We start from the raw sequence: 40,846 nt of genomic DNA, 5'->3' as shown, positions 1-40,846 counted from the left end.
CAAATATCTTCAATTGTATCTAAATGAGTTTGTTTATAAGCTTAATAGAAGATATTTTGAAGAAAAACTATTCGACAGGCTAGTAATTGCTGGTATTACAGGATTATGACGGAAAACGGACAATCAAAATCTATTTATTTTAATTCAAAATGTGTTGTAAAATTTTGTTTATAATTTACATAATTTCCACTTGTACTTTATCATTTGAGGCTGTTCTTATTTAATTAAATTTTGCTTAGTAAATATTTTTTTAGAAATGGATTGACTCTCAATTAAATCTTCCATTTCAAAGAGATTTTCATCTTCCTCAAAATTCATTTCGCTATAATGAAACAATTTCCACCTTTTATTGTTGTATTCCAGAGCCGTAAGGTTTTCAATCCAATCGCCTGAATTTAAATAGAGCGTAGAGCCTGTTTTGGTTTCTTTTTTGATAATTTTTGGTTCGTGAATATGTCCGCAAATAACGTAATCGTATTTTTTTTCTATAGCTAATTCAGTTGCAGTTTTCTCAAAATCAGAAATGTGTTTTACAGCTTTTTTTACACTAGCTTTTATTTTTTTGCTAAATGAATACGGTTCTTTACCTAGTTTATTTAAACACCAATTTGCAAAACGGTTGATCAAGATAAGATAATCATATCCTAAGCCTCCTAATTTTGCAATCCATTTAGAATGTTGCACAGAAGCATCAAAGACGTCCCCATGGAAAACCCATAATTTTTTTGAATCTAGTGTTAAAATGAGTTTGTCTACCAATGCAAAGTTTCCTAAAGTTATGTCGCTAAATTTGCGCAGCATTTCATCGTGATTTCCAGTAATATAGTACACCTTAGTTCCTTTTGAAGCAAAACTTATAATTTTTTGAATAACTTTTAAATGTGATTTAGGGAAATAGGATTTTCTAAACTGCCAGATATCAACAATGTCTCCATTTAGAATTAGTATTTTAGGTTTAATAGAGGATAAATAATTAAGGAGTTCCTTGGCATGACTACCAAAAGTGCCCAAATGAACATCTGATATGACAACCACTTCTACTTTTCTTTTTTTCAAGGTTTTTATAATTTGGAGTTTAGCAAAATAATGTAAAATTAATCAAGTAAAATTGAATTAAAAGTTAAGAATAGCCACGCCATATTAAATTAATAACAATAAATCTAAGAACTTACTAAAAACTTTAAACACTAAACTTTTGAACTTTGAAGTAAAATGCTACTTTTGTTCAAAATCAAATTGCGATGGCTGGAAATAGTTTTGGAACATTATTTAAAATTACAACATTTGGAGAATCTCATGGTGACGCTTTAGGCGGTATAATTGATGGTTGCCCCTCAGGGATTACTTTAGATTTAGATGCTATACAATTTGAAATGTCTCGAAGAAAACCTGGGCAGTCAGCTATTGTAACACAGCGTAAAGAGCCAGATGCGGTTCAGTTTTTATCAGGTATATTTGAAGGTAGAACTACAGGCACGCCTATAGGTTTTGTTATTCCCAATACCAATCAAAAATCAGACGATTACTCACATATAAAAGATAATTATAGACCTAGTCATGCTGATTATGTTTATGAAAAAAAATATGGTGTACGCGATTATCGTGGAGGCGGAAGAAGTTCTGCTCGCGAAACGGCTTCTAGGGTTGTTGCTGGTGCTATTGCCAAGCAAATGTTACCCGAAATTAAAATTAATGCTTACGTTTCTCAAGTGGGACCAATAGCGCTTGATAAACCGTACCAAGAATTAGATTTCTCCAAAATTGAAAGCAATCCAGTACGATGCCCAGATGAGCAAGCTGCAGTTATTATGGAGGACTACATTCGTGGCATCCGTAAAGAAGGGGATACAGTAGGAGGTGTGGTATCTTGTGTTATTCAAAACGTTCCTGTGGGTTTAGGCGAACCTGTTTTTGATAAATTACATGCCGAGTTAGGTAAAGCTATGTTATCAATTAATGCGGTGAAGGGTTTTGAATTTGGTAGTGGTTTTGAAGGAGCAAAAATGAAAGGTAGCGAGCACAATGACTTGTACAATACTGATGGAACCACAAAAACCAATCTTTCAGGAGGAATTCAAGGCGGTATCAGCAATGGTATGGATATCTATTTTAGAGTTGCTTTTAAGCCTGTTGCCACAATCATGAAAGAGCAAGAATCTTTAGATAATCAAGGAAATATAACTGCCATGACAGGAAAAGGTCGTCATGACCCTTGCGTTGTGCCGCGCGCAGTGCCTATAGTAGAAGCAATGGCTGCAATTGTTTTGGCAGACTTTTATTTGATAAATAAAACGTACTAAAGCAAACTTAATAAATTGAAAAAAAAGAGCTTATTATTTCATGAAATATGAATTATTATGCTAAATATAATGTAACTAAATATCAAGTAATTAAAAATAATTTAATGGATCATACTACAAAAAAGACTTCATTTTTTTCAGGATTAACCGGGCAAATATTGATAGCAATGGTTCTTGGAGCCGTATTAGGAATTATAATACATAATAGTATAACTCCAGAAGATGCACAAAATTTTAGTAGTAAAATTAAAATTTTGGCTACAGTTTTCATTCGTTTGGTTCAAATGATTATTTCGCCTTTAGTATTTACAACCCTTGTTGTGGGTATTGCAAAATTAGGAGACATTAAAGCTGTTGGAAGAATTGGAGGTAAAGCCATGGCTTGGTTTTTTACAGCTTCTTTTGTTTCATTGTTGCTTGGAATGTTTTTTGTGAACGTTTTGAAACCAGGAATAGGACTTAATTTATCCAATGTGGATTTAGCGGCTGTGTCAGAAGTGACTGCAAAAACACAAAACATATCATTCGATAATTTTATTGAACACATTGTTCCAAAAAGTATATTTGAAGCAATGGCTACCAATGAAATTTTACAAATTGTAATTTTCTCAATCTTTTTTGGACTAGCTGCTGCATCATTAGGAGAGTATGTTAAGCCGGTGATTACAGCATTTGACAAAATATCTCATATTGTTTTAAAAATGGTAAACTTTGTCATGAAGTTTGCACCTATTGGTGTATTTGGAGCCATTGCAGGAGTATTTGCAGTACGTGATTTTCAAGAATTAGCCATTACGTATTTCAAGTTCTTTGGTTCTTTTTTAATCGGAATTTCTTCTTTATGGATTGTTTTAGGAGTTGTAGGGTATATTTTCCTGAAAGGAAGAATGACTATATTGTTAAAACGCATCGTGAGTCCGCTAATTATTGCTTTTGGAACAACAAGTAGTGAAGCTGTTTTCCCAAAACTTACTGAGGAGCTAGAACGCTTTGGGGTAAAAGACAGAATTGTATCTTTTATGTTGCCACTGGGATATTCTTTTAATCTTGACGGAAGTATGATGTACATGACATTTGCAAGTATATTTATTGCTCAAGCGTACGGTATAGATTTATCGTTAGGAACTCAAATGACCATGTTGTTAGTTTTGATGCTTACCAGTAAAGGTATTGCTGGTGTGCCAAGAGCCAGTTTAGTAGTAGTTGCCGCAACTTGTGGAATGTTTGATATTCCTATTGAGGGAATTGCTTTAATTTTACCAATTGATCACTTTTGTGATATGTTCAGGAGTGCTACAAACGTTTTAGGAAATGCTTTAGCGACTTCTGTTGTAGGGAAATGGGAAGGAAGCGATGATGCTGATGAAGAAGTTTCTTTGTAAAGTAAGTTCACTTATTGATATAAAAAAAAGCAGTAAAAATTTTACTGCTTTTTTTGTTTTCAGTTGTTGCAACTACCTAATACCAGCGTTTTTTATTTTGTTTTGATGTAGCTGATTTTCTTGATTTATGAGCTCCACCGCTTCTATTAGAATTTTTTTGTTGTGATGCGGGTGCCGACTCAGGGCTTCCGGAGTGCCAATGAAAGGAGTGATCATTAACAGTTTTAACATCTACTTTTATCAGTTTTTGAATTTCTTTCCAATACGTATGTTCGTCTTTACCGCAAAAAGAAATGGCAATTCCGCCATTACCAGCGCGTCCTGTTCTTCCTATGCGGTGTACGTAGGTTTCTGGAATATTAGGTAAATCAAAATTGATTACTACTGGAAGTTGATCAATATCAATTCCTCTGGCAGCAATATCAGTAGCAACAAGAACACCAATTTCTTTGTTTTTAAAAGCATCAAGAACACGTTGTCTTGCATTTTGGGACTTGTCTCCATGTATAGCTTCGGCAGGAATATTGTTTTTGCGCAACGCTTTGACTACATTATCTGCACCATGTTTTGTTCTAGAGAAAACCAATACATCTGTCAAGTTTTCGTTCTTGATTAAGTGATACAATAAATTTCTTTTTTCCCCTTTTTCTACAAAGTATACTCTTTGCTCCACATTTTCGGCGGTTGAGGAAACAGGTGAAACGGTTACTGTTTCAGGATCTGTTAAAAACATTTCGGCAAGTTCTCGAATGGCAATTGGCATCGTAGCAGAAAAAAACAAAGTTTGTCTGTTTTTTGGCGTAAGCTTTACTATTTTTTTGACATCATTTACAAAACCCATATCAAGCATTTGATCTGCTTCGTCAAGAACTAATGTGTGAAGGTGATCTAAGTCAATAAACCCTTGTTTGTGTAAATCCAACAATCTTCCTGGTGTAGCAATCAAAATATCGATACCGTTTTTAAGGGTATCAACCTGTGGATTTTGAGAAACACCCCCAAAAATAGTTAGCTGAGTTAGATTAGTATATTTGGCATACGTTTCAAAGCTTTGCCCTATTTGTACAGCAAGCTCGCGCGTAGGAGTCACTACAAGAGCACGAATTTGTTTGGCTTTTTTTGAAGACCCCACAATTCGATGCAGTTGGTGAATAATAGGAATTGCAAATGCCGCAGTTTTTCCAGTTCCAGTCTGTGCACACCCTATTAAGTCGCGTCCTGATAAAACAATAGGAATAGATTTTTCTTGAATGGGAGTTGGGTTTAAATAACCTTCTTCAAAAACGGCTTTTTGTATGCTTTTTGATAATGATAACTCTTCGAATAACATAATTTTGGGTATTAATTGAGCTGTAATTAGAAAGTAAACAGCGTGGCAAAGATAGTATTTATATTTTTGGTTCCTTTTTTCTAAAAATTAAAGGTTACTTTACTAAACAATTGGTAGCAAGGAACCATTGGCTTTTATAAAATCAGTTACTAGATACCCAATTAATTTACCTATCAGATGATTGTTTTTATCCTCACCCAAATCTGGTGCGCCTTCGCAAATGTGAATGTAAGCTGCATTACGACGTTTTCCATAGTAATAAATAAACTGTCGCAATTGTTCTACAGAAAAACCGCTCATGGTCATAGCACTACAAGCTATATTAGGTATGGCATCTAAGTCAATTTCGATACCAAATGGTTCGTCATTTATAAATTCTAAAGCATGCATCATTTCTTGTGTAAAATCTTTTTCTCTCCTGATACTGATGCTATCATAGGTATTATACCGAACTCTATCGTCTAGCTTTTTTATCGTATCCAATACATTTTTTGAGGTGTAATTTTCATGCAATCCAAAGACGAAATATTTTTTTAAAAACCCTTCTTCAAAAGCATATGAAAATCCGTTTCCACTATGTCTTCCTTCCAAGATTCTAAAATCAGAATGAGCGTCAAAGTTAATTGCATTTATAGGCTTGCCTTTTGCTAGAGCAGTTCCTTTTATGTTTCCGTACGAATTATTATGCCCGCCACCTATTACGATAGGGATTTTTCCTAGTTTTACAATGCTGAAAATAATATGGGAAACATCTTTATCTATTTTTGAAACCAATTGGCTTAGTTTAGAACGGTCATCGATATCGTTAAAATCAAGAATTGCTACGTCTTTCATTAATTGTGCTACATCAAGTTGTCCTAGGATTACAATCTGACTTCCTTTGCAAAACCTATTGTGTTGAATGTTAGCTATACTAGCGATGGCGCTGTCCCACGCAGAAGCAGCTCCTGGTCTGCCATAATTGGCACGCACACCTATATCTTCAGGAATTCCAAAAAGTACATATCGAGCCTCGCAGTTTTTTATAAAATTCAGTGAATCAACATCTTTTGGGATTGTGATCATTTTTTCACCAAATTTAATCTCTCCACTTCTGTGGTTCGTTATTTTAGCAAGGTCCTTTATTGTAAACGGTATAATTTTTTCCATCAGAAAAATTTTTTTCTCAAAAATAATATAATTGCATTAACATACGTTAGTACTTCAACAGATATTGTTAAATTTGTAAACAAAAAATTAAATTCGAAATGGAAAATCCCAAAAGCAGTTCAAGCCTTAAAGCGGTGGTAGCGATATTAGCTATTTTATTAGTAGGTAGTTTAGTCTATATTTTTAAAATCACATCTGATGCTGAAGTGGTAAAAACAGAGTTAGGTACTACATTAACCGAAAAAGAGTCGGTGATGAAAGATCTTCAAGAGTTAAAAATGACGTATGATGCTGCCATTGCAGAGAACACATCCATGTCTGACGAGCTTATTATAGAGAGAGATAAAGTTATCACATTAATGACAGATTTAAGTAAGTCTAAAGGTGATGTAGCTTCCTTGTCTAAATACAAAAGTCAATTTAATGCTTTACAAGGAAAAATGAAAGTGTTAATGGCGGATAATGAGTCTTTGAAAAAGGCAAATACCACTCTTACGTCTCAACGCGATAGTACAGCAGTTGTACTTGGTGAGTCAAAAAGATACAACGAGACACTTGCTGGTCAAAATGAGGAGTTAGCTAAGGTTGTTGAAAAAGCGGCAAAATTATCGGTTTTGAACACAAGAGGTTCTGCATTTAAATTAAAAAGCTCTGGTAAAGAAATCTCAACAGATAAAGCAAGTAGAGCTGATGTTTTGAGAATAAGCTACACAATTGCTGAAAACCAAGTTGCTCAATCAGGAACTAAAGTTTATTATGTTCAAGTAATTGATAGTAAAAACAACGTTATTGGAGACAAGAAAACAGAAAATTTTGGTAACAATACTTTGACTTATAGTTTTATTTCAAATATCATTTACGAAAATAAAACGGTTGATGTTACTGAAAGTGTGAGAGGAAAAGATTTTCCAAAAGGAACTTATTATGTAAATATTTTTGATAAAGATCAATTGGTTTCTAAAACTAGTTTTACTTTAAAATAATTACAAGAAAAATAAATGGAAAAGAGGAACTAAACGGTTCCTCTTTTTTTATGAAATGATTTCTCCTGCAACTATAACAGTTTCTATAAGATTACTGCCAAAAGCGTATGGCAATTGATAATAGGACGAAACAGGTTTTGTAATTATTAAATTTGCAACTTTGCCTCTTGTGATACTTCCGTGCGTGGTAGCTAAATCCATGGCGTATGCACCGTTTATTGTGGCTGCGTTGATAGCTTCTTCGGGTGTCATTTTCATTTTTATACAGGCTGTAGCTACTACAAAGTTCATATTTCCCGATGGTGTTGATCCAGGATTAAAATCTGTAGCAAGCGCAAGCGGTAGTCCTGCACTTATCATTTCGCGAGCTGGCGTATATGGAATACTTAAAAAATAGGAACAGGAAGGCAACGCCACTGGCATTGTTTTAGTATTTTTTAAAGCCTCAATATCTTCTGTGGTCATAATTTCTAGATGATCTACAGAAAGCGCATTGTATTTTATTCCGGCCTGAATTCCGCCAATAGAGTTGAACTGATTGACATGAATTTTTGGCTTTAAGCCAAATTCAATTCCAGCTTCCATGATTTGTTGGGTTTCTTCAATAGTAAAATAACCGGTTTCACAAAATACATCGATGAATTCTGCCAGATTATTTTTGGCAATTTCAGGAAGTATTTCGTTAATGATTAAATCAATATATCCTTGATGATTTTCTTTATACTCTAATGGGAAAGCGTGAGCACCAAGAAAGGTTGCTTTAATGGTTATAGGATAGTTTTGAGCTAAACGCTGAATCACACGAAGCATTTTTAATTCTCCATTAACCGTCAATCCATATCCAGATTTAATTTCAACGGCGCCAGTTCCTAAACGCATGACTTCTTCAAGCCGTGCTTTGGATTGATCATAGATTTCGGCTTCAGTAGCTTCATTGAGTTTTTTAGCTGAATTTAAGATTCCACCGCCACGATTAGCAATTTCTTCATAGGTCATACCGTTGATTCGATCGACAAATTCTTGTTCTCTATTACCGGCATAAACAATATGAGTATGACTGTCGCACCAAGATGGTAAAACCATTTTCCCAGTGGCATCAATCGTTTTATCAGCATGTATTGGAGGTAAATTCTCCATAGCACCAAAATCAGCAATTAAATTGTCTTTAATTACTAAAAAGGCATTTTTAATCGTTGGAAGAATAGCCATTTCGGCACCAGAAATTTTAGCTTTAGCTGTTTCCCGAACCTGAAGTAACTCTTTTATATTGATAATTAACGTTGTCATTTTATATGATAATTACTCTGAAACTTTGATTTCAAACATTTTATTCCAGTTTTTACCGGTAATAAAAATGGTTTTTGTTTTTGGGTTGTAGGCGATTCCGTTTAAAACGTCAGTATCTTCTAGTTTAGCTATTTTTGTAGTCAAATCTGCTAGATTTATTATTCCCTCAACCGCCCCGTTTTTAGGGTTAATGACAGCAATAGCATCTTTTTGGTACACATTTCCATATATTTTTCCATCAATCCATTCTAGTTCATTAACTCCTTTTACTTTAGATTTTAGAGAGTAAACATTGATATGGTCAATCGCTTTAAAAGTTTCTGGATTTAATATGTGTATCGTTTCAGAACTATCTGTCATATATAAGTTTGTACCATCATTGACTAAACCCCAGCCTTCCATATTTTTGTAATATGGAACTGTTTTTTCTTTTTTGAAAGTATCTGCATTATAAACATATCCTTCATTATTTTTATACGTCAATTGATATACTTTGTTGTTTAGAATTGTAATTCCTTCGCCAAAATATTGAGCATCTAGTTCTACTTTCTTATAAACTTCCCCAGTTTTATAATTTGTTTTTCTTAAGCTGGAGATTCCTCTTTTTCCTGATGGACCTGAACCGTTTCCAGTTCCTTCATAAAGTGTATCACGGTAAAATTCTAGTCCTTGCGTGTACGCCTGAATATCGTGTGGATATGTATTTACGATGGTGTATTTTAATAATTTTGGCTGAATATCAGAAACTAATTCTACTCTAGCGGTAGCTTCTGAGTTCTGTCCTTCATAATATACTAAAGCTTTTAGGTTTTGATATCCCAATTTTTGATCTTTCAATTCAAAAGATAATTTGTCAACTCCTTTTTTTGAACCAATTTTTTTGTCATTTACATAGTAGACAACACTGTCAATAGTTTTGGAATTGGAGTTCAAAATTTCCAAAGAAAGCGCTTCCTGTGGTTTATATTGTTCCTTAAATTTGGAATTATCAAAGGAGAATAAAGTATTTTCACCTTTTTTTGTTTCGTTGCAACTTGCTAAGGTGATTCCTAATAAAATGACAGATAGGAAGTTATAGTTTTTCATGATTTCTTTTTTTTGTTGTACCAATATACAATGTTATTTTTAATGATTAAAGCTCTTGTAAAAATATAAAAAGATTGTATATTTGCACCGGCAAGTCCTACACGACCAGCTCCTGCAGACTCCCCCAGGATGGGAACATAGCAAGGGTACGTGGTTGAGCGGTGCGATGTAGGTCGCTTGCCATTTTTTTTTAATCTTCCATTTTGGAAGATTTTTTTTTGAATTATTTCGTACAAAAGTAGTCTTCCTTCGGGAGGATTTTTTTATTTTTGGCCCTTTCGTATCATAAACAGCAATAATCATGAATAAAGTAGTTCTAATTACAGGAGGTTCTTCGGGAATAGGAAAATCTATTGGAGAATTTTTGCATCATAAAGGTTTTGTTGTGTATGGAACCAGTAGGAATCCGGATCGAATTTTGAATTCGGTTTTTCCTTTAGTGGCTTTGGATGTTCGGGATGCAGATTCGATTCATGCGGCTGTTGCCAAAGTGATTTCGATCTCCGGAAGATTGGATGTTGTTATTAACAACGCTGGTGTTGGGATTACGGGGCCTTTGGAGGAAATTCCTATGCATGAAATCAAGAATAATTTTGAGACCAATCTTTTTGGTCCCATTGAAGTAATGAAAGCGGTTTTGCCACAAATGCGAACACAAAGCTCGGGTTTGATTATCAATGTCACTTCGATTGCAGGATATATGGGCTTGCCTTACAGGAGTGTTTATTCTGCTTCAAAAGGAGCGTTAGAACTTATCACGGAAGCATTGCGAATGGAAGTAAAACCATTTGGCATTCGTCTTACGAATGTTGCACCGGGAGATTTTGCTACTAATATTGCTTCGGGACGTTTTCACGCTCCTTTAATTAAAGGTTCTGCTTATGAAATTCCGTATGGGAATACCCTTAAAACAATGGATGAGCATGTGGATAGCGGCAGTAATCCAAATGAAATGGCCGAAGCGGTGTACCAAATTATCCAAACTTCGGAACCAAAAATTCATTATAAAGTAGGGGCTTTTATGCAAAAATTCTCGATTGCCTTGAAGAGAATTTTACCGGATAAAGTATATGAAAAAATGCTTATGAATCATTATAAATTATAACGATACATTAAAGTACTATTGCGTACTATTCCCAATAAACAAAAGGCTTAATCCCTTTGTTTATTGGGTTTTTTAGTTTTGTATAAATTTCTTAAACCCAACAAAAAGAAATTGTAAAACTGGACAGAAAAGCGATTTAGTCAATAAATGATTTGCAAAATTTATCTGAACATTTTGAAAACTTCCGAAATATTATGGCTTTTCTGACAACAAGACCTGTTGGTGTTTAATGTGATAAATAAAAAATTTAGTATTTTCATACGGATAGTAATTTTGGGGTTAACTGAATCTGAATAAAAAAACCATCAACGACTGTTGATGGTTTTGATATTAAAAAGCAATTAAAATTCGAAACTGAACATAGCTAAAACAAACTTATTCGCCAGGACGATACGTACGTTCTGCATTTTTATGAACATCTTCTTTGTAAAACAACACGTCTTTGAATTGCCCTTTTTGGTATATTTCAGCTTGATCCATAAAATGTTTGGACTGTGAATTTCCACTATTTCCGCCTGCTAGTAAAGATTTAGCTTTTACTTTTTTTCCAAATTCCACTACACATACAAAGCTGTTTCCACTGAATCCATATTTTTTATTAGTGTCTTTTTGATACGAACTTTTATAAGATGGTAAACAGCCCCACAAAGAGGAGTTGTATGCTATGGGGTAGCTTTTCAGTGTATCATTGTAAGCTAGATCTATATCGCCAGACAATCTTTGAAAACGATTTATTTCACCCCATGGAATTTGCCATTTCCCAAATTTACTATTTAACTCATTAATCGCCAGTCGCAGTTGGGGTAGCATTTGATCTGCTGTAGCATTTGAAGCAAAGAATTTTGCATTTTCTACTTGGTCCCTTCCCTCATCTATATATACTTTTTGCAAAATAACATCCAGTTTTGAAGCCCATTCAACGGCAAGTGTCGTTGCAACCGAATTGGTACTCGAATAATAATCCCAATTTTTCAACACCGCTATAGGCTCCGCCAAATCTGAATACGCAAAATTATCTTGTTTTGCATTTTTTTCGAATGACGCAACTAAAGATGGAATTAGCACTTCAAAAAAAGCTAAATAAGTATTATACCCATCAGCAATCACCTTATCTAAAGTGTATTTCTCTCCTTTAGACAATAGTCTAACAGCGTTTATACCTCTGAAATTTTCTCCATCTGGAGCCATATATTTTGGATAATCCTCTTTCTTTGGACTGTTAGTACCCGAAACTGTATAAGGGGTTGAATTACAATTTTGTAACCAACCATTTTTAGGGTTGTATAGATGAACGCTTTCCGAAACAGAATGCAGTCCTTTCCATTGAGTTGCCGAAGTGGTCCCATCAACTGCTTTGGCCCAGTTGAAATTCGTATCTCTCACCGGTATAAAATTTCCGTGCCAGTAAGCGATATTTCCATCACTATCGGCATAAACAGTATTGTTTGATGTGTTGGCGGTTATATCCATTGCCTTTTTATAATCGTCAAATCCTTTAGACTTAGTTCTTATCCAACTTTGTTCCAAACTTTTCATCGAACGATTATTCGACTTTAAGCTAATCCATTTCCCGTCTCTCATAGCCATAATAGGACCGTGAATTGTAAAATAGGTGTTAAATTTCTTAGCAATTAATTTTCCGTTGTCCAAATATTTTATTTCAATGACTTTTTCCTTTACGGGGATTATTTTTTTATCATATTCATAAAACAGCTTGTTGTTTTTCGTTATTATTTTCTCTGTATAAACATCGGCTACGTCCACGTTTGACGAGGTATGCATCCAGCCGCAATTCTCATTAAACCCTTGGTAAATAAAAAACTGCCCCCAAGTTACGGCTCCATAAGCTGACAATCCTTCTTCACTTGTGATTTGAATCTCGGGTCTGAAATAAAAAGAAGTATGCGGATTGATGTAAAGTATCGCATTTCCAGACGCTGTTTTTGAAGGAGCAAAAGCAAAACCATTGGAGCCAGTTTGCATATCTTTTACTTTGTCTAGATAGGTATATTTGTCATTCCCGCCATAAAAATCCTTAAGCTCACTAACAGTAATATCGGCAGTACTGATAGCACCAATACTTCCATCTGTCCAAAGCAAAGGATACCAAGGCTCAAAATGCTTTAACATTAATGGCTTTACTTCAGGATTTTTGTAGAGATAATAGTTGATACCATCGGCATAGCTATCCAATAATTTTTTTAACCACGGTTTTGCTTTTTTATAATCATTTTTTGCTTCATTTTCATCTATCAAGAGTCGTGTTTCAAGGTCGTTATATAAAACAGACTGTCCTTTAACTTCTGCCAGACGACCTAGTTTTTCAATATAATTCATTTCAATACGCTTGAAATCATCTTCACATTGAGCGTAAAGCATTCCAAAAACGGCATCGGCATCGGTTTTTCCATAAACATGTGCAATTCCCCAATTGTCCCGTATGATGGTGACTTTTGCAGCTAATTTTTCGAGTCGGTTAATTTCTTTAGCTGCGGTGTTTTGAGACACGGCTTGGAAACTAACACAGAAAAAAAGCAATGTCCATTTTAAATAATAGTTATAATTCTTCATTTCTATTAAAAATTTAAAGGTTAAATGTACCGTATAATATAACGTGTAATTTTAAAAAAACCATCAACTAGAGTTGATGGTTTTGATACTAAAAAAACAATAATTTAAAATTTGTAACTTATTCTAGCATAGACAAAACGACCGCTATACCCAAATTGTGATACTCTATCCGGATAAGCAAATTGATTTCCACTAGTTAGATCTATGGTAGTTGGAGCAGCGGTATAATCAAGAGCTCCATTAACTAATCGTGGTCTAATTGCGGATATTGGTCCAAGATTGTTGTCTGGATAAATGTCAAAAATATTGTTTGATCCAACAACCAGTTTCATAGTTTCAGTGATTTTATAACCAACAGCGAAATCAGTTACGATTTTTGCTCCCCAAACAGGATGTTCAATTTCAACAGCTTTTCCGTTTATTATAGCACCCTCTACTCTTCCATCTCTATTTACATCGACAGTATTTGGACTGGTAACTTGACCAAAATAAACATTCATTAAGAAGAAATCAAATTTATTTATGATAAGACTATTGGTTAAGTTAGCTTTCACTCTTGGGATAGCTGCCTCTAAATAAACTCTATTACTTTCAGAAAAATAATTGTTTAATTGACCATTGGCTTCCAATATTGGAGAAGCGTGAATATCTCCAACTCTCTTAGTACCAGAAAAGGTAACTGATAGATCATTTTTTAATGTAGCACCACTTCCTAAATTGGCTTTTTGACTAATCACTATGTCAATTCCCTTTGATTGAGTATCAATGGCATTAGCGAAAAATGTAGCGGATGTTGCTCCCGCTCCATCAAACAATCCATTTAAAACTTCGGCTGGAGATCCTGGTGCTGGTGTTCCTCCAGGTCTTGAAAATGAATTTGTAAGAATAACTCTGTCCTTTACATTCACAATATAGGCATCGGCAGTCAAGGTAAGATTGGCATTCGGAATTTTAGCAGTAAAACCAATACTGCCACTTTGAGATACTTCTTGCTTTAATTGAGGAATTCCTAATAATTTTGCCATTTGTGAATCATTGCTGAATGTTCCTATTTCCGAAGGGACACCATTTGAAAATAATGTGGCAGTTGTACTAAAATAGATTTGATGTAAAGAGGGAGCTCTAAAACCATTGGATAATGCTCCGCGTAAATTGATATTGTTGGTTAGTTTATAACGAGATGCCAATTTGAAATTGGTCGTACTTCCAAAATCGGAATAGTTTTCAAAACGGATAGCACCATTTATAAGCAATTTTTCGGTAAGGTCTAATTCCATATCCGTATAAAGAGCCATGCTGTTGCGTCCTTTACTAACTACGTTTGCAGGTCTGAAACCCGAAAATACTTGAGAACCACCAGGTCTAAGATTTCCAAAAAAATCGGTAACTCTCGTGTTATTTGCTACCGTTCCTGTTATTGTATTGCCATCGATGTTATAAAGGCTATATGATTCTGGCTGACCTCCATTAATGTTGTAATTTTCAACTCGGTATTCTGCACCCAAAGCTACGTTTAATCCCTCTAGTACATCATATTTTTTATTCATGTCAAAGTTGGTAGTATTTTGGTAAAAACCAAACCCACCTGCTTCAAATTCTTTTGGTGAATTCTCCCTCATTGAGGCATTCAGTGTGTTTTGGATATGAAAATCAAATGTGTTTTTTCCATAAGTATTACTCAAATCAAAATTCCAATTTTCAAATATTTTTCCTTTAATACCTGTGGCTATAGATACGTCACTTACCGTAGAACTAATTTCGGGTAAAAAACCATTTGGATACAACGTTGAGTAAGATGCAAAAGTATTAGGCAATCTATAAAATCCTGAAGACAATCCGTCTCTGTAACTGGTTCCTCCAAAAGCATAGGCCTCTAGTTTATCATTGATAGGATAGGCGGCATTCACAAAGAATTGCATACTTTTCAAAGCTGACTGCCCAATTCTCATATTAAAATCTTTTCTCTCAAGTCCTCTATAAGCTAATTCTCCTGCAGTTGCATCAAAATTTAATGCCGTTTGCATTTGGGCAATTGTAGTAGCACCACTGATTGCTGTTTGTTGTGCCGGACTAAAATAATTTACTTGGGGAGCATACGTTTTTATTTCCGAAAGTATTTGAGTTGTATTGGGCGTATTTGTAATGTTGCCAAACAGAGAGTTAATATTTGTTCCTGCAGCTGTTGCTCTTTGATCCACTGCATTATAGGCATTGAATATGTTACCTGTTCTATCATTCGCTCTACTGTTAGCCTCTCTAATTTGAAAGCTACCTGTTAAATTGATAAAGCTTTTTTCTTTACCTAATCCCGTTCCGTAATTTATATCTAACTGATAACGATTACCATCATTTCCTCCGGTATTATTGTTTGATCCTTTAGAAAAATTACTTCCTCCATAAAGCATTACGTCAAATTGTTTGTTTACGTTTTTCTTCAAACCCAAATTGATGACCCCCGCAATGGCATCAGAGCCATATTGTGCCGAGGCACCATCTCTTAAAACTTCTATTTTTTCTAGCGCAAAAGCGGGAATGGCATTCAAATCAGTTCCTACGGATCCTCTCCCTACGGTTCCATTATTATTTACCAATGAAGAGGTGTGTCTTCTTTTTCCGTTTACCAATACCAAAACTTGGTCGGGACCCAAACCCCTTAACTGAGCAGGATCAATATGGTCAGTTCCATCTGCGGCCGTTTGCGTATTTGAGGTAAACGACGGTGCCACCATATTCAAAATTTGGTTCAAGTTGGTTTGAGATCCTTTAGTAACAATTTCCCTCATGCTGATCACATCGATAGGGACAGCGGATTCGGTTACTGTTCTAGTAGGATTGCGAGAACCGATTACGACTTCTTTCAGTGCTTCGCCACCTTCGGTTAAAGTAATATTTAAGGTAGATCCAGAAACGGTTGCTTTTTTAGACTCAAATCCGATATATGAAAATTGTAAAATGGCACCTATTTTTGCGGTAATTGTGTAAGTCCCATCAACGGTTGTTTGTGTTCCTGTTTTCGTTCCTTGTATCGAAACAGAGACTCCCGACAAAGGTATTTTAGATTCATCAGTCACGGTACCGGACAGCTTAATTTCTTGTGCTGTTAGGCTTATCGTAAAGAGAAAAGCCAAAAAAAGTATTGTTTTTTTCATAGTAAATTGGGGTTAAGTTTGTTTAATGTTTTTAATATATTAACTATTAAAAGCGAAAGTAGATAATTAAAACTATAAAAAAAACAATAAACGCATATTATAACGACAAAAAACGCATATTAATTAAATTATTACGAATAGTCTTTCTTTTTTTTGTTTTGAAAAATTAACACAATTTCAATAAAGTGGAGATCTTTTACAAATGATAGCTAACTTGTATTAAATCTGGCTAAAAATCCAGCTGACTACCTAATTTTTATGCCTATGCTCGTCAAACAATTTCATTACATAAGCAAAGAAGAATCTCAAATCTAGACTCAATCAAATATTAAAAACAAAAAATAATTGTTGGATGCAATATTAAGTGTAAATATTCTGATTTTTAAAATCAAAATACCACAATTCAACCAGCTAAAAAAATGAGGGGTTAAACATTTGTGAACCATTCCAAATATTTTAATTATTTAGTAAAGCTATTTTTAAAGATTGAACTCAATTGTTTTTCAATTGCGAATAATTAAAAATAAACTTGATGCAATAGGATGTATTCGGGTTATATTTTGCAATAATAAGATTTGGCTTTATTAATCCTAATTGACTACTTTTGCACGGAATTTGCGTAAGGGATTGATACGGCATCCTTTTTTTATTATGCTGTGCGGAGCAAAAGCAGAAAAAAAAAGATATAGTAAAAAGTCCGACCCGGAGTATTTACGGAGGGTTACGCCCAAATTAGAAACACACAATTAAATTATAGAGTATGAAATTTTTTATTGACACGGCTAATTTAGCTCAGATTAAGGAAGCGCAAGCATTAGGGGTTTTGGATGGAGTTACAACGAATCCTTCATTGATGGCTAAAGAGGGAATTACAGGAAAAAACAGCATTTTGAAGCATTATGTTGATATTTGTAATCTAGTTGATGGTGATGTAAGTGCCGAAGTAAATGCTTTGGATTACGAAGGAATGGTGAAAGAAGGTGAAGAATTAGCAGATTTACACGAGCAAATTGTGGTAAAATTACCTATGACGAAAGAGGGTGTAATGGCTGCTAAATATTTCTCTGATAAAGGGATTAAAACGAATGTAACTTTAGTATTCTCTGCAGGACAGGCTTTATTGGCTGCAAAAGCGGGTGCTACTTATGTTTCTCCGTTCATCGGTCGATTGGATGATGTATCTACAGACGGTTTGGCTTTGATTGAAGAAATCAGATTAATTTATGATAACTACGGGTATGAAACCCAAATTCTAGCTGCTTCTGTACGTCATACAATGCATATTGTAAACTGTGCAAAAATTGGTGCTGATGTTATGACAGGTCCTTTATCTGCTATTCATGGTTTGTTGAAACACCCATTGACTGATATTGGATTAGCGCAATTTGTGGCTGATTTCGAGAAAGGAAACAAATAGATTTGAGATCATAGACTATCAATTTCTGTTTAAGATTTTATAGCAATAAAAACTCCCATTATGTATTGTAATGGGAGTTTTTTTGTTTTTATCTAAAACGATTGAAAATGTACTATTTGAAACTATTAGATGAATTTTATATGGAGATTCTCAGTGATTTGAGTTTTAACAAAAAATCCCATTCTAATAAGATAGAATGGGATTTTTGAATTATTTGAAACATTTGTTAGTGTCCTCCAGAAACTTTTTTATCAAAATCAATACCTTGTGCTTTTAGAATTCCACTTACTTTCCAAGCATAAAAAGCTAGATAAGCAAAGCATAAAATACCAATGATATAACTTTGTTGGATTCCAATTCCTTCAGCAACTTTTCCTTGTAAAACACTGATGAAACCACCACCCATAATCATCATAATTAAGAAACTACTTCCTTGACTAGTGTTTTTTCCAAGTCCACTTACCGCTAGGGTGAAAATACAAGGCCATAACGTACTGCAAAATAACCCAACACTCGTGAATGCATATACACTTATCATTCCGCTAGTTGACATTCCTATTGCTGTGGCAATAATTCCTAAAGTTGAAAATATTAATAACATTCGGGCTGGATTTCCTTTACTAGCCATATCAGCTACAATTAGAACCAAAACCACTAATCCATAAACGTAAAATGGAGTCAAATCATGATTAGCAATAGCATTAACTCCTAAGAATACACCAAAAGCTAAATAAGGAGCAATGAATCGTAATATTTTTTGCAAACTCATATCATTTGTAAACGCTTCTACCGCTCCAGTCCAACGACCAATCATTAAACTAGCCCAATATAATGATATATATGGAGCAACATCTTTTGTTAGGAATCCTAATTTACTTTCCATGTAAGCGGGTAAGTTACTAGCAGTAGAAACTTCAACACCAACATACAAGAAAATTGCAATCATACCCATTAGTAATTGAGGATATTGCAAAGCCGACTTTTTTGCAGGAGCTCCATCGAGGGCTTCGGTTTCTTCAACTAAAGCTGGTTTGTCTGGCAAAGAAGAAAATTTTAAAAGTATTGCTACAAGTAAAAATGCAACACCCAAAACCAAATAAGGAATTTTTACGCTTTCTATACTTGCACTTGTATTGGTATTAGTGCTTGAGCCAAAAATGGCAAAACTAACGATAAGTGGACCAATAGTAGTTCCAAAATTGTTAATTCCTCCAGCTAATGTAAGGCGCTGAGAACCTGTAGTGATAGGTCCTAAAGCAATTGCGAGTGGGTTGGCAACGGTTTGCTGCAACGAAAAGCCCAAACCAACGATGAAAAGCCCAGCAAGCATTAAGGGAAACGATCCAGTATTAGCCGCTGGATAAAATAAAAGTGTTCCTAAAGCTGAGATTAATAATCCTAAAGAAAGACCATTTTTATAACCAATTTTGTTCACTAAATCTTCTTTTAGTAGAACAGAAACCGCCATGTATATTAGCGATCCAACAGTGTAGGCAATGTAAAATGCAAAAGCCACTAATTGACTTTCGCCTTGAGAAAGATTAAATGCGGTTTTAAAAACTGGGATTAAAATGTCATTACTTGCAGCGACAAATCCCCAAAAGAAGAAGACGGTTACTAGAGGAATAAATTGCCCCCAATTGGTTTTTGAATTTTCAGAATTCATGATTTAGTTTAATTAATAGGTTAGTAAAATAATTTGTGCTGCAATGCGGTAAATGTATTTCTTAACCAACATAAAAAAAAATTATTTGTATTAAATTTCGATAGTTTTAAACCAACAACCAGTTTTATTCAACAAAAGACTTTTTGTAATATGGAAAGTTAAGGAGATTAATCTAAAATTTTACTTTTCACTTCCTTGCTGTAATTTCTTCCTATTGGTATGGTGTAGGAAGCTATTTGTATTCTATTTCCTTCAATTGTTTTTACTTTATCCAAAGCGATGGAGTAAGATTTATGAATACGAATGAAGCGATCTTCGGGAAGTTCCTCAGTTAAAGAAGAAAGTGATTTATGAGTAATATAGGTTTTTTCGGCGGTAACTACTTTGATGTATTCTTTCATTCCTTCAATGAATAGAATTTCATCAATGTTAATTTTCACCATTTTTTTATCTACTTTGATAAAAATATGAGGTTCAACCCGATGATTCTCTTGTTTTAAAACCAATCGGTTTTGAAATTCCCCAGCTATTTTTGAAATGCATTTTATAAATCGAGGAAGCGGTATAGGTTTGACTAAATAATCTAAAACATCCAAATCATAACTTTCGGCGGCAAATTCTCGAAAGGCGGTAGTAATAATAATCTTGGTATTCGAATTATTTTTATACAATTGTATCAACTCAAAACCAGACATTAGAGGCATATTTATATCTAGAAATAGTGCGTCTGTCGTGTTATTATTTAAAAAATCTAAGGCTTCAATAGAATTATTAAAAGTAGCTATAACTTCAAATTCTGGGAAGTTTTGGAAATAATTGAGCAATACTTTAATAGCCAATGGTTCATCATCAATTAATACACACTTAATCTTCATTGTTTATAGGTATTTGTAAACGAATTATGTAAAAATTAAACTTGATTTGATGGCTTAATTGATAATTGTTTTTAAATAGTAATTTTAAACGTTCTTTGGTATTGGTTAACCCAATGCCTTTTTTGGAGTTTTCATTTTGTGAAAGTACAAAATTATTTATTATTTCAAAATCGAGGGTTTTATTGTCAATGATTTTGCAATTAATTTTTATAGTTAGTTCTTTATTATTTATGCCTCCATGTTTGAATGCATTTTCAATTAAAGATATTAATAATAAAGGCGGTACATTTATGGTATCAATATTAGATGCTAGATTAATAAAAACTGTTGCATTGTCAAATCTTAATTTCTCGATCTCAATGTAATTCTGTATGTAATCAAATTCTTTTAATAAAGGAGTAAATCTGGTGCCTTCAATATCATATAGTACATATTCCATTAAATGGGAAAGTTTTATAATTACATCAGGCACTTTTTTTGAATCCTCTAAGGAAAGGGCATAAAGATTATTTAAGGTATTAAAGAAAAAATGAGGTTGAATTTGTGTTTTTAAATATTCAAGCTTTATTTTATACTGATTTTCTCTAAGGATTCTATTATTTTCTCTTTCTTTAAGCCAAGTTAATGTCAGATAAACAGATGATGCCATTGCTAAAACATACAATTCTCCAATACAAACAGCAAGAATATGGTTGATTTCAAAAGGTTGATAGTCTCTATTGGCTTCAGGCCAAATATTTTTTGAAATGATAAAATAAGTTAAACCTGTTTTTAAAATGTAGATACACGCTAAGCTAAATAATAATGAAAGCGTATATTGAAGATATTTTGATTTTAAAACTAATCGGGGTACTAAAACAAATAAGTTAAAATAGACTAAAGGTATGTGTAATGCAAATTCGATCAAATTTGACTTAAAAGAATATTCATAATCATTGAAGTAGGCACCCCATCTTAAAAAATTTAATAAAAAGTACAATCCCCAAAACCAAAAATGATTTTGAACTTTGATCTCAAATTTCATATCTTTTATTCTAGCCATCGATTAGGAGTCTTTTTAGGAAGCAAGTTCAAAAATGATTCTTGAATTTGATTTTGCAACTTTAATCATTTTGTTAATAAAAACGATCCTTTTTAGAGAAAAAAAGATTTTAATTATTAATATCTCAATGTAATGAAAATTAGAAAACGTTTTCGTGTAACATATTGTTGAACGAAAGATGTCGTTTGTTTAAAAAATAATACTGTTGGTATAATTTATTTTTTTTAACAAAATCTTAAAGATAATTTTATACTATAACTAACTAATACATTTAAAAAAAATGAAACAATTTTTATTAATCATTATGATTATTTTTGCTTCGCAACTCTCGATTGCACAAGTAAAAACGCTCAAGGGAACGGTAATAGAGGCCAGTGGTGCTCCAATACCATCGGCAAATGTGCAGGTACAAGGAGAATCCAAAGGAACAACTACTGATTTTGATGGTAGTTTTGCTATACAGGTAAGTGTAGGGAAAACTTTAGTAGTGTCGTATTTAGGTTACGAAACTAAAACGGTAGTAGTAGGTGAAGCTGATTCTATCAGAATAATATTGAAAAGTGATGCTACAACAGCATTAAGTGAGGTTGTAGTTACTTCATTAGGGATTAAGAAAACAAGAAAATCTCTTACGTATGCTGCTCAAGAGTTAAAAGGTGAAGAGTTAACGCGGTCCAAAGATGCCAACTTAATTAATACAATAGCGGGTAAAATTGCAGGTGTTAATGTGGTTAAAAGTGCTGGTGGTACTGGAGGTTCTACAAAAGTTACTATTCGTGGAAATTCTTCGGTATTGAATAATCAACCACTGTATGTTATTGATGGTATACCAATGTTAAATACTTCTTCAAGTCAGCCAAATGATTCATTTGGTAGTACTCAGGGAGGTAATAGAGATGGTGGAGATGTCGCTTCTTTAGTCAATCCAGAGGATTATGAAGGAATGACTATTTTAAAGGGAGCATCTGCAGCTGCTCTTTATGGCTCTCAAGGAGCAAGAGGAGTAATTATGTTGACTTCCAAAAAGATCAAAGAAGATACTTCATTTGTAAGAGCATCTTCTAATACAACTTATGAATCGGTGGCTTACTTGCCCAAATTCCAAACAGATTATATTGCAAAACCAAGTGCTAACGAGTCATGGGGAGCTCCACAAAAAGTTAAAGACCATGTAAAGGATTTTTTTAGAACAGGATCAACGCAAATTTCAGCTATAAATTTTGGAACGGCTTCTAAAAATTCATCTTCTTATTTATCATATGCTAATACAACGTCAAATGGAATTATACCAACAAACAGTTTGACAAAGCACAATTTTGGTTTAAAACAAACTTTCAAATTATTGGATGACAAATTAGTTATTAATGCTAATGCTAATTATGTTGCTCAAGAAATTACAAACCGTCCAACAAGTGGTTTGTATTTTAATCCACTAACAGGGGTTTATCTATTGCCAAGAGGAGCAGATTTTAATAATTACAAAGAAAATTATGAAGTTTATGATCCCGTTAGAAATTTGATGGGTCAAAATTGGGTTGGAAGTAGAGATATATGGCAAAATCCATATTGGGGTTTAAACAGAAACAAATCCGAAGACACAAATCATTACTTTAATGGAGCTTTAGGCGTGAATTATAAAGCTAATAAATGGTTAAGTATAGGTTCTCGTTTTAACTATGATAAAATTGATAGCAAATTTGAAAAATTTATTTATGCTACCACTGAAGGTACTTTATCGCATCCAAATGGACGATATATATTGATTAATAATACAAGTACTCAAAAATATGGTGACTTGATTGCTACTATCAATACCAAAATTAATGATGACTTGTCATTCAATGCTAATATTGGAGCTAGTATAACAGATCGTTTTTTAAATGATGAACAAGTTATGGATTCAAATCCATCAGGTTTGAAAACTACAAATTGGTTCACTTTACATAATTTTAATGATACTCAAGGTATTTTTCAAAACTATGGTGAAAGAAGACAAACTCAATCCCTTTTTGCCTCCGCTACAATTGGTTTCCGTGATTATCTATATGCTGATGTAACTGCTAGAAAAGATTGGTCTTCATCATTAGTAAATGCTGAGCAAGCACCTGTTTATCCTTCTCTAGGTGTTACGACTTTACTGTCTGAAATTATTGAATTTCCATCATATGTTTCTTTTGCTAAAATTAGAGCTTCGGTAGCGGCAGTTGGTAATGATATTCCAAATTTTGTTTCTTCTCCTGTTAATTTGTATACAGCTGTAGATCCAGCTAATTCAAAACCAACTTTTGGACCTCAAGCTGGAACCAAATTAAAAGCAGAGCGTCAAAACTCTTTTGAAATCGGTACAGAATGGAGATTTTTAGAAAATAGAATTGGTTTGGAATTAACGTATTATAACAATATCACTAAAAATCAATTACTTTCTGTACCAGCACCAGCAACAAACCCAGAGGGTTACCAAAATTATATTTTCAATTCTGGAATAATTAAAAACTCAGGGATTGAAGCGGTATTGTTTGCAAAAATTATCAAATCTGATGCTTTTGATTGGGATGCAAATGTTAATTATTCATTGAATAGAAATAAAGTAACTGATTTACCAGATAATTTAGGAGGAGTAGTAGTATTGACCCCAGCAGGTGTAAATAATTACAGATATGCACTATATAATAATCAACCATTTGGTGTAATTGAAGGGGTTAATTTAAAACGTGATGCTCAAGGAAGAGTAATGTTAAATGCTGATGGAACTATTCAAAAAACTGGCTTAGAAAAAGTAGGAAACGCAAATCCTGATTTTATGATTGGTTTTCAAAATTCATTCAAATTGGGTAATTATTTCTTGAATTTTACAGTTGATGGTCGTTTTGGAGGAGATGTAATGAGTTTGACTCAAGCAATCAATGATGAATTTGGAGTATCTAAAGCGACTGGTGATGCTCGCAATGCTGGTGGAGTTGCAATTAATGCGGTGTATCCAAATGGCAGCGCCTATGTAGGAAAGTATCCTGCGGATAGTTATTATACGCAAATAGGAGGTAGAGCTGGTGCTACAGGTGAATATGTTTATGATGCTACTAATGTTAGTTTAAGAGAATTATCTCTAGGTTATACTTTTAAGCTAAGTGAGAATAAATTTTTAAAAGCTGCTAGTTTGTCAGTTGTTGGTAGAAACTTATTGTTTTTCTACAAAAATGCGCCTTTTGATCCAAACATTTCATTAAGTACAGGAAATGGTTTACAGGGAGTAGATGTATTTGGTATGCCTTCTACAAGAAGTATTGGTCTAAATTTAAATGTAACTTTCTAATTCACGTTTACAATGATGTTAAATAAAATAAAATCAACAGCTATATGTGCTTCTCTATTTTTAGCAATAGGATGTACAGATGACTTTAATTCAATAAATCAAAATCCATACGGATTGACAAATGAGCATTTGACTCAGGATTTTAATCACATAAAGACTCCTTTTCAGGCAGCTTTTAATGGTGTTTTCAATACTTTACATTGGAAGTATCAATTACAACAAAACTTAAATGCCGATTTGTGGTCAGGTTATATGGCTACTCCTACAGGTTTTAGAGGAGGAAGTAATAATGCTACTTATGATTTAGTAGATGGCTGGAATGGTTTCGTTTGGAGCTTAGGTTATACTGATGTAATGGCAAATCTTTACAGAGTAGAACAACTTACTAAAGGATCTTTAAACCAAGTATACGCGATATCTCTTATTCTTAAAGTTCAAGCAATGCAGCGTATGACGGATACATTTGGCCCTATAGTTTATTCAAAATTTGGAACCACAGATGCGGTTATTGCTTATGATTCTCAAGAGGAAGTTTATAAAGCGATGTTTAAGGAGTTAGACTTTGCTGTAGCAGAGCTTACTAAGCGTATCGATGCAAACGAAAAAACAATTTTTGCGGGTACTGATCTGACCACTTATGAAGGAAATTATACTAAATGGGTTAAATTTGCAAATTCATTGCGTTTACGTTTAGCCATGCGTATTGTTAAAGTTAATCAGACATTGGCAAAATCTGAAGCTGAGAAAGCTATAGTTCAGAAATTTGGTGTATTAACTGTAAAAGACGATATCGCTAAGATTAAATATTCATCTACATTTATAGATCCAATAAAAACTATTTCATCATCATGGGGAGATATTCGTATGTCTGCTGATATGGAATCGATTATGGGTGGATACAATGATCCAAGATTGGTTAAATACTTCTCTGAATCTGTTGATTTTCCAGGACAATATCGTGGTATAAGAAATGGTATTGATATTGTAGCCAAATCTGATCGTACAGGTATGTCAGAAATCGGTTCTGTAGTTGCAGGAAACCAAAAAGTATTAATGGGTACCGCAGAAATTTACTTTTTGCGTGCTGAAGGTGCTTTAAGAGGTTGGGCAATGGGAGGTTCGGCTCAAGGGTTATATGAATCTGGGATTAAGGCTTCATTTGAGCAGCATGGCCTCAGTGGTGCAGATTCTTATATAGCTGATAATGTAAAAAAAGCTAAAGATTTTGTTGATGTTAAAAGTGCTACAAACAATGTAACAGCTGCTAATAATGTTACAGTAGCATGGGATGTTGCAGCTACTAATGAAGTTAAGTTGCAAAAAATAATCACTCAAAAATGGATTGCTGGTTTTCCAGAAGGACAAGAAGCTTGGTCTGAATACCGTAGAACGGGCTATCCAAAGCTTTTTAAAGTAGTTAAAAATTTAAGTGGAGGTAAAATTTCAACAGAATTTGGACCAAAAAGAATAAACTTCGTACAATCTGAAAAAGATGGTAATGCAGGAGGTGTTGCTACTGGTTTAGCTAAACTAGGTGGACCAGATAATGGAGGAACAAGATTGTGGTGGGATACTACTGGATCTAATTTCTAATTTATAGTATAAAGTTAATGGTCCTTAGTTTTTAGTTCTTAGCCCTATGCTAAGGATTAATGACTAGGGACTAATAGCAAATTTTATAGACTCTATAACGCTTTATTGGTTAAACAATGTCGTTGGTATACAAACTCTGACCGTTTGTTTCTTTTATTTTTTTGCTCCAAGTAATACTCTTAAATTTGATATAAAGTAAAAAAAAGATTTCATTTTTATATACAGTAAACATCATAGATGTTTTAAATGTTAATAAAAGAAAATATCAAATGTTGTTTTGAAAACAAAGGAATTATAAAGAAAAAAATAAAATCAGCTAGAATTTAAAATTACAATACAATGAAAAACACTTTAGACATAAAACCGGATATTAGCTACAAGAGTGCGGGTAAATTTGAAGAAACTCGATTTGAAAAAATTCACAACGAAATTTTTAAAAATTCTGTAGAGGCTTCAAAAATTGTTGCTGAAGAAATTGCCGCTTTAATTCGATCCAAACAAGAAGAAAATAAAAATTGTGTTTTAGGTCTTGCTACCGGTTCTTCTCCAGTAAAAGTATACGAAGAATTGGTTCGAATGCACAAAGAGGAAGGATTAAGCTTTAAAAATGTAATTACGTTTAATTTGGATGAATATTATCCGATGAACAAAGAGAGCAAGCAGAGCTATCATTATTTTATGCATCAGCATTTATTTAATCATATAGATATTCACCCTGATCATGTAAACATTCCAGACGGAACAGTTGCTATTGAAGAGTTGAATCAATACTGTATTGATTATGAGATGAATATTAAAAAAGCAGGAGGACTTGATTTTCAATTGTTAGGTATTGGACGTACAGGACACGTAGGGTTTAATGAGCCTGGTTCACACATTAATTCAGGTACTCGAATCATTACTTTAGATCATATTACTAGAGTAGATGCTTCTTCTGATTTTAATGGAATTAATAATGTACCCAAACGCGCCATTACAATGGGAGTTTCTACCATTATGCGTTCTAAACGAATTGTTTTGATGGCTTGGGGACAAAATAAAGCTGATATCATTAAAAGAACTATTCAAGGTGAAATTAGTTCTGAAGTACCTGCTACTTTTTTGCAAAATCATCCCAATGCTACATTTGTTTTGGATCAATCTGCAGCTTCGTCTCTAACCCGTTTTGAAACACCATGGCTGGTGGGTGAGTGCATTTGGAGCCAGGAATTAAAAAGCAAAGCTATAGTTTGGTTGTGTCAAAAAACAAATCAGTCCATTTTAAAACTTACTGATAGAGACTACAATAACAACGGTATGTCTGACTTATTAGCTCAAGAAGGTTCTGCTTATGATTTGAATATTAATATGTTCAATGTGTTGCAGCATACCATTACGGGTTGGCCTGGAGGAAAACCTAATGCTGATGATGCACACCGCCCAGAAAGAGCTGATCCAGCTAAAAAGAGAGTAATCCTTTTTAGTCCTCATCCAGATGATGATGTGATTTCTATGGGAGGAACTTTTGCTAAACTAATCAAGCAAGGACATGAAGTTCATGTAGTGTATCAAACTTCTGGAAATATTGCAGTAACAGATGAAGAAGCATTAAAATTTGCCGAGGTATGTAATGATTTTGTAGGGGAGGATAGTAGCAAAATTAACTTTCAAGCGGTGATTGATTTCTTAAAAAATAAGAATGATAATCAAGTTGATTCTCTTGAAGTTAGAAAATTAAAAGGCTTAATAAGGAGAAGAGAATCTTATGCCGCAGTGCGTTATATTGGGTTGAAAGATGAAAATGTTCATTTTTTAGATCTGCCTTTTTACGAAACAGGTCAGGTAAAGAAAAACCCGATTGGAACTGAAGATATTGAAATTGTAGCTGATATCATCGCTAAAATTAAACCGCATCAAGTTTTTGCAGCTGGTGATTTAGCTGATCCACATGGTACTCACGAAGTATGTTTAAATGCCATTTTTGCAGCCTTAAAACAATTAAAAGCTAAACCTTACATGAAAGATTGTTGGTTGTGGTTGTATAGAGGAGCTTGGCATGAATGGGATTTACATGAAATTGATATGGCAGTTCCGTTAAGTCCAGATGAGGTATTATTGAAACGACAAGCCATTTTATTTCATCAATCTCAAAAGGATCGTGTGATGTTCCAAGGTAATGACTCAAGAGAATTTTGGGTACGTGCCGAAGATCGAAATAAAAATACTGCCAAATTATATGATGAATTAGGTTTAGCAGAATATGAAGCTATCGAAGCTTTTAAAAGATTTGATTATTAAGAATTAAAATCCATTCGGTTGATTGTTCACCCGAATGGATAATTTCAACAATCAGGATTTTTATCCTGACTGAAGATATATTATACCAAAACCTCTCATGAAATACCTTTTTATACTGTTTTTTATAACATTATCTACAACTGCGCAAGTTACCAAAGAGTCCTTGAATTTAATGCCTTGGCCTCAAAAAGTAGAACTTAAGTCAGGAAATTTTGATTTAAAATCTACTTTTAAAGTAAATGTTACAGGGCAACCCAATACAAGAATCTTTGGAGCGGTTTCTAAGTTTTTAAGACGATTAGATGGTAGAACTGGATTGTTTTTTAAGCAAGGTTTTGTGACTTCAACCAATGAATTTCCAGATGCACAATTGCAAATTAATTGCACAAAGCCAGGGAAAATTGGTTTGTATGAAGATGAAAGTTATCAATTGACTGTACAGTCAAATGCTATTGTGATCAATGCTTCCTCAGATTTAGGTGCTATGCACGCATTAGAGACTCTTTTGCAATTGCTTCAAAACAATGCTACTTCCTATTATTTTCCTAATATAACTGTTACAGACATGCCTCGTTTTACATGGCGTGGTTTAATGATTGATGTTGCTAGACATTTTCAACCAGTTGATGTGATTAAAAGAAATTTAGACGCAATGGCTGCTATGAAAATGAATGTTTTTCATTGGCATTTGGTTGACGATCAAGGTTGGAGAATTGAAATGAAGAAGCATAAAGTGCTCACAGATAAAGCTTCTGATGGTCTTTTTTATACTCAGGAAGAAATTAAAGGTATTGTAAAATATGCTGCTGATAGAGGAATTCAAGTAGTTCCAGAAATTGATGTGCCGGGACACGCTTCTGCTATTTTGACTGCCTTTCCAGAAATTGGAAGTAAAGTAATAACTATAAGTAAAGGTTCTTCTGAAAAAACGATGACAGCATCTGGTCTTGTGACCTATTCTTTAGAAAGAAATGCAGGAATTTTTACGCCAACTTTAGACCCTTCTAATCCAAAGACATATCAATTGTTAAGTGAAATTTTTGATGAAGTTTGTCCCCTATTTCCAGGGAAATATTTCCACATAGGAGGCGATGAAAACGAAGGTAAAGATTGGGATTCGAATCCTAAAATTCAAGAATTCATGAAGAAAAATAAGTTAGCTAACAATCATGATTTGCAAACTTATTTTACCATGCAGTTAATTCCGATGTTAAAAAAGCATCAAAAAGAATTGATGGGATGGGAAGAAATCATGACCAAAAGCATGTCAAAGGAAGCTATAATTCATTCCTGGAAAGGGCCTAATGAAGGTGTTGTCGCTGGTAGTTCTCTTGTTGCAGCTGCTAGCAATGGTTATAAAACAGTATTGTCTAATGGTTTTTATGTAGATTTAGTTCAAGGAGTTGAAAGTCATTATTTGACTGATCCTATGCCTAAAAACACGTCGCTTTCATCAGAAGAAAAAGCTAGAATTCTCGGAGGAGAAGCTACAATGTGGAGTGAATTGGCTACACCTGAAACCATTGATTCAAGAATTTGGCCCAGAACCGCTGCTATTGCCGAAAGACTTTGGTCTGATGCCAATGTAACGGATTTGGCAAGTATGCGAAAAAGATTGAAAAACATTTCTTTTCGATTAGAAGAACTAGGTATTACGCATATTCGAAATAAAGAGGTGTTGTTGAGAAATATCAGTAACAATCAAAATACAGCTGCTTTACAAACATTTTCAGCAGTTTGTGAACCGCTGAAAATTTATTCCCGTAATGCTGGAGGAACAGAGTATCAGATGTATTCTCCTTTTACTTTGTTTGCTGATGCATGTGCGCCAGATGCCGATGATGCTTTAGTTTTTAATGAATTGATAACAGAGTATGTAAAAAACAAAGATGTTTCATATGAAGCTGCAATTGCTTTGTTTTTTAATAAATGGATACAAAATCATAAAGAATTAGAGGGTTTAAGTCAAAATGCTCCATTGGTAGAACCTCTTTTGCCGTTGTCTAAAGCATTACATGATTTGTCAGAGCAATTGCTTTTTAAGTTGCAAATGAAGTCAAATTATAATGGTTCTTTAGCAAAAGAGTTACTAGAAAAATGTAATTCAAAGGCTCATGCCGATGTAGAACTCGCTGTTTTTAAGGGTTTGAAAAATATGGTGGAATTATAATTTTTTTGTTCAAATATTGATAGGTTTAGTTAATTAAGTTTGGTTTATTTAGTTTTATTAATTTTTGAATTGGTGTTAATTTCTTTTCAATTTGTTTATTGTTGTTATCAAGAAATTAATTTCAGAGAGGATATCTTTATGATGTCCTCTTTTTTTTATAAGTTAATCGATAAAATGAAATTAAACTAAGCGAATTTTGTACTTTTGCAAAAATTTATTAAAAAAGATAATTCATGTTAACAGTAAATAATTTATCAGTTCAGTTTGGCAAACGAATATTGTTTGACGAAGTAAATACGACCTTTACACACGGAAATATTTATGGCGTTATCGGAGCCAATGGGGCTGGAAAATCTACTTTCTTAAAGATCATCGCTGGTGATATGGATCCTACTTCGGGACACATTCACTTAGAACCTGGCAAGCGTATGTCTGTTTTAAACCAGAATCACAACATGTTTGATGAACATTCAGTACTGGAAACAGTAATGATGGGAAACAAAGTTTTGTATGCTGTAAAAAAAGAAATGGACGAACTTTACTTGGATTATAATGATAAAAATGCAGATAGAATAGGGGAGTTGCAAGTGCAATTTGAAGAAATGAACGGTTGGAATGCCGATTCTGACGCTGCATCTATGCTTTCAAACCTTGGTATAACTGAGGAGCATCATTATACATTAATGGGTGATCTTGAGGGCAAAATTAAAGTACGAGTGTTATTGGCGCAAGCCTTGTTTGGAAATCCTGATTTATTAATTATGGATGAGCCTACCAATGACTTGGATTTTGAAACCATTGCTTGGTTAGAAAATTTCTTAGCAAATTATGAAAATACGGTAATTGTAGTATCGCATGACAGACACTTTTTAGATTCTGTATGTACACACATTTCTGACATAGATTATAATAAAATCAATCATTACTCTGGGAATTACACGTTTTGGTATGAATCGAGCCAGTTAGCTGCAAAACAACGCGCACAACAAAACAAAAAAGCTGAGGAAAAGAAACAAGAATTAGAAGAATTTATTCGTCGTTTTTCTGCCAATGTTGCCAAGTCGAAACAAGCAACTTCTCGTAAAAAAATGATTAGTAAATTAAATATTTCCGAGATAAAACCTTCTAGCCGAAGATATCCTGCCATTATTTTTGATCAAGAGCGTGAAGCGGGAGATCAAATCTTAAATGTACAAAACTTGAGTGCCTCTATTGACGGAGACATTTTGTTCAAGGGTGTAGATTTGAATATGGCAAAAGGAGATAAGATTGTCTTGTTTTCAAAAGATTCTCGTGCTACAACTGCTTTTTACGAAATCTTAAACGGAAATCAAAAAGCAGATTCTGGTACTTTTGATTGGGGAGTTACAACAAACCAAGCGTATTTACCAGTTGAAAATCATTCGTTTTTTGAAAGTGATTATTCACTAGTGGACTGGTTGCGTCAATGGGTAAAAACAGAAGAAGAGCGTGATGAGGTAAACATTAGAAGTTTCCTTGGGAAAATGATTTTTTCAGGTGAAGAAGCTTTAAAAACATGTCGTGTTTTATCTGGTGGAGAAAAAGTAAGATGCATGTTGTCTAGAATGATGATGGAACGTGCTAATGTGTTAATGCTAGATGAGCCTACGAATCACTTAGACTTGGAGTCGATTACGGCTTTTAATAATTCATTAAAAAACTTTAAAGGATCCGTAATTTTTACCACGCATGATCATGAGTTCTCTCAAACTGTTGCTAATAGGGTAATTGAACTTACTCCAAATGGAGCTATAGACCGTTACATGACATTTGATGACTACTTAGATGATGAAAAAGTACAAGAATTGAGAGTGAAAATGTATTCTAAATAACAATAAATCCCGCAGCAGCGGGATTTTTTTTGATGTAAATTCTAGCTTTAGTTTTTTACAGAGCTATTATTTTCTTTTGAATATTTTTGTGATTATAAAAAGTAAAATTGCAATAACAGCAACAACTAAAAAAATACCAACGCCTACACCAGCTTTAAAAATTCCCTTAACAATGGAACAACTTGATAAAGTGAGTAAAAGAAAAGATAATAACGAGATTCTTGTAAATATTTTTTGCATGATTTGAGTTTTTGAAATGTTTTTATTTTTTGTAAAATTAGATTAAAAGAAGAAAATGATTGTTACATAATTATTGCAGATAATTATAAAATGTAGCTTTTCAGTTTTTTATAAAATCATGCTGTATTTGTTTAGATTTAATTTGAAAATGCTAAATATGTATTTGTATATTTGTGTAACCAAAGAACAACCTCGCCATGAGCCAAAAAGTATTGCTTACTGCTAAAGAAGTTACTATCATTTTACACCGTTTGGCTTGTCAATTAATAGAAAAACACCTCAATTTTTCAGATACGATTTTGGTAGGAATTCAACCAAGAGGAGTTTTTTTAGCAGAACGTTTAAAAAAAATTCTACAAGACGAATATCAAACTCCTGAAATTCAGTTAGGATATCTCGATATCACATTTTTTAGAGATGATTTTAGAAGAACCGATAAACCATTAGAAGCCAATAAAACGAAGATCAATTTTATTGTTGAAAATAAGAAAGTAATTTTTATTGATGATGTTTTATTTACTGGTCGTAGTATTAGGTCAGCATTAACAGCAATCCAGTCTTTTGGTAGACCATCAGAAATTGAATTGCTAGTCCTTATTGACAGAAGATTTAGCCGTAATTTACCCATTCAACCTGATTATAGAGGGAGACAAGTAGATGCTATCAATAATGAAAAAGTAAAAGTAAATTGGAAAGAAAATGATGGCGAAGATGGTGTTTTTTTAATCACCAGTGAGTCATAGCAATTGCAAATCAGAAAATATAATCGTAAATAGAAATGAAAGAATTAAGCGTAAATCATTTATTAGGTATAAAGTACATCAATAAAAATGATATTGACTTGATATTTGAAACCGCAGATCATTTTAAAGAAGTTATTAATAGACCGATAAAGAAAGTGCCTTCGTTACGAGATATTACAATAGCTAATATTTTTTTTGAAAACAGTACAAGAACAAAACTTTCCTTTGAATTAGCTCAAAAACGTTTGAGTGCTGATGTAATTAGTTTTTCGGCAGCACAATCCTCAGTAAAAAAAGGAGAAACATTAATTGATACGGTAAATAACATCTTATCTATGAAAGTAGATATGGTAGTGATGCGACATTCTAATCCGGGTGCCGCATATTTTTTATCAAAAAATGTCAAAGCAACCATTGTTAACGCAGGAGATGGAGCTCATGAACATCCTACACAAGCCTTACTAGATAGCTATTCTATAAGAGAGCGTTTAGGCGAAGTTGCGGGTAAAAAAGTAGTCATAGTAGGTGATGTTTTGCACTCAAGAGTAGCATTGTCTAATATTTATGCTTTGCAAATGCAAGGAGCCGAAGTAAAAGTGTGTGGGCCCAAAACGTTGATACCAAGATACATCAACTCATTAGGAGTAGGGGTTGAACCTGATTTAAAAAAAGCATTAGAATGGTGTGATGTAGCTAATATGTTGCGCGTACAAAATGAGCGTATGGATGTTAATTTTTTTCCATCAACACGAGAATATGCCCAGCAATACGGCTTAGATAAAACTCTTTTAGAATCGTTAAGTAAAGAAATCGTAATTATGCACCCTGGTCCAATCAACAGAGGCGTTGAGATTACAAGTGAGGTAGCAGATCATCATCAATCTGTAATTTTGAATCAAGTTGAAAATGGTGTAGCTATTCGCATGGCTGTCATTTATTTATTGGCCTCAAAAATTCAATAGCGGTATTCAGTACTTTAGATAAATAATTCCGCACTATATTTTTATAAATGTATTTTAATTTAATATCATGAAAGTAGATCAAAAAGGACACACAATAGTAATTTGCGATACACAAGGTGACTTTACATCTTTTTTAATGAAAGTTACGCACCAATACAAAACATTTGAAAAGCATAACATAATTATTGATTTGTTGATGTATGAAAGTATGTCAACATTAGACGTTAAACTTTTTTTGTCTTTATCAAAAGATCATAAAAAAGCAAAAAAGTCATTTGTAATTGTTACTGCTGATTTTGATTATAATGCAGTTCCATCAAAGTTAACTGTGGTTCCATCATTATTAGAGGCGCATGATATTATTGAAATGGAAGAGATTGAAAGAGATTTAGGCTTTTAATCAATCTATTCTTTTTTTTAAACCCTATTGATTAAGGAAGCAAGTATAAATAATCGAATAAATAGTATATTGAAATTAACAATTCTTGGTTGCTATGCGGCCACTCCTAGAACTTTTACAAATCCCACAGCTCAGGTTTTAGATATTAATAACAGGCTCTTCTTAATTGATTGTGGCGAAGGTACACAAGTTCAACTTCGAAAAAATAAAGTGAAGTTTTCTAGAATCAATCATATTTTTATTTCGCATTTACACGGAGACCACTTTTTTGGTTTAGTAGGTTTGATATCTACATTTTCATTATTAAATAGGACTACTGATTTACATATTTATGGTCCCAAAGGGATTAAAGAGATTATAAAATTACAACTGAGACTGTCTAATTCTTGGACCAATTATGGATTGTATTTTCATGAATTAGAATCAGTAGAAAGTGAAATAATTTTTGAGGATCATAAAGTTGTTGTCAAAACAATTCCCCTTAAACACAGAGTTTACACGAATGGTTTTTTGTTCCAAGAAAAAATAGGAGAACGTAAATTAAATATAGACGCAGTTCAAGATCATGAAATTGATACCTGTTATTATCAAAATATAAAAAACGGAAGAGATATCACCTTAGACGATGGTAGTGTTATTTTGAATAAGGATCTTACTTTTGACCCTATGCCAGCAATGAGTTATGCTTTTTGTTCTGATACCGTTTATAATGAAGATATACTTCCTATTATAAGTAATGTAGATGTTTTGTACCACGAATCGACTTTCTTACAATCAGAGGAAAATTTAGCTAAAAAAACATTACATTCTACTGCCAAAGAAGCTGCTTTAATTGCCCTGAAAGCTAATGCAAAACAATTAGTTCTAGGACATTATTCAACACGCTATGAAAGTATTGAAATGTTCAAGCAAGAAGCAGAAACTGTTTTTCCTAATGTATTACTTGGTGACGACGGTAAAAGCTTCGAATTTTAAAATACAAATAATATAAAAACACTATTTAAACTATACGATAATGAATGATTTAAGTGATTATAGAAAGTCATATGATAAGAGTGAACTTTTAGAAAGTAACATTCCACAAGATCCTATAAATTTATTTAATAGATGGTTTCATGAAGTTGAAGACTATGGAGGAGATAGTGAGGTAAATGCCATGACATTATCAACAATTGGTTTGGATGGTTTTCCTAGAGCGAGAGTCGTTTTATTAAAGAAGTTTTCTGAAGAAGGTTTCATTTTTTATACCAATTATAATTCAGAAAAGGGTAGGGCTATTATTGAGAATGATAAAGTTTGTTTGTCATTTTTTTGGCACACTATGGAACGTCAGGTAATTATTAAAGGAGTAGCTCGTAAAACTTCTGAAATGATTTCAGATAATTATTTTGATTCAAGACCAGACGGTAGTAAACTTGGGGCAATTGTATCTAACCAAAGTGAAGTTGTTTCGTCAAGAGCAGTTTTGGAAACGAGACTTTTAGAGCTAGAAAAAGAATTTGCAAATACGCCTATTTCAAGACCTGAATATTGGGGAGGCTTTATTGTAAATCCTTCAGAAGTTGAGTTTTGGCAAGGTCGTCCTAACCGTTTACATGACAGAATACGTTATATTTTTCAAAATGATCAATCTTGGAAAATGGACAGACTCGCTCCTTAGTCATTAAAAAACTTACAATTTTGTTTTTATGAAGTAGTTGGTCGATTTTATTTGCCTTATAACGGTATTTTTACCTATATTTGAGTAAGAAAATAAAATTAGATTACTAATTTTAAAGTTTGTTGCCCCACAATCGACTTTAAGTTTAACCTACTCGATTATGACTACAAAATTACTTCGTACATTATTGCTAAGTTTAGTGGTATGTATATCAGCCTCATGTTCATCTAATAGTTCAGATGAAGAAATTAACGAGCCTAGAGCACAAAAAGTTTCTAATTTTTCGTATAGTGCTTTTGAAATTGAAACGATGGATTTAATAAATTCATACAGAGTTAGTAAAGGTTTAAATCCACTTTTTAAGATTAATCATATGTCCTTTAAATCTGAGGAACATGATAATTACATGATCGAAAATAATGTTGTTAATCATAATAATTTTGTAGAAAGATCTGAAAATATTATTCAGACCTTAGGAGCTAAAACAGTAAGTGAAAATGTAGCTTATAATTATAGTACACCTCAATCTGTACTTAATGCATGGCTAGCTAGTCCAGGGCACAAAGCAGTGATAGAAGGTAATTTTACTCACTTTGGTTTAGCAGTTAGAGAACATCCTACAAATGGTAGAAAATATTTTACAAATTTATTTGCTAGAATTTAAGATTTTTTAATTTTTTTTGAAGCTATCTCATTTATGAGGTAGCTTTTTTGTTTCAAATCGTTTTTGTGATGTTTCTATATCTAAGTTAGAATTTGTACGAGATATGGAAAAATAAAGTACCTCAAGTATTTGTAATGTACTGTTCTTTATAGTCTTTTATCAACTATATGGAACGATTTTAGAATTTAATGTGATAAGAGTTATTTTTGACGTTCAAAATGTTGCCAAATAGGTTTATTGTTGATACAAAAAAGAGCATCAATTGTTTTACTTTTTGATCATGCTTTAACTTTCGGTGATTCATAATAGGTATTTTAATTCTTGTTGTTATGGATTATCTAAAAAAAAACCTGAAGAATATACTTCAGGTTTTAAATCAGTTTAAGATTTATCTATCGATTGATATATAAATAACTTGCTAGTTTTTTAATTTGAGTATTACCATCCTTGTCAATTGCGGTGTAGTTTAAAATATAATAATAAGTACCAGTTGGTAAACCAGCAGTATCTTTAATAGTCGTTCTTCCTCGAGAATAACCATCAAAATAATTGTTTTGGTTGTTATAGTTTTTTGTTTCAAAAACTAATACTCCCCAACGATTATATATTTCTAAGTTATTTTCCGGATAACAAGAGGTGTTGTCAATATTTTTAATTACCAATTTGTTATTTAAACTATCATTATTTGCGGATATAGCATTAAAAACTTCAACGGTTCCACATGCAAGTACTAAACAATCATCATTAACTTTAATAGTTATTCTTACAGTAGTAGGGCAGGTTGTATTACTTACTTTATATTCAAATACTTTGTCACCTATACTTTGACCAAAAGGATTAAATTGATTTCCTTGCAAAGCGCCTGTATTATCTATATCAGTCCAGGTTCCATTTATAGGAGTTCCACTAGGGAGTAAGTTATTCATATTTATTATACCAGTATCTCCATTACAAGCAGAACTTTCAATTGTTTGAAGTCCATTTGTATTAGTTACATTCACATTTTGTGTGAATCTAGATGTATTTCCACAAGTATCTGCTACCAGCCATTCCCTAATAATTGTATATGAATTAGAGCTATTGTTATTTATTGTTTCAGTGTAATTATTTGATGTAACACTTGAACAATTATCAGTAAATATCAACTCAGGTTTCACTGGAATTGCATCACAATTAACATTTATATTTCGTTGGAAAACGGTTGCGGTAACAGGTCCTTGATTATCTTGAACGTTTATTATTTGCGAAGCTGTTGTTGTATTACCAGCAGTATCTATTACAGTCCAAGTTCTTGTTACAGTATACGATCCAGCACAATTTCCTGTAGTTGTAGTGTCAATAAAACTCAAACTTACAGCTCCACAGTTATCAGTTGCAACAGCTTGTGCAAAATTAAGTGTTGTCCCACATGAAACAGTTGATGTTGCTGGTAGTTGAATTATTATAGGTGAAACATTATCTTTTATTACAAGAGTTATTTTTGCAGTTTTACAGTTCAATGGATTTATTCTGTCACAAACTTGGTAAGTCAAGTCATATTGTCCCAATGCTAGGTTATTTATTATGCTCAGGTTTCCTAAATTGTCTAATGTTATATTTGCATTTTGTCCAGACAATATAGTCAAATTGATAGTTTCAGGAACTATTGGACTGTTGTTTAAAGTATCATTTGTTAATATATTACCTATAATACCTGCTGTATTACAACTTAAATTAGTGTACATATCATCTGCTAATATTATGTTAGCACTTTCTACAGTTACTCTAACTGTTCCAATAGAGCAATTACTTGGATTTTTAGCCTCACAGATTGTGTACAGAACTGTATATTGTCCCGCTGGTGTATTTGGAGATACTCTGATTTTTCCATCAGAGCTAACTGTAATGGGGCCGTTGGGGATATAAGTTATTACTACATCAGTAGGTGATAATAGGATACCGTTTAGAGTATCATTATTTATAACGTTGATACCTATTTCACCACCTGTTATGCCATTTACTAGTCCTATATTATCATCTACCGCAACTATTAATGCATTGTTATTGTCCAAAATCGTACCTGTAGCACTGATGGTTCCAACAGCAATGGTAAAGTCTTCGTCATTTTCATCAATAGTATCAACAGTTGTTGGTACACTTACGGTTCCCGTAGTTGCGCCAGCAGGAACTCTTACTTCAACGTTTGTAGTAATGTAATCAGCACTTCCCGCAGTACCATTAGTCAACACAAAAGTATAGGTAGTCGCTTGATCAGAAGGGTTACTCAATGTGAAGCTGAATACTACATTAGATCCTTCGGTAGCCGAAGCAGGAGTGATTGTTGCCACGGTAGGCAAAGCATCATCATCAGTTATAGTTACAGTTGCAAATTGACTGCCTAATTCTGTTGCACAACCTCCAGTTACGCTGTCAATATTTGCAATAACTGTTTCTGACCCTTCGTTGATATTGTCATCTATTGGAGTAATGGTTACAGTACCAGTAGTTGATCCCGACGGTATAGTTATAATTGTACTATTCGCAGTATAATCAGAACTAGATATAGCTGTTCCTGAATATGAGATTGAAATAGTTACATCACTGATAGTTGTAGTGGATAATGTAGCTGTTAGAATTGTACTACTTCCTGAATTTTCAGCGATTGAAGTTGTTCCTGTTAAAGTAACAGTCGGTGCATATACGGTAATTGTTCCACTTGTTGTTTCAGGAGTACATCCACCAGTGGTAGTTACAGTATAATTAAATGCACCAGGTCCAGTTGGAGTTCCACTAATAGTAACCACATTCGAATCCCATGAACCAGTTACACCTGCTGGCAAGCCAGCGAAATTAGCTCCAGTAGCACCTGTAGTAGCAAGAGTAATATTGGTTATCGCCGAGTTGATACAAACCGTTTGATTGGTACCTGTTGCAATCGTGTTCAATGGTGTCACGGTAACGGTTCTTGTAGCGGTAGCATCAGCACAACCACCAGTTCCAGTTACGGTATATGTTATGGTAGCTGTACCTGGGTCAACTCCTGTAATTACTCCTGTTGAAGGATCAACAGTAGCTACTGCAGTGGCACTAGAAGTATAATTTCCACCAGTTGTTGTAGCAGAGAAAGTTGTAGAAGACCCCACACAAACTGCTTGTGTTCCAGAAAGCGTTCCTGCTGTATTAGCTGGTGTAACTGTTATTGTTCCAGTAGCATTCACTGTACCACAACCACCTGTTAAAGGAATGCTATAGCTGAATGTTCCTGAAGCTGTTGGAGTACCACTAATTGTAATTGTGTTCGATGCCCATGCAGCAGCAGCTCCAGCTGGCAAACCATTTGCACCTGAAACGCCATCATTTGAAATCCCTGTTGCACCAGTTGTAGCGTGCGTAATATTTGTTACTAGCGTATTGATACACAACGTTGGCGTACTTGATGCAGTTCCTGCTGTATTAGCTGGTGTAACTGTTATTGTTCCAGTAGCATTCACTGTACCACAACCACCTGTTAAAGGAATACTATAGCTGAATGTTCCCGAAGCTGTTGGAGTACCACTAATTGTAATTGTGTTCGATGCCCATGCAGCAGCAACTCCAGCTGGCAAACCATTTGCACCTGAAACTCCAGAATTTGAAATCCCTGTTGCACCAGT

At 33.6% G+C, this 40,846-nt stretch carries 28 protein-coding genes, 1 other RNA gene and 1 pseudogene; 18 read left to right on the top strand and 12 right to left on the bottom strand.

The features are described 5' to 3' along the window. A pseudogene (locus FJV36_RS12120) lies at window positions 1–109 on the top strand (IS1595 family transposase); the annotation flags it as partial. 107 nt (window positions 110–216) lie between these two features. On the opposite strand, the gene FJV36_RS12115 reads toward FJV36_RS12120, so the two are convergent. Next, window positions 217–1,056: a UDP-2,3-diacylglucosamine diphosphatase gene (locus FJV36_RS12115; protein WP_158728295.1), complete on the bottom strand. Its 840-nt coding sequence runs from the start codon at window positions 1,054–1,056 to the stop codon at window positions 217–219. Between the two features lie 185 nt (window positions 1,057–1,241). Here FJV36_RS12115 and aroC point away from each other — a divergent pair, with 185 nt between their 5' ends. Further along, complete coding sequence (aroC, locus tag FJV36_RS12110) at window positions 1,242–2,300, top strand: chorismate synthase (protein ID WP_158728294.1); 1,059 nt, start codon at window positions 1,242–1,244, stop codon at window positions 2,298–2,300. A 104-nt stretch (window positions 2,301–2,404) separates the two neighbouring features. Beyond that, window positions 2,405–3,682 (top strand): dicarboxylate/amino acid:cation symporter, encoded by a 1,278-nt coding sequence (locus FJV36_RS12105; RefSeq protein ID WP_158728293.1) that lies wholly within the window; start codon window positions 2,405–2,407, stop codon window positions 3,680–3,682. A gap of 76 nt (window positions 3,683–3,758) precedes the next feature. Here the strand turns inward: FJV36_RS12105 and FJV36_RS12100 are convergent, their stop codons facing one another. Further along, complete coding sequence (locus FJV36_RS12100; RefSeq protein WP_158728292.1) at window positions 3,759–5,012, bottom strand: DEAD/DEAH box helicase; 1,254 nt, start codon at window positions 5,010–5,012, stop codon at window positions 3,759–3,761. A 102-nt stretch (window positions 5,013–5,114) separates the two neighbouring features. After that, a complete protein-coding gene (locus FJV36_RS12095; protein ID WP_158728291.1) occupies window positions 5,115–6,161 on the bottom strand; it encodes a formimidoylglutamase in 1,047 nt (348 codons plus the stop codon). A gap of 98 nt (window positions 6,162–6,259) precedes the next feature. Here FJV36_RS12095 and FJV36_RS12090 point away from each other — a divergent pair, with 98 nt between their 5' ends. After that, window positions 6,260–7,144, top strand: coding sequence for a hypothetical protein (locus tag FJV36_RS12090; RefSeq protein WP_158728290.1), 885 nt, complete (start codon window positions 6,260–6,262; stop codon window positions 7,142–7,144). A gap of 48 nt (window positions 7,145–7,192) precedes the next feature. Here the strand turns inward: FJV36_RS12090 and hutI are convergent, their stop codons facing one another. Continuing rightward, window positions 7,193–8,431, bottom strand: coding sequence for an imidazolonepropionase (gene hutI, locus FJV36_RS12085; protein ID WP_158728289.1), 1,239 nt, complete (start codon window positions 8,429–8,431; stop codon window positions 7,193–7,195). Between the two features lie 12 nt (window positions 8,432–8,443). Next, window positions 8,444–9,517 (bottom strand): glutaminyl-peptide cyclotransferase, encoded by a 1,074-nt coding sequence (locus FJV36_RS12080; RefSeq protein ID WP_158728288.1) that lies wholly within the window; start codon window positions 9,515–9,517, stop codon window positions 8,444–8,446. Window positions 9,518–9,605: 88 nt separating this feature from the next. Between FJV36_RS12080 and ffs the strand changes: the two genes are divergently transcribed. Next, window positions 9,606–9,703, top strand: an RNA gene (ffs, locus tag FJV36_RS12075) — signal recognition particle sRNA small type. 115 nt (window positions 9,704–9,818) lie between these two features. Beyond that, window positions 9,819–10,622 (top strand): SDR family oxidoreductase, encoded by an 804-nt coding sequence (locus tag FJV36_RS12070; RefSeq protein ID WP_158728287.1) that lies wholly within the window; start codon window positions 9,819–9,821, stop codon window positions 10,620–10,622. A gap of 375 nt (window positions 10,623–10,997) precedes the next feature. On the opposite strand, the gene FJV36_RS12065 is transcribed toward FJV36_RS12070, so the two are convergent. Next, complete coding sequence (locus FJV36_RS12065) at window positions 10,998–13,193, bottom strand: penicillin acylase family protein (RefSeq protein ID WP_158728286.1); 2,196 nt, start codon at window positions 13,191–13,193, stop codon at window positions 10,998–11,000. 104 nt (window positions 13,194–13,297) lie between these two features. Next, window positions 13,298–16,342: a TonB-dependent receptor domain-containing protein gene (locus FJV36_RS12060; RefSeq protein ID WP_158728285.1), complete on the bottom strand. Its 3,045-nt coding sequence runs from the start codon at window positions 16,340–16,342 to the stop codon at window positions 13,298–13,300. Window positions 16,343–17,102: 760 nt separating this feature from the next. Here FJV36_RS12060 and fsa point away from each other — a divergent pair. Then, complete coding sequence (gene fsa / locus FJV36_RS12055; RefSeq protein ID WP_158728284.1) at window positions 17,103–17,759, top strand: fructose-6-phosphate aldolase; 657 nt, start codon at window positions 17,103–17,105, stop codon at window positions 17,757–17,759. Window positions 17,760–17,985: 226 nt separating this feature from the next. On the opposite strand, the gene FJV36_RS12050 is transcribed toward fsa, so the two are convergent. From FJV36_RS12050 to FJV36_RS12040, 3 genes are all read right to left on the bottom strand, one after another. After that, window positions 17,986–19,425, bottom strand: a complete 1,440-nt coding sequence (locus tag FJV36_RS12050; protein WP_158728283.1) for an MFS transporter — start codon at window positions 19,423–19,425, stop codon at window positions 17,986–17,988. A gap of 167 nt (window positions 19,426–19,592) precedes the next feature. After that, on the bottom strand, window positions 19,593–20,300 hold the full coding sequence (locus tag FJV36_RS12045) for a LytTR family DNA-binding domain-containing protein (protein WP_158728282.1): 708 nt from the start codon (window positions 20,298–20,300) through the stop codon (window positions 19,593–19,595). Next, on the bottom strand, window positions 20,290–21,342 hold the full coding sequence (locus FJV36_RS12040; RefSeq protein ID WP_158728281.1) for a sensor histidine kinase: 1,053 nt from the start codon (window positions 21,340–21,342) through the stop codon (window positions 20,290–20,292). Before FJV36_RS12040 ends, FJV36_RS12045 begins: the two co-directional genes overlap by 11 nt. Window positions 21,343–21,622: 280 nt before the next feature. Between FJV36_RS12040 and FJV36_RS12035 the strand changes: the two genes are divergently transcribed. The 5 genes from FJV36_RS12035 to FJV36_RS12015 all read left to right on the top strand — a co-directional run bounded on the left by FJV36_RS12035 (window position 21,623) and on the right by FJV36_RS12015 (window position 32,545). Further along, complete coding sequence (locus FJV36_RS12035; RefSeq protein WP_158728280.1) at window positions 21,623–24,652, top strand: SusC/RagA family TonB-linked outer membrane protein; 3,030 nt, start codon at window positions 21,623–21,625, stop codon at window positions 24,650–24,652. 12 nt (window positions 24,653–24,664) lie between these two features. Further along, on the top strand, window positions 24,665–26,245 hold the full coding sequence (locus FJV36_RS12030; protein ID WP_158728279.1) for a RagB/SusD family nutrient uptake outer membrane protein: 1,581 nt from the start codon (window positions 24,665–24,667) through the stop codon (window positions 26,243–26,245). A 339-nt stretch (window positions 26,246–26,584) separates the two neighbouring features. Continuing rightward, on the top strand, window positions 26,585–28,522 hold the full coding sequence (nagB, locus tag FJV36_RS12025; RefSeq protein WP_158728278.1) for a glucosamine-6-phosphate deaminase: 1,938 nt from the start codon (window positions 26,585–26,587) through the stop codon (window positions 28,520–28,522). 97 nt (window positions 28,523–28,619) lie between these two features. Beyond that, complete coding sequence (locus tag FJV36_RS12020; RefSeq protein WP_158728277.1) at window positions 28,620–30,692, top strand: beta-N-acetylhexosaminidase; 2,073 nt, start codon at window positions 28,620–28,622, stop codon at window positions 30,690–30,692. Between the two features lie 233 nt (window positions 30,693–30,925). Further along, entirely contained in the window at window positions 30,926–32,545 is a 1,620-nt protein-coding gene (locus FJV36_RS12015) for an ABC-F family ATP-binding cassette domain-containing protein (protein ID WP_158728276.1), read from the top strand. 66 nt (window positions 32,546–32,611) lie between these two features. On the opposite strand, the gene FJV36_RS16365 is transcribed toward FJV36_RS12015, so the two are convergent. Further along, a complete protein-coding gene (locus FJV36_RS16365) occupies window positions 32,612–32,785 on the bottom strand; it encodes a hypothetical protein (protein WP_199250867.1) in 174 nt (57 codons plus the stop codon). A 197-nt stretch (window positions 32,786–32,982) separates the two neighbouring features. On the opposite strand from FJV36_RS16365, the gene pyrR reads away from it, so the two are divergent. The 6 genes from pyrR to FJV36_RS11985 all read left to right on the top strand — a co-directional run bounded on the left by pyrR (window position 32,983) and on the right by FJV36_RS11985 (window position 37,214). Beyond that, entirely contained in the window at window positions 32,983–33,528 is a 546-nt protein-coding gene (pyrR, locus tag FJV36_RS12010; protein ID WP_158728275.1) for a bifunctional pyr operon transcriptional regulator/uracil phosphoribosyltransferase PyrR, read from the top strand. Between the two features lie 35 nt (window positions 33,529–33,563). Then, window positions 33,564–34,490, top strand: a complete 927-nt coding sequence (locus tag FJV36_RS12005) for an aspartate carbamoyltransferase catalytic subunit (RefSeq protein WP_158728274.1) — start codon at window positions 33,564–33,566, stop codon at window positions 34,488–34,490. 67 nt (window positions 34,491–34,557) lie between these two features. Beyond that, entirely contained in the window at window positions 34,558–34,890 is a 333-nt protein-coding gene (locus FJV36_RS12000; RefSeq protein ID WP_158728273.1) for a ribonuclease Z, read from the top strand. A 69-nt stretch (window positions 34,891–34,959) separates the two neighbouring features. Continuing rightward, the gene (locus FJV36_RS11995) at window positions 34,960–35,865 is read left to right on the top strand and encodes a ribonuclease Z (RefSeq protein ID WP_158728272.1); all 906 of its coding nucleotides are present in this window, start codon (window positions 34,960–34,962) and stop codon (window positions 35,863–35,865) included. A gap of 40 nt (window positions 35,866–35,905) precedes the next feature. After that, complete coding sequence (gene pdxH / locus FJV36_RS11990) at window positions 35,906–36,550, top strand: pyridoxamine 5'-phosphate oxidase (RefSeq protein ID WP_158728271.1); 645 nt, start codon at window positions 35,906–35,908, stop codon at window positions 36,548–36,550. Between the two features lie 160 nt (window positions 36,551–36,710). Next, entirely contained in the window at window positions 36,711–37,214 is a 504-nt protein-coding gene (locus FJV36_RS11985; protein ID WP_158728270.1) for a CAP domain-containing protein, read from the top strand. A gap of 392 nt (window positions 37,215–37,606) precedes the next feature. On the opposite strand, the gene FJV36_RS11980 is transcribed toward FJV36_RS11985, so the two are convergent. Next, the coding region (locus FJV36_RS11980; protein WP_158728269.1) for a gliding motility-associated C-terminal domain-containing protein at window positions 37,607–40,846 on the bottom strand (3,240 nt) is incomplete at its 5' end.

Origin of the sequence: Flavobacterium sp. I-STPP5a (assembly GCF_009764685.1) — a bacterium.
In the GTDB taxonomy this organism is placed as follows: Bacteria; Bacteroidota; Bacteroidia; order Flavobacteriales; family Flavobacteriaceae; genus Flavobacterium.
This window is presented reverse-complemented; position numbering and strand designations above follow the sequence as displayed.

What these genes read in the sequence shown, in the direction of transcription:
- FJV36_RS16365 (WP_199250867.1), bottom strand. Translation starts at nt 32,785, where the DNA reads ATGCAAAAAATATTTACAAGAATCTCGTTATTATCTTTTCTTTTACTC.
- FJV36_RS12040 (WP_158728281.1), bottom strand. Translation starts at nt 21,342, where the DNA reads ATGGCTAGAATAAAAGATATGAAATTTGAGATCAAAGTTCAAAATCAT.
- FJV36_RS12070 (WP_158728287.1), top strand. Translation starts at nt 9,819, where the DNA reads ATGAATAAAGTAGTTCTAATTACAGGAGGTTCTTCGGGAATAGGAAAA.
- FJV36_RS12015 (WP_158728276.1), top strand. Translation starts at nt 30,926, where the DNA reads ATGTTAACAGTAAATAATTTATCAGTTCAGTTTGGCAAACGAATATTG.
- FJV36_RS12000 (WP_158728273.1), top strand. Translation starts at nt 34,558, where the DNA reads ATGAAAGTAGATCAAAAAGGACACACAATAGTAATTTGCGATACACAA.
- FJV36_RS12005 (WP_158728274.1), top strand. Translation starts at nt 33,564, where the DNA reads ATGAAAGAATTAAGCGTAAATCATTTATTAGGTATAAAGTACATCAAT.
- FJV36_RS12090 (WP_158728290.1), top strand. Translation starts at nt 6,260, where the DNA reads ATGGAAAATCCCAAAAGCAGTTCAAGCCTTAAAGCGGTGGTAGCGATA.
- FJV36_RS12095 (WP_158728291.1), bottom strand. Translation starts at nt 6,161, where the DNA reads ATGGAAAAAATTATACCGTTTACAATAAAGGACCTTGCTAAAATAACG.
- FJV36_RS11985 (WP_158728270.1), top strand. Translation starts at nt 36,711, where the DNA reads ATGACTACAAAATTACTTCGTACATTATTGCTAAGTTTAGTGGTATGT.
- FJV36_RS12035 (WP_158728280.1), top strand. Translation starts at nt 21,623, where the DNA reads ATGAAACAATTTTTATTAATCATTATGATTATTTTTGCTTCGCAACTC.
- FJV36_RS12030 (WP_158728279.1), top strand. Translation starts at nt 24,665, where the DNA reads ATGATGTTAAATAAAATAAAATCAACAGCTATATGTGCTTCTCTATTT.
- pdxH (WP_158728271.1), top strand. Translation starts at nt 35,906, where the DNA reads ATGAATGATTTAAGTGATTATAGAAAGTCATATGATAAGAGTGAACTT.
- FJV36_RS12050 (WP_158728283.1), bottom strand. Translation starts at nt 19,425, where the DNA reads ATGAATTCTGAAAATTCAAAAACCAATTGGGGGCAATTTATTCCTCTA.
- nagB (WP_158728278.1), top strand. Translation starts at nt 26,585, where the DNA reads ATGAAAAACACTTTAGACATAAAACCGGATATTAGCTACAAGAGTGCG.
- FJV36_RS12065 (WP_158728286.1), bottom strand. Translation starts at nt 13,193, where the DNA reads ATGAAGAATTATAACTATTATTTAAAATGGACATTGCTTTTTTTCTGT.
- aroC (WP_158728294.1), top strand. Translation starts at nt 1,242, where the DNA reads ATGGCTGGAAATAGTTTTGGAACATTATTTAAAATTACAACATTTGGA.
- pyrR (WP_158728275.1), top strand. Translation starts at nt 32,983, where the DNA reads ATGAGCCAAAAAGTATTGCTTACTGCTAAAGAAGTTACTATCATTTTA.
- FJV36_RS12100 (WP_158728292.1), bottom strand. Translation starts at nt 5,012, where the DNA reads ATGTTATTCGAAGAGTTATCATTATCAAAAAGCATACAAAAAGCCGTT.
- FJV36_RS12020 (WP_158728277.1), top strand. Translation starts at nt 28,620, where the DNA reads ATGAAATACCTTTTTATACTGTTTTTTATAACATTATCTACAACTGCG.
- FJV36_RS12080 (WP_158728288.1), bottom strand. Translation starts at nt 9,517, where the DNA reads ATGAAAAACTATAACTTCCTATCTGTCATTTTATTAGGAATCACCTTA.
- FJV36_RS12105 (WP_158728293.1), top strand. Translation starts at nt 2,405, where the DNA reads ATGGATCATACTACAAAAAAGACTTCATTTTTTTCAGGATTAACCGGG.
- hutI (WP_158728289.1), bottom strand. Translation starts at nt 8,431, where the DNA reads ATGACAACGTTAATTATCAATATAAAAGAGTTACTTCAGGTTCGGGAA.
- fsa (WP_158728284.1), top strand. Translation starts at nt 17,103, where the DNA reads ATGAAATTTTTTATTGACACGGCTAATTTAGCTCAGATTAAGGAAGCG.
- FJV36_RS12045 (WP_158728282.1), bottom strand. Translation starts at nt 20,300, where the DNA reads ATGAAGATTAAGTGTGTATTAATTGATGATGAACCATTGGCTATTAAA.
- FJV36_RS12060 (WP_158728285.1), bottom strand. Translation starts at nt 16,342, where the DNA reads ATGAAAAAAACAATACTTTTTTTGGCTTTTCTCTTTACGATAAGCCTA.